The following is a 54,691-nucleotide window of genomic DNA, read 5'->3' on the forward strand; positions in this document are numbered from 1 at the left end:
CGGGTGGTGGCCGAGGTCGAGGCGGTGACCGGAGGCGGTCCCGTGGAGCCCGGCCATGTCGAGGCCCTGGCCTATACCCGCCAGACCGTCCAGGAGGCGATGCGGCTCTACCCGCCCGCCCCGGTGGTGGTGCGGGCCGCCCTCGAGGATGTCGAGATCGGGGGCCGCCGGGTGGCGCGCGGCACCCCCGTGGCGGTGCCGATCTACGCCATCCACCGCCACGCCCTCCTGTGGCAGGACCCGGACCGCTTCGATCCGGACCGCTTCGCGCCCGAGGCCGTGAAGGCCCGCGACCGCTACGCCTACCTCCCCTTCGGCGCGGGACCGCGCGTCTGCATCGGCATGAGCTTCGCGCTGATGGAATCCGTGGCGGTCCTGGCGGTGCTGATCCGTGCGCTGCGCTTCCGCCTCGCCCCGGGCTTCGTGCCGACCCTCAAGCAGCGCATCACGCTCCGGCCCGCCGAGGGGATGCCGATGCGGGTGAGCCTCAGGGAAGGTTAGGGCTGGTTGTCTGCCCGATAGGCGATGCAACCAGCGGCGGATGCAACCAGTAGACCCGCCATGATTGATCGACGCCGTTGTGCATCGCGTTGCTGCAACGCACAACGTTCGTTGCGAAGCTTCATCCGCCTGTCACGAAACCCTCCGATGAGGGCGTCGTTGACCCTCTCGGCGGAATTCCTTGTCCCACGCCCTCGACCATTCCCCGGTGCTCGCCCCCCAGGCCGTGCGCCCGGTCCGGTTCTCCGGACGCGCGCTGCTGCCGTTCGGGCTCCTGGCGCCGTCGCTCGCCTTCCTCGCCCTGTTCACCTACTGGCCGGTGGTCCAGGTTCTGTGGGACGCCACGCACACCGTGTCGCGGCGCGGCACCCGCTTCGTCGGCCTGGACAACTTCACCGCGCTCGCAGCCGATCCGGTCTTCGCCGCCTCGCTCCTGCATACCGGCCTCTACGCGCTGCTGACGGTCGTCCCGAGCCTCGTCCTGGCGCTCGGCTTCGCGCTCGCCCTCGACGGCGGCGGGCGGCTCACCGCGATCCTGCGCGCGATCTTCTTCCTGCCGGTGCTGATCCCCCTCGTCGCGGCGGCCTCGCTCTTCCTGTTCCTGTTCCTGCCCGGGCTCGGCCTCATCGACTACCACCTCGCCAAGCTCGGGCTCTCCGGCGCGAACTGGCTCGGTGACCCGGACCTCGCGCTGATCTCGATCAGCGTGCTCACGGTGTGGAAGAACGCCGGCTACTACATGCTGTTCTTCCTCGCCGGCCTGCAGGCGATCCCGGCCGAGACGCGCGAGGCCGCGCTCCTCGATGGGGCCGGGCCCTGGCAGCGCCTGCGTTTCGTCACCCTGCCGGCCCTGCGCCCGACCATCGCCTTCGTGCTCGTCATCGCGCTCCTTAACGTGGTGACGCAGGTGGACCACGTCTTCGTGCTCACCAAGGGCGGGCCCTCCGACGCCACCAAGCTCCTCCTGTTCTACATCTACGAGCAGGCCGTGGAGCGCTACGACGCCGGCAAGGCCGCCGCCGCCACCGTGGTGACGCTGGCAATGCTGATCGGGCTCACGGCGACCTCGCTGCGGCGGGTCGAGCACCGGCAGGAGGAGCAGCGGTGACCCGCGAACTCTCCCCGCGCCTCGGGCGCGCGGCGACCCTCCTGCTCGGGCTGATCTGGGCCGTTCCCTTCGCCTGGATGCTCGTGGCGACGCTGCGCCCCCCGGGAGGGCCGGCCGGCAGCATGGCCTCGCTGGTGCCTTCGGCTTTGCCGAGCCTCGCCAACCTCGCGGAGGCCTGGGCCTCGGCGGAATTCCCGCTCCACGCCCTCAACACGGTCCTGCTCTGCGCCGGCATCCTGGCGGTGCAGCTCGTCACCGCCTCGCTCGCCGCCTACGCCTTCGCCCGGCTCGACTTCCCGGGCCGCACGCTCCTGTTCTACGCCTTCCTGATCCAGCTCATGCTGGTGCCGGTGGTGCTGCTGGTGCCCAACCTGAAGACGGTGGCGGCGCTCGGCCTCTACGACACGCTGCCGGGCGTGATGGCGCCCTACTGCGCCACCGCCTTCGGCACCTTCCTGCTGCGCCAGAGCTTCCGCGAGGTGCCGCGGGAACTGGAGGACGCGGCGGCCATCGACGGCGCGCGCTGGTGGCAGGTGATCCGCCACGTCTACCTGCCGCTGACCAAGCCCACGCTGATCGCCTTCTCGATCGTCTCGGTCACGACGCACTGGAACGAGTTCGTCTGGCCGCTGATCGTGATCAACTCCCCCGACCGCCGCCCCCTGACCCTGGGCCTCGCGAGCTTCACGCTCAGCGCCGAGGGCACCCAGGCCTGGGGCGTGATCGCCGCCGGCACGCTCATCGTGAGCACGCCGCTGCTCGTCGCCTTCCTGCTGTTCCAACGTCGCTTCGTGAACAGCTTCCTGGCCTCCGGCCTCAAGTAAGAAGAGGATCACACCATGACCCTATGGCGGAAGGTTGCGCGTGCCGCGGCCGTCTTCCTCGTGGGCAGCGTCGCCAGCGCGCGCGCCGCCGACCTCGACCTGTTTTTCCCGGTTCCCGTCGACGGGGCGCTCGCCAAGAGCATGACGGGCCTGATCAAGGAGTTCAACGACTCCCATCCGGGCACCAAGGTCACCCCGGTCTTCACCGGCTCCTACGACGACACGCTGCTGAAGACCCGCGCCGCCATCAAGGCCGGCAAGCCGCCGGGCGTGGTCATCATGTCGGCGAACTTCCTCACCGACCTCGCCATCGAGCGCGAGATCGCGCCGCTCGACGACCTGATCCAGGCCGGGGGAAGCACGCCCGAAGCCTTCATGAACCAGTTCTTCCCGGCTTTGCACCCCAACGCCATCGTCGACCGCAAGGTCTACGGGGTGCCGTTCCACAACTCGACTCCCCTGCTCTACTACAATGTCGAGCAGTTCAAGGAGGCCGGGCTCGATCCCGACAAGCCGCCGCGGACCTGGGAGGAACTGACGACCGCCGCCCGCAAGCTGACCAAGCGCGAGGGCGACCGGGTCACGCGCTGGGGCGTCACGCTGCCGTCGAGCTACGATTACGCGGGCTGGATCCTCGAAGCCCTGACCATGTCGAATGGCGGGCGCTGGTACAACGAGGAATACGGCGGCGAGGTCTATTACGACGCGCCCTCCACGCTCGGTGCCCTCACCTTCTGGTCCGATCTCGTGCACAAGGCCAAGGTGCATCCGGCCGGCGAGCAGAAGGGCCCGGCGGTCACGGCCTCGTTCATGGCCGGCCAGTCCGCCATGATGATCCTCTCGACGGGTTCTCTCACCTTCATCCGCGAGAACGCCAAGTTCCCGTTCCGGGTCGCCTTCGTGCCGATGAACGTGCGCCAGGCGGTGCCGATCGGCGGCGCCTCGCTGGTCCAGCCCACCGGCCTCTCCCCCGATATGCGCAAGGACAGCTGGACCCTGATCCAGTGGCTGACCTCGCCCGAGGTCTCGGGCCGCTGGAGCCGGATCACGGGCTATTTCGCGCCGAACCGTGCCGCCTACGACCTGCCCGACATGAAGGCCTTCCTGGAGAAGAACCCGGACGCCAAGATCGCCGTCGACCAGCTCGCCAACGCCAAGCCCTGGTTCGCCACCTACCGCACGGTGCCGGTGCGCAAGGCGATCGAGGACGAGATCCAGGCGGTGCTCTCCGGCAAGCGTCAGCCCAAGGAGGCGCTCGTCGCCGCCCAGAAGGCTGCGGACGCGATCATGCGCCCCTACGTCGAGGACACGGCCCTGCACCTGCCGGGGGCGGAGTGAGCCCGATGTTGATCGCCCAGATCACCGATCTGCACGTGCGCCCGCGCGGCCTGCCGGCCTACCGGGTCTCGGAGACCACCATGCTGGCGGAGCGCGCCATCGACGCGCTCATCGCCCTCCAGCCCCGCCCCGACGTGGTGCTGGTGACCGGCGATCTCGCGGATTGCGGCCTGTCCGAGGAATACGCGCTCCTGCGCGGCCTCCTCGGCCGGCTGCCGATCCCGGTCTTCGTGGTGCCGGGCAACCACGATCGGCGCGAGGCCCTGCGCGCCGGCCTGCCCGCCGCCTGGCTGCCGGAGGCGGCGGAGGACTTCGTCCAGTACGTGGTCGAGGACTGGCCGGTGCGCCTGATCGCCCTCGACACGCTGGTGCCGGGCGCGAGCCACGGTGCCCTGTGCGAGCGGCGCCTCGCCTTCCTGGAGGAGGCGCTGGCGACGGGGGGCGACCGGCCGACGGTGGTGTTCATGCACCACCCGCCCTTCGCCTGCGGGATGGAGGATATGGACCGGATCCGGCTCCTCGACGGCGAGGCGCGCTTCCGGGCGATCATCGACGGGCACCGCAACGTGGAGCGGATCCTGTGCGGCCACCACCACCGGCCGATCCAGGTCCGCTACGCGGGCACCATCGCCCAGGTGGCCCCGGGAGTGACGCATCAGGTCGCCCTCGACCTGACCTCCGGCCGGGAGAGCGGCCTCGTGCTGGAGCCCCCGGCCTTCCAGCTCCACCGCTACGCGCCCGAGACCGGCCTCGTCTCGCACATGGCCTATGTGGAGCGCTATCCGGGGCCGTTCCCCTTCGTGCTCGACGCGGATTACCCGGGTCACGCGTGAGGCGCGGGCCCGGCCGAACGGCGGGAGAGTCGTGATACGGTTTTCGGAAGATCACGTCCGGAAACCGTTTCACGAGCCCGCCCGGCAGGTGAGCGAAGCCGGTTTCCGCATCGCGATGCGAGGGCCTCGGCCATCGCCGAGCCATCAACGGGAAATCGGATGACATGCAAGAAGGGGCGCAGCTCTCGCTGCGCCCCTTCTTGCATGGACCGGAAGGTCGTGCCGGCGCGGCCGCGCCCCGCCGGTCAGTTGCTCTTCTGCTTCGCGGCGACGGCCTTGGGCTTCTCGTCCTTCGCCTGCTTGGCGGCGGGCTTGGCCGCCGGCTTCGGGGCGGGCTTCGCCGAGGCCTTGGTCGCCGCAGCCTTGGTCGTCGCAGCCTTGGCGGCCGGAGTGTCGGCGGCCGGAGTTTTGGCGCCCTTGCCCTCGCCCGCGATCACCGGGCTGTGCGGGGGCGGGGCGAAGGCCGTGGCGGAAGCCGGGGTGGCGCCGCGGCCGCGGGCGAGGAGCTTGGGCTGCGGCACCGTCGCGCCGGTCTTGGCGATGGCGCGGCTCGGGGCGGGCGCGGGCTTCGCCTTGGCGGCCTTCACGCGCGGCGCGGGTGCGGGTTTCGCCTCGGGCTCGTCCACCGCGGCGATCGCGCTCTCGGCCGGGTCGCGGCCGACCCAGACCAGGACGGGCTGAAGCGGCGCCCGCGGCGGCAGCGTGCGCCCCTTCAGCGCCGCGCTGCTCATCGTCGCGAAGGCGAGCGCGGCGGAGGGCGGCGCGCTGGCGCCCAGGAGCTGGGCCGCCGTGGTGTCGTTGTTGGAACTCGCCGTCACGGCCGAGGAATCGGAATCCGTCGGCATCGGCCGGCGCTTGTCGCAGATGTAGGGCCGCATGTCGGGCGGTGCGGCGGCCTGCGAGGGCGGCAGCTCGGCGAGCGTGGTGCCGCCCCAGCCGAGGCCGCTCTGCCCGAAGCCGTAATCGAACAGGTCGGCGGTCTTCAGGTCGCGCTCGCGGGCGGTGGGCTGGCCCATCACCACGGTGATGATCCGCCGCCCGTTGCGGGTCGCGCTCGCCACCACGTTGAAGCCGCCCGAGCAGATGAAGCCGGTCTTCATCCCGTCGACGCCCGCGTAGCGCCCGAGCAGGCCGTTGTGGTTGGGCATCACCGCCCGGCCGAACTGGATCGCCGAGATCGAGAACAGGTCGCGGTTGTCGGGGAAGTCGCGCAGGATCGCGCGGCCGAGGACCGCCATGTCCCGGGCCGAGGTCCATTGCCGCGGATCCGGCAGGCCGTTCGGGTTGAACCAGCGGCTCTCGCGCATGCCGAGCCGCTGGGCGGTCTCGTTCATCAGCACGGCGAAGTTGTCGACCGAGCCCGCGAGGCTCTCGCCGATCGCCCAGGCGACGTCGTTGGCCGACTTCACCATGATGATCTTGAGGGCGTTGTCGAGGGTGAGCTGCGTGCCCGGCTTGAAGCCCATCTTGGAGGGCGGCTCGGCGGCGGCCTGGGGCGAGATGGTGATGAGCTGGTCCATCGAGGCCCGGCCCTGTCGGACCAGGTCGAGGGCCACGTAGGTGGTCATCAGCTTGGTGATCGAGGCCGGGTACCAGGGATCCGTCGCGGCCTGGCTGTAGAGCACCTTGCCGGAATCCACGTCGACCACCAGCATCGGCTGGGTGACGGCGCCGGCGGCGCCCGCCGCCAGCAGCGCGGCGAGGCCGGCGAAACGCCCGAGCAGCCGCGCGAGCGGTGCAGGTTTGGTCATCAGTCGCATCCCCGTCGGGCCCATCCCGCCACGTGGCGCCCCCGCGGTTCCGGATGAACCGCGCCGCCCTTCAGGCACCCCATGGACGACGGACCTTCAGTTTAGGGCAATGGCGACGCTTTTGACAGCGCCGCTCTGCCTCGCATCAACGCGCGCACCGTGGCGGCAGCATGGCAGCCGGCGCGCGCCGGAGCCCTCCACACCCCGTCCACAGCCCTGCGCCGGGCGCGCGGCGGCCCCGCGGGGACAAGCGCGCCGCGAGGATGCGGTTGCGCCGCCCCCTCCCCATCTGGCAGGGCGAAGCCTGCCCGGCGCGTTCCGCCCCGATCGCGCGCCGGGCTCCGGAGTTCCGATGAGCTACGCCGTCAAGGAGATGTTCCACACCCTGCAGGGCGAGGGCGCCCAGGCCGGACGCTCCGCCGTGTTCTGCCGCTTCGCCGGCTGCAACCTGTGGAGCGGGCGCGAGGCCGACCGGGCGCAGGCCGTCTGCCGGTTCTGCGACACCGATTTCGTCGGCACCGACGGCGAGGGCGGCGGGCGCTTCGCCGATGCGGAGGCCCTCGCGGGGGCGATCGCGGCGACGTGGCGCGGCGGCGCGGAAGGGCGTTACGTCGTCTTCACCGGGGGCGAGCCCCTGCTCCAGCTCGACGCGCCCCTGCTCGCGGCCGTGCGCGCCCGCGGCTTCACCTCGGCGGTGGAGACCAACGGCACGCAAGCGGCCCCGGAGGGGATCGACTGGATCTGCGTGAGCCCGAAATCCGGTGCGCCGCTGCGACTCACCCGCGGCGACGAGCTGAAACTGGTCTATCCGCAGGCGGGCTTGGCGCCCGAGGACGTCGCCGGGCTCGATTTCCGGCACTTCTTCCTGCAGCCGATGGACGGGCCGGACCGGCTCGCCAACACGCGGGCCGCCGTCGATTACTGCCTGCGCGACGCCCGCTGGCGCCTGAGCGTCCAGACCCACAAGATGATCGGGATCCCCTGACCGCGCCCCGCAGTTCCGCCGGACGGGCCTGCGGTGCTATGGGGCTCTCGACCGCGCGTCGCGCGCCATTCCTCAGTGTCGACCGATGAAGATCACCCAGGCCTTCACGTTCGAGGCCGCCCACTGGCTGCCGAACGTGCCCGAGACCCACCGCTGCCGCCGCATGCACGGCCATTCCTACCGGGTGGAGCTGACCCTCGACGGGCCGGTGGATCCGCAGACCGGCTGGGTGGTGGATTTCTACGACGTCGAAGCGGCCTTCGCGCCGCTCCTCGCCGAACTCGACCATCATTGCCTCAACGATCTCCCGGGCCTGGAGAACCCGACCGCCGAGCACATCGCGGTCTGGATCTGGAACCGCGCCCGGCCGTCCCTGCCGGCGCTCGCCGCGGTGAAGGTGTTCGAGACGCCCATGTCCTGGGCCGAGTATACGGGGAACTGACCGGCCTCCGGACCGCCCGACCGGATGGCTGCGGTCCAGCGGAGGCCTGCCGCCGGGAGACGAGGACCATGGAGACGAGCGAGGGCGCGCTGGTGCTGTTCTCCGGCGGCCAGGATTCCACCACCTGCCTCGCCTGGGCCCTCGACCGCTTCGGGCGGGTCGAGACCCTCGGCTTCGATTACGGCCAGCGCCACCGGGTCGAGCTCGATTGCCGCGCGCAGCTGCGGGCCGGCCTCGCGGCGCTGAAGCCCGAATGGGCGGCGCGGCTCGGGGAGGACCACACCCTGCCGCTCGGCGTGCTCGGCGACATCTCGGAGACCGCCCTCACCCGCGACGGCGCCATCGCGTACGAGGCGAGCGGCCTGCCCAACACCTTCGTGCCGGGCCGCAACCTCGTCTTCCTGACCTTCGCGGCGGCCCTCGCCTACCGGCGGGGCCTGCGCCACATCGTCGGCGGCATGTGCGAGACCGATTACTCGGGCTATCCGGATTGCCGGGACGACACCATCAAGGCCCTGCAGGTGGCGCTCAACCTCGGCATGGAGCGACGCTTCGTGCTGCACACGCCGCTGATGTGGATCGACAAGGCCGCGACGTGGCGTCTCGCCCGGGATCTCGGCGGCGAGGCGCTGGTGGACCTCATCGTCGAGGACAGCCACACCTGCTATCTCGGCGAGCGCGGGGCGCGCCACGCCTGGGGCCATGGCTGCGGCACCTGCCCGGCCTGCGAGCTGCGCGAAGCGGGCTACGCGCGGTTCAGGGCTGCCTGACACGCGCTTGTGCGCCCGCTCTCCCTCGCGCACAACGGAACGACAACGGCCGGCCCGACCGGCCCAGGGAGGAGAAGAATCATGACCGCCTGCATCGTCGGCTGGAGCCACACGCCGTTCGGCAAGCACGACACGGAAACCGTCGAGAGCCTCGTGGTGCGCGCCGCCGGCGAGGCGCTGGCCCATGCCGGCATCGCGGCCTCCGAGGTGGACGAGATCGTGCTCGGCCATTTCAACGCCGGCTTCTCGCCCCAGGACTTCACCGCCTCGCTGGTGCTCCAGGCCGATGACGGCTTCCGCTTCAAGCCCGCGACCCGGGTCGAGAATGCCTGCGCCACCGGCTCGGCGGCGGTGCATCAGGGCATCAAGAGCATCGAGGCGCGCCACGCCCGCGTGGTGCTGGTGGTCGGCGTCGAGCAGATGACCCGCACGCCCGGCCGCGAGATCGGCGCCAACCTGCTCAAGGCCTCCTACCTGCCGGAGGACGGCGACACGCCGGCGGGCTTCGCGGGCGTGTTCGGGGGCATCGCCGCCCGCTACTTCCAGCGTCACGGCGACCAGTCCGACGCGCTGGCGATGATCGCCGCCAAGAACCACCAGAACGGCGTCGCCAATCCCTACGCGCAGATGCGCAAGGATCTCGGCTTCGAGTTCTGCCGCACCGAATCCGAGAAGAACCCGATCGTCGCCGGTCCCCTCAAGCGCACCGATTGCTCGCTCGTCTCGGACGGCGCGGCCGCGATCGTGCTCGCCGATACCGAGACGGCCCTGCGCATGCGCCGCGCCGTGGCCTTCCGCGCCACCGCCCATGCCCAGGACTTCCTGCCGATGTCGAAGCGCGACGTGCTGCGCTTCGAGGGCTGCGCGGCGGCGTGGTCGCAGGCGCTCGCCCGGGCCGGCATCACCCTCGGCGACCTCTCCCTGGTCGAGACGCACGATTGCTTCACGGTGGCGGAACTCATCGAATACGAGGCGATGGGGCTCACCCCCGAGGGGCGCGGCGCCGACGCGATCCGCGAGGGCTGGACGCGCAAGGACGGGCGCCTGCCGGTGAACCCCTCCGGCGGCCTCAAGTCCAAGGGCCATCCGATCGGCGCCACGGGCGTCTCGATGCACGCCCTCTCGGCGATGCAGCTCTGCGGCGAGGCCGGCGGCATGCAGATCCCGGGGGCGACGCTGGCCGGCGTGTTCAACATGGGCGGCGTCGCGGTGGCGAACTACGTGAGCGTGCTGGAGCGCATCAAGTAGCGCGGCGCGATCCGCGGGATCCGTCTCCCGGGAGACGGATCCCGCGCTCTCCCCTGCACCTCCGGAGTGCGGTGCCGCCGTGACGGCCTTCCTGGTCCTCCTCCTCGCCTACACGATCAGCCAGTTCGACCGCGGCTTCCTCGCCATGGTGGCGCCGGATCTCGGGCGCGACCTCGGCCTCTCCGCCTCCGACCTCGCGCTGCTCTCCGCGGCGTGGTTCGCCGCCTTCGCGGTGGGGCAGGTGCCGACCGGGCTCTGCCTCGACCGGCTCGGCCCCCGCCGCACCGTCGCGGGCTTCCTCTCCCTGGCGGCGCTCGGGGCCGGGGGGCTCGCCGCGGCGGGCGGCTTCGCCGGGGCGCTCGCCGGCATGGCGCTGATCGGCTTCGGCTGCGCCCCCGCGCTGATGGGGAGCCTCTACCTGTTCGGCCGGCTCTACCCGCCCGAGCGCTTTGCCATGCTCTCCTCGGTGATGATCGGGCTCGGCACGGCGGGGGATCTCCTCGGCTCGACGCCGCTGGCGCTCGCCACCCACGCCTATGGCTGGCGGCCGATCCTGGCGTGGCTCGCCGCCGTGACGGTGGCGAGCGCAGGCCTGATCCTCGCCCTGATCCGCGATCCGGCCCGCGTCCCGGATCCCTCCCGGGCCGGGCTCCTGCGGGGCTTCGCCACCGTGGCGAGCATGCGCCCGCTCTGGCTGATCTTCCCCGTGGTGTTCGTGAGCTACGCGGTGGTGATCGCCACCCGCTCGCTCTGGGTCGGGTCCTATCTCGGCAGCGTGCACGGCTTCGACGCGCTCGCCCGCGGCAACGGGGCGCTCGCCATGAGCGTCGCCATGGCGCTCGGGGCCATCAGCTACGGCCCCCTGGAGCGCCTCCTGCGCGACCCCAAGCGCACGGCGCTGGGCGGCTGCCTCGTCACCGGCCTCGCCTTCCTGGGCCTCGGCCTGCTCGGCGGCCGCTCGGCCGCCCTCGCGGTGGCGTTCCTCGCCGTCGTCGGCGCGGCGGGCCTGAGCTACGCCATCCTGATGGCCCATGCCCGCCGCTTCTTCCCGGCCCACCTGCTCGGCCGGGGCGTGTCCGTCATGAACATCGTCTTCATGGGCGGGGCGAGCGCCGTGCAGGGGCTGTCGGCCGCCTTCGTGCTCGGCGCGGGGAGCCTCGACCCGGCGGCGCTCTACGGCCGCCTGTTCGTGGCCTTCGGTCTCGCCCTGCTCGCCGCCACGGGCCTCTACGCCTTCGCGCCGCGGGCGCCCACGCTCACCGCGGAGCCGCCGCCGCCTCGGCCGGCGTCCGCGCCCGCAGGGCGAGAGCGTGAAGGCCGCGCTTGAAGGCCTCTTCGAGGAGCGTGTTCACCAGGCGGTGACGCTCCACGCGGCTCTTCCCTTCGAAGGCCTCCGACACCACATCGAGGCGGAAATGGGTTTCCCCGCCCGGCCGCGATCCGGCATGGCCCTCATGCTGATGCGACTCGTCGACGACGCTGAGCGCCGTCGGCCTCAACTGCTCCTCCAGCGTCGTCCTGATCCAATCGCCCAAGCTCATCGGGTGCCGTCCTCCGTTCGGGTCAGGTCCCGGCCCGGCGCCGCCCGTGTCAATCCGTTCCGGCGCGCCTGCGGCATCAGGCCCGCAGCCCTTGTGCCCTGCCGAAGCCCCCTCATAATCGCCCCGCCATGGATCTCAACTCGCCCCTGTTCGACCGCATCCGCATCAAGCCCACCTGCGACGACGCCGCGGCGTCGGAGGGGCCGGTCTGCGAGCGGCCGGGCTGCACCCGGCCGGGGCTGCACCGCGCCCCGAAGGGCCGCAAGCAGGAGGGCCAGTACTGGCGCTTCTGCGTGGAGCACGTGCGCGAGTACAACGCCTCCTACAATTACTTCGCGGGCATGAACGACGCAGCCGTCCAGGCCTTCCAGAAGGACGCGGTGATCGGCCACCGTCCGACCTGGAACATGGGCGTCAACCGGGCCGGCCGCGGGGCCGAGAAGCCGGCATCCGCGAACCGCGACTGGGACTACGTCGATCCCCTCGGCATCCTGCGCTCGGCCGGCGTCGCCCCCGACCGCGGCGGCGCCACCAAGGCGGAGCCGCCGCGCCCGCGCTACTCCGCCCCCGTGCGCAAGGCCTACGACGTGATGGGCCTGGAGGAAGGGGCGGATGCCGCCGCCATCAAGGCGCAGTACAAGGTGCTGGTGAAGCGCTTCCATCCGGACGCCAATGGCGGCGACCGCGCCTTCGAGGACCGGCTGCGCGACATCATCCGGGCCCACGACACCCTGCGCGCCGCCGGCCTGTGCTGAGGCCGGCGCGCAGGACCGCCATTCGGCGCGCGGGCACGGTTCTCGCATCCCGGTCGGGCGGCGGGCCTCGAAACGGCGGGCGGCCTGCCTATATGAAGGGCGTTGGCACGTTTGCGCCGGCTCCCCCAGACCGATAAGGAAGGACGGCGCCTGCCGGCACCCCCGCGCCGTCGCGACATCCGCAGGGCCGCCCCTGTGAGGCACCCCTGCCCCCACGAGGCCCTTATGCTCGCTGAAGACACACCACCCGCTCTCCCGGACATGAAGGTGTCCGTGCGCCAGGTGTTCGGGATCGACTCGAACCTCGAGGTGCCGGCCTTCTCCAAGACCGACGAGCACGTTCCCGATCTCGACCCGGATTACATCTTCGATCGCGACACCACGCTCGCCATCCTGGCGGGCTTCGCGAAGAACCGCCGGGTGATGATCACGGGCTATCACGGCACCGGCAAGTCCACCCACGTCGAGCAGGTCGCCGCGCGCCTCAACTGGCCCTGCGTGCGCATCAACCTCGACAGCCACGTCTCGCGCATCGATCTCGTCGGCAAGGACGCGATCGTGCTCAAGGAGGGCAAGCAGGTCACCGCCTTCCAGGACGGCATCCTGCCCTGGGCGCTGCAGAACAACGTCGCCCTCGTCTTCGACGAGTACGATGCCGGCCGCCCCGACGTGATGTTCGTGATCCAGCGCGTGCTGGAGGTGTCGGGCCGCCTGACGCTCCTCGACCAGAAGCGCGTGATCCGCCCCCACCCGGCCTTCCGCCTGTTCGCCACCGCCAACACGGTCGGCCTCGGCGACACCTCGGGCCTCTATCACGGCACACAGCAGATCAACCAGGGCCAGATGGACCGCTGGTCGATCGTCACCACCCTGAACTACCTGCCGCACGACCGCGAGGTCGACATCGTCCTGTCGAAGGCGACCCACTATCGCGGCGAGGGCGGGCGCGACATCGTCAACAAGATGGTCCGCGTCGCCGACCTCACCCGCAACGCCTTCATCAACGGCGACCTCTCGACCGTGATGAGCCCGCGCACGGTGATCACCTGGGCGGAGAACGCCGACATCTTCAACGATATCGGCTTCGCGTTCCGGGTCACCTTCCTCAACAAGTGCGACGAGCTGGAGCGGTCGCTGGTGGCCGAGTTCTACCAGCGCTCCTTCGGCAAGGAGCTGCCCGAGAGCGCGGTCAACGTCGCGCTGAGCTGAGGGAGTGTCGCGCATGGCGGATCCGGTTCTCACGGAGCGGCGCGACACGGCCGGTCCCGCCGAGGACCGGGCCGCCTCCGAGCGCGACCTCTATGCCTGGGCTTGCGAGCAGGCGGCCCTCATCCGTGCCGGCCGCTTCGACGCGGTCGACGCCGAGCACGTCGCCGAGGAGCTCGGGCGCTTGGGCCGCAATCAGGTCGCGCGGCTTCACGGCATCCTGCGGGTGCTCGTGATGCACTGCTCAAGTGGGACCAGCAGACCGAGCACCGCACGCCGAGCTGGATCTTCGCGATCCGCGAGCAGCGGCGGCGCTACCTCCGGCTCCTCGACGAGAATCCGAGACTCAAGCCCCGCCGGGACGCGGCGCTCGCCGATGCCTACGAGGAGGCCCGGCTCTGGGCCGCCGACGAGACCCATCTCCAGCCGGAGGATTTCCCGAGGGCTTGCCCCTACGCCTGGGACGACCTTCTGGAACGCCCCTTCGATTTCGACTCCGTGAAGAAGTAGCCGGATGTCCATCTCCAACCGCAAGCCCGGCGACAAGCGCGAGCCCGTGGCCGAGCCGCTGAAGCGCTCGCTCGCCGGAACGCTGCGCGCCATCGCCCGCAAGCCCGAGATCGAGGTGACCTTCGCCTCGGACCGGCCCGCGCTCACCGCCGACAAGGCCCGCCTGCCCGAGCCGCCCCGCAAGCTCGCCGCGGCCGACGTGGCGATCCTGCGCGGCCACGCGGATTCGATGGCCCTGCGCCTCGCCTGCCACGACGCCGCCGTGCACCGCCGGATGGCGCCCGAGGGCGCGCCCGCCCGGGCGGTCTTCGACGCGGTCGAGCAGGCCCGCGTCGAGGCGATCGGCTCGCGCCGGATGTCCGGCGTCGCCGCGAACCTGACCGCCATGCTGGAGGACCGCTACCACCGCGGCGGGAAGTACGAGGAGATCACCGACCGCGCCGACGCGCCGCTGGAGGACGCGGTCGCCCTGATGGTGCGCGAGCGCCTCACCGGGCAGAAGCCGCCGGAGGCCGCGGGCCGCATCGTGGATCTCTGGCGCGACTTCATCGAGGCCCGCGCCGGGCGGAATCTCGACGGGCTCCTCGGCAGCATCGAGAACCAGCGCAGCTTCGCGCGCTCGGTGCGCGACCTCCTCACCTCCCTCGACATGGCCGACAACGCGCCCCTCGATCCCGAGGACGACGAGAGCGAGGACGAGGACGACGCGCAGCAGAACGAGCAGCAGGCCGGCGAGGGCGAGGCCGAGCAGCAGGCCCAGGGCGACCGGGCCGAGGTCGAGGTCTCGGACGAGGCGTCCGACGACCTCGACGAGGGCGCGACCGAGGCCGCCGACGCGCCCTCGGGCGAATTGCCGGACGATGCCGACGAGGCGGATTCCGAGGAGGCCTCCGAATCCTGGCGCCCGCCGAACCCCCGCGCCAACGAGCCCCGCGGCCCCGATTACCGGGTCTTCAGCACGAAGTTCGACGAGGTGATCCACGCCGAGGATCTCTGCGACGCGGACGAACTCTCGCGCCTGCGCTCCTACCTCGACAAGCAGCTCGCCCATCTCCAGGGCGTCGTCGGTCGGCTCGCCAACCGGCTGCAGCGGCGGCTCCTCGCCCAGCAGAACCGGGCCTGGGACTTCGACCTGGAGGAGGGCCAGCTCGATCCGGCCCGCCTGCACCGCGTGGTCACCGACCCGTTCCAGCCCCTCTCCTTCAAGCAGGAGAAGGACACCAATTTCCGCGACACGGTGGTCACGCTGCTCATCGACAATTCGGGCTCGATGCGCGGCCGGCCGATCACCGTGGCGGCGACCTGCGCGGACATCCTCGCCCGCACCCTCGAGCGCTGCGGCGTGAAGGTCGAGATCCTGGGCTTCACCACCCGGGCCTGGAAGGGCGGCCAGTCCCGCGAGGCGTGGCTGCAATCGGGCAAGCCGGCCTCCCCGGGGCGCCTCAACGACCTGCGCCACATCGTCTACAAGTCCGCCGATGCCCCCTGGCGGCGGGCGCGCAAGAATCTCGGCCTGATGATGCGCGAGGGGCTGCTCAAGGAGAACATCGACGGCGAGGCCCTCGACTGGGCCCACAAGCGCCTGCTCGGCCGCCCCGAGCAGCGCCGGATCCTGATGGTGATCTCGGACGGCGCTCCGGTCGACGATTCCACGCTCTCGGTCAATCCGGGCAACTACCTGGAGCGGCACCTGCGCGCGATCATCGAGGAGATCGAGACCCGCTCGCCGGTGGAACTCCTCGCCATCGGCATCGGCCACGACGTCACCCGCTACTACCGCCGGGCCGTCACCATCATCGACGCGGAGGAACTCGGCGGGGTGATGACCGAGAAGCTCGCCGAACTCTTCGACGAGAACACCGCCACGCCGCCGCGCCGGGCCGTCGGCGGTCGCCGCTGAAGCGACCATCCGCACCGTTGTCCGGCGGTCCGGGCTGCCGCAAGATCGGACGAGAGAATCGGCCTCCGGCTCCCTGGTGGACCGGAGGCCTCCCGCTTACGATGAAGCTTCGCTGTGCATGATCACGACGATCGGCGGCGCCGCAGCGAGGATCTTCCCGTGGGGGAGCGCTCCCGTTCTTCCGGGGGCGCGCCTCCCTGAACTGCCGGACGGACACGGAACCGATGACGTCGCAGACCCTCGACCGCAAGCCTAAATCCCGTGCCGGCTGGGCGATGGGCGGCTTCGACCCGGTCTATTACCTCGCCACTTATCCGGACGTGGCGGAGCACGGCTGCGACCCGCTGGAGCATTACCTCAAGTTCGGCTGGAAGGAGGGGCGCGACCCCTCCGCCCAGTTCAGCACCTCCGGTTACCTCTCGGCCAATCCGGACGTGGCGGAGGCGGGCATCAACCCGCTGGTCCATTATCGCCTGCACGGCCTCGCGGAGGGGCGCAGCGGCTGGCAGAAGACGGTGGATCCCGCCGGCATGGCCACCATGGCGCGCCGCGCCGCCCGCAAGCCGGATTGAGCGGCCCTCAGCGGCCCTCCGCGCAGATGCCGTCGAGGACGCGGTCCAGACGAGCTGCCGCTACCTGCGCTCGGTCCGATCGCCGGGCGGCCGGGCCCCGGCCGGGGGCATCGCCCGGCCGAGATCCGAGGTGTCGGGCCCGCTGCCGGTTCCGGTAGAGGCCGCGCCGGCCGCGAGGATCGCCGGGGCGAGGGCCGCGACGCGGATCAATGTCGGCATGATCTCCTCCGAGGCTGCTCGGCAGCACAGCACACGGCCATTCCGCCGAGCTTCCTGGCTTCGCGTCATGGTCACCGCCGCGCCGGTGATCACGTCGACCGGCGATCAGTGCGGCGAATGAGGCTCAGGTCGCGGTTCCGACGACGGAGACCAGTCGGGAATCCGCCGGGGCATCCGGTGCGGGGGCCGTTCCGGCGACGAGCGGACTGCCCGGCCGGAGAAGCGTCAGGATGGTCACGCCCCCCGCCAGCACCGCCGCGAGGCCGGCCGGGACCAGGAAGGCGCCCTCGCCGAACCGGATCTGGAGCGCGCCGCCCACCACCGCGCCGGTGCTGAGGGCTCCCCAGAGCGGGGCCTGGATCCAGAACGACGCCGCGGGCCGGTGCAGGATGAGGTTGGCGAGCCCGGTGCCGAAGCGGACCACCGCGCCCGTCACGTAGGTCAGCGCGAGGCTGCGACCGGCCTCGTCCTGCAGGGTCGCGTTCTGCATGCCGAGGGCGAGGACGATCGGGTAGGCCTGCACGGGGACCGCGTGGGTGCCCGGTGGCATGACGAGGCCGATTCCGAGGAGCAGGGCCTGGAGGCTCAGCAGGACCGGCAGCCGCCACGACCGCGCCCAGGCCGCGATGAGGGTGCCGAGGAAGGCGCCGAAGCAGAACAGCGCGATGACGAAGGTCACGCGCATCGCGCTCTCCCAGTCCCCATGGGCCGTCGCCACGCCGCAGCGCGTGGTGTTGCCCGACATGAAGGACATGAAGAGCTGGGAGAATTCGAGGAAGCCGATCGCGTCGGCGCAGCCCGCCAGCCCCGACAGGGCGAGGGCGAGCGGCAGGCGGGTCACCGGGCTGGCCGGGAAGGACTGATCTGAGGCCATGGCGGTCAGGGGCGCTGTGCCCGCGTCGTCCCGCCCGGCGGGACGACGCGGGCGATGCCCGGCATCAGCGGCCGATCGCCCAGACCGGGTTCGCCGGCACGCGGCCGCGCTGGTTCTGGTCCACCACCATCGGCGCGCCGAGGATCTGGCCGCCGCTGCGGCGCTGCCAGTAATGGGAGCGCGGATCGTGGTTCGGATGGTTGACGTAGCTGCTCATATGGGCGCCGCCGGCCGGCATCCGGCTGCCCTCGCCGCCCCCGCCTGCCAGGGCCATACCCGGCAGCGCCGTCATGGTCATGAACAGGGTCGCGGTCGCAAGCTTTCTCATGGATCTCTCCTCTCGTTCGGACTGTCGGGTTGGGCATTCGCTTCCATCCCGTTCGATGATTCCGATGTAAATTCCGGACCAGATGAAAGAAGTGCGCGAGCACACCTCGGCGAAACTCGATTTTAATCCGCAATTAATACTTGCATTGTGCGGGGTCGCACGCATCGTATGGTGCAGCTGGATCAGATCGCAGGGGATGACGTTGCGCGCTTCGGCGTCGCGAGCGGTGCGGGCCGGCGGCGGGCGTCACGGCCGGGCGCGGCAGGACCGCCGCAGGCAGCGCGGCCGGCCCGGCCGGTGCCGCGACGGCTAAGACATCCGGACTATATCGGCGCGCTGCTGCGGTGCGAGAATCTGATGAGGATCAGTGTCCGCGCGACGATCCAGTCGCGGGACGGCGATGCGCGCCGCTCGGCTGTGGCTCCGCCGCGACGTCAGCCGGCGCGATCAGCTTGGCGTGGCGCCGCGCTCGACCGGCCGGGGCTTGTCCGACGGTCACGGGTTAAAAAATGCTAAACGGCGTTAACCTTTAATTAACCGCAATCTCCGAAAGATCCCCCATCGCGATCGGCCAGCACCAAGCGTCATACGGACCGGGGTTTCAGATCTCGGAAGACGACCCTGGGGCTGAGAGCGGACCAACCAGCTTGGATCGACAATCGTCGATAAACAGACGGCGATCTGAGGATTTCAAGACTGACCAATGTCTTTTGGGGGCAAGGGCAGTGTACATCGTGATCGATGAGCGGCAGGGCGTGGCCGCGGAATATGTTGCGGGTTTCAGCGAGCAGGGCGTGGCCTCCCACGGCCTCGACGCCGACGCCTTCAAGACCTGGCTCGACGGGCGTTCGCGCGACGATCTCGACACCGTGCAGGGCTTCCTGATCGGTGACTGCGAGGACCGCACCGCTCATACGGCGACCCTGCGCAAGCTGTCCCGGGCGCCGATCATCGCGCTCAGCGAGACGCGCTCCCTGGCGCAGACCCTCGATCTGTTCACCGCCGGCATCGACGATGTGGTGCGCCGGCCCATCCATGTCCGCGAGATCCTGGCCCGGGCCGAGGCGATCCGCCGCCGGATGAACCGGGGCGACGCGCGCGCGGTCACCGCTCCCCAGCAGGCCGAGCGTCTGGTGGTGCATTTCGACGGGCGCGACCCCGAGATCGACGGCGAGAGCCTGATGTTGCCGCGCCGCGAGCGCCACATCCTCGAATACCTCGCCCGCAACCGCGGCCGCTGGCTGACCAAGAGCCAGATCTTCGACGCGGTCTACGGCGACCACGCCAGCGACGTCGAGGAGAGCGTGGTCGAGGGGCATATCAGCAAGCTGCGCAAGAAGCTGCGCCTGCGGCTCGGCCGCGACCCGATCGATGCCAAGCGCATGGTCGGCTACAGCTTCGTCGGCTGAGGCGGCGATGCCCGGCCGCGGCGCCCGCCCGAATGGATCACTCCGGATCCCTGGCGGATCCCTCGGGGTCCGCCGCGGAGCCTTTGGGGTCCGCCGCGAAGGCGACGCCCGCGAAATCGCCGCGCCGCCAGCGCAGTTGCACCGCGATGCTGCGCAGGTCGTGGGCCGCGATGTAGAGGGCGAAGCTCTCGGGCAGGAGGACATCCCGGGCGATGCGGATCTTGGCGCCGCGCCGCGACAGATCCCGCACCATGCAGGGCACGAGCCGGTCGGCACCGAGCACGATCTGGCCGGGCTGCAGCGTCCGATGACGCCGGCCGGCCTCCGGGCTCCGGCTCCCGCCCGGCGGCGCAGCGCGCGTTGCCTCGTCCGTCTCCATTCCGACCCCGCTTCCCTCCGCGCCCGCCGGCCCGACGCGAGTGGTAGCCGCCGATGGTTAACGGTGCCTCAACCCGATCGCCTCATCGCTTGGTAACCAGAGAGCCACAGCGCCCGCCGGTCATGCCTCCCTCCTCCCGTCCCTCGACGCCCCGTCCGCGGCCTGCCGCCCCGGCCCGTCCCCTGCCCCGCAAGGGGCCGGCCGTTCCCCCGCCGCCCTTCGAATCGGCGCTCACCGCCGCGGAGGTTCTGCGGCGCGGGCGCGCCGCGATGCTGGAGCGCACGGCCTTCGGACTCGTGGTCGGGCTCGGCGTCGCCACGACGGGCTTTGCCGCCTACACGGTGGTGGGCGGGCCGCCCGCCATGAGTGTCGCGCCCATCGTTCCGGCGACGGGTGGGGTGATGGCCTGGAAGCGCGGCGTCACGCCGGAGGGGCCTGCCCCGCAGCCCGACCTCGATCCGCTGATCACCGGCTCGCTGCCGGACGCCGCCGCCACGGCGGCCGGATCGCCCGGCCCGGCGAAGCCGGAGCCGGCGGGGCGTGGCTACTCGGTGAAGGGCGTGCTCGGCGGGGTCGCCCTGCTCGACGGGCCGGGCGGCCTGCGGCAGGTGGTGCCCGGCACGGATCTCCCCGGGGCCGGGCGCGTGCTGTCGATCCTGCCCTCCGGCAGCGGCTGGATCATCGTGACCTCGGAAACGATCATCGCCGCGCGCGGCCCGGTCGAGACCCGATGAGCCTCCGCCCGGGCGCCGCAAGCCTGAGACAAGCCCGGCTGCTTACGCGTCTTTCAGGCGGCACGTCCTAGGGTCAATTGCGGAGCCACCATGCGACGTCGAGGCCATCCGGGCGGCAGGTCCCGCCCCGCGCCCGACGCAGGAGACCATGCCGTGACCTCGACCTTCGCGAGCTACACTCTCATCGCGCGCGACTTGACCACGGCCCTCAAGCGCAAGGCCGCGGATCCGACCATCGCCCGCGAGACCGCCTATTACAACGCCAATATCGGCAAGGTGAAGTCGATCGACGACCTGCTCGGCGACCAGCGCCTCTACGCCTACGCCATGAAGGCCTACGGCTTGGAGGACATGACCTACGCCAAGGCGTTCATGCGCAAGGTGCTGGAGGAAGGCGTCTCGTCCTCGACGAGCTTCGCCAACCGGCTCGCCGATGCGCGCTACGTCGCCTTCGCGCGCGCCTTCGACTTCGCCACCGGGGCGAGCGCCAACGGCACCAACCCGACCTACAATCTCGACAATGGAGCGACCGTCGCGGCCACGGCGGCCACGCTCACCGGCAACGTCCGGCTGGCCGATGCGATGGACTTCTCGGGCACGCACGAGACGAGTTTCACCATCTCCTCGCAGGTGGACGCCACCACCACCAAGTCGGCGACCATCATCCTCAACGAATCGACGCTGAGATCCTCCGTCGCCGACATCAAGCGCGTCACGCCGACCGAGCTGGTGGCGGCGATCAACGCGCAGATCGCCGCCTCGGGCGAGGCCAACCTCAAGGGCAAGGTCGAGGTCGGCCTCGGACTCAACAACACCCTGTTCCTGCGCACCGCCGCCTACAACTCGCTCGGGGCCGACGGCCAGCCCGGCGGAACCGGGCTCGCCGCCGACACGCTCTACACGGCGGGCGGCAAGAACCGCACGCTCGCCGTCCGGAACGTGCCGCTCTCCTCCACCGACAAGACCGCGGTCGATGTCGGCTTCGGCACCGCCCTGTCGCCCGACGCGCAGGCCAAGACCGTGACCGATGCCTATCTGCGCCAGTCCCTGGAGACCGATGCGGGCGTGGAGGATACGGGGTTGCGTCTCGCCCTCTACTTCGCGCGCATGGCCCCGACGGTGACGAGCGCCTACGACATCCTGGGCGATTCGGCCCTGAGCCAGGTCGTCAGCACGCTGATCGGCCTGCCGGAGAGCAGCGGCGTCACCTCGAGCGACGCGCTCGCCCGGCGCGCCGCGACGATCGCCAAGAAGATCGACATCGCGAGCCTCCAGGATCCGGACCAAGTGACCGTGCTCGTCAAGCGCTTCGCGGCGATCTGGGATGCCCAGAACGCGAACAGCGACACCTCGCCGATCCTGGCGCTCTTCACCGCCGGCGCGTCCTGACCCCGCGCCCCGCCCCGCCTTCCGCGATCGAGTGTCCGACGCCCCATGCAGAACGGCCTCTACGTCTCCCTCTCGGCCCAGGTCGCGCTCCAGAAGCGCCTCGACACCGTGGCGAACAACGTCGCCAACATGGCGACCGCCGGCTACCGCGCGGAGGAGACCAAGTTCGACACGGTCTTCGACCAAGCCAAGACCGGCCCGGTCGCCTTCGCGAGCGTGGGCGACAGCTACATCTCGCGGCTCGCCGGGCCGACGATCCGCACCGACGCGCCCCTCGACGTGGCGGTGCAGGGCGACGCGTGGCTGTCGGTCGCCGGGCCCGCGGGGCCGCTCTACACGCGCGACGGCCGCATGACGATGGACGCCAGCGGGCAATTGCGCAGCGTCTCCGGCCAGCCGATCCTCGACATGGGCGGCGCGCCGATCCTCCTCGATCCCCAGGGCGGGCCGCCCACGATCGGGCGGGACGGCAGCATCCAGCAGAACGGCAACCTCGCCGGCAATCTCGGCGTGTTCACCTTCGATCCGAGGAGCCGGCTGACCCGGGGGGCGAGCGGGGCCATCGCCTCGAGCGCGCCCGCTAGACCGGTGCAGGACTTCACCAAGATCGGCGTGATCCAGGGCCATATCGAGGGCGCCAACGTCAATCCGATTCTGGAGATGACGAAGCTCATCGCGATCCAGCGCGCCTTCGACAACGCGGTGGCGACCTCCAACGATTCCGATTCGTCGCTCCAGAACGCGATCCGCTCGCTGGGTCCGACGAGCTAAGCGATGGATGCGCTCGCACGCCTCGACGCGGCCCTCGCCGCGGGCCGGGACGAACTGCCCCTGGTGCGGGTGGGCGGCCCGATCCGCGAAGTCACCGCCAGCGCCTGCCGCGTCGGCGGCGTCTCGGCCTTCGTGCGGCTGGGCGACCGCATGGGCTTCGAGGCCGGCGGCCAGATGCAGGTGGCCGAGGTGGTGCGGGTCGATGCGGGCGGCGCCACCCTCAAGCCGTTCGAGGCCCGGATCGAGGCCGGGATCGGCACCCGGGCCTTCCGGCTCGGCCCCGCGCAGGTGCGGCCGGACCCGTCCTGGAAGGGACGGGTGATCGACGCCCTCGGCCGGCCCCTCGACGGGCTCGGGATCCTGACGCCCGGCCCCGACCTCGTGCCCCTCGACGGCGATCCCCCGGCGGCCCTCGGCCGGGCGCGGCTGCGCGCGCCCCTGCGCACCGGCGTGCGGGCGATCGACCTGTTCACCCCGCTCTGCGCGGGCCAGCGCATCGGCATCTTCGCGGGGTCCGGCGTCGGCAAGTCGACCCTGCTCGCCATGCTGGCCGGGGCGACCGGCTTCGACAGCGTCGTCGTCGCCCTGGTGGGCGAGCGCGGCCGCGAGGTGCGGGAATTCCTCGAAGGCCCGCTGGCGGCAAGCCGCGACCGCGCCGTGATCGTGGTCTCGACGGGCGACGAGAGCCCGATGATGCGCCGCCAAGCTCCGCGGCTCGCCATGGCGGTGGCCGAGACCCTGCGCGACCGCGGCGATTCCGTCCTGCTCATCGTCGATTCGGTCACCCGCTACGCCCATGCCGCCCGCGACGTGGCGCTCGCGGCGGGCGAGCCCGCGGTGGCCCGGGGCTTTCCCCCGAGCGTGTTCTCGGAACTGCCGCGGCTCCTCGAACGGGCCGGGCCCGGGGCCGACGGGCGCGGCAGCATCACCGGCGTGTTCTCGGTCCTCATCGACGGCGACGACCACAACGACCCGGTCGCCGACAGCATCCGCGGCACCCTCGACGGGCACGTCGTCCTCGACCGGGCGATCGCCGACCAGGGCCGCTATCCGGCGATCAACCTCCTCGGCTCGATCTCGCGCCTGGCCGATCAGGTCTGGACGCCGGAGCAGCGCGACCTCGTGCGCCGGCTCAAGGGCATGATGGCCCGCTTCGAGGAGACGCGGGACCTGCGCCTGATGGGCGGCTACCGCGCCGGCACCGATGCGGAGCTCGATCAGGCGGTGTCGCTGGTGCCGCGCATCTACGAGGCCCTCCGCCAGGAGCCCGGCATGGCGCCGAGCAGCGACGCCTTCCTCGAACTCGCCCAATCCCTGCGCGGCTGAAGCCCGTCCCCAGCCCCGCGCAAGCCTTCCCGCGTCTAGTCCCCTCAACCACGAATCCTCCGAGGCCACACGATGAGTCTTCTTGGCGCCCTGCGAACCGGAACGTCCGGCATGAACGCCCAGTCGAACCGGATCAGCACGATCGCGGAGAACGTGCAGAATGCCGGGACGACCGGCTACAAGAAGGTCTCGACGGAGTTCTCCTCGCTCCTGATCGAGCCGACCGCGGGCGGCAACTACAATTCGGGCGCGGTCGACACCGTGGTGCGCCGGCAGATCAACGGCGACGGCCCCACCTCGACCACCAATTCGGGGTCCGACCTCGCCATCTCCGGCGACGGCTTCTTCGTGGTGCGGGATTCGAGCAACGTCTCCTACCTGACCCGCGCCGGCAACTTCGTGAAGGACGGCCCGACCGGCAACTACAAGAACGCCGCCGGCTTCACGCTGATGGGCTACAGCCTCGCCAACGGCGAGCCGGTCCCGACCGTCAACAGCCTCTCGGGCATGGTGCCGGTCAACGTCGAGACGCTCGGCATGAAGGCCAAGGGCTCGACGACCGCGAGCTTCACGGGCAACCTCGATTCCACCGCCGCGGCGGTTCCCGCCGCGGATGCGCTGCCGACCGGCGCCGCCTATACCAAGAAGACCTCGGTCGAGACCTACGACACGCTCGGAAAGGCGATCAAGCTCGACGTCTACCTGACCAAGACCGACGAGAACAAATGGACGGCGCTCGTCTACGACGCGAGCGTCCCGGGGAGCTTCCCCGCCACGCCGATGGGGACGACCAACCTCACCTTCACGGACGGCAAGCTCCCGGCGGGCACCACGGTCACCCTCGCCGCCCCGACCGGCAGCACCGCGACCATCACGACCGTCAACCTCTCCGCCCTGACCCAGAACGCGGCGACCACCTCCTTCGCCGGCAAGGCGGACGGCTTCGCGGCGAGCGCGCCCACGAGCGCCGAGTTCGCCGCGGACGGCACGGTCTACGCCGTCTACGAGGACGGCTCCAAGGTCGCGGCCTTCAAGGTGCCGCTCGCCACCGTGGCGAGCCCCGACAACCTCACCCCGAAGGCCGGCAACGTGTTCGAGACCTCGAACACCTCGGGGACGGTCCAGGTCGGCTTCGCCGGGCAGCCCGGCTTCGGCAACCTGAAGACGGGCGCGCTGGAGCAGTCGAACGTCGACGTCAGCGCCGAGCTGACCGCGATGATCGAGTCGCAGACCGTCTACACGGCCAATTCCAAGGTGTTCATGACGAGCAACGAGATGCTCGACACCCTCATGACCCTCAAGCGCTGACGCGTCATCCGTTCGGATGGTCCTCCTCCCGCCCGGGAGGGGGGCCTGCCTGAAGCTGCCTGCGGAGCCTCGTCATGGGCCTCAACCTCGCGCTCGCCACGGCGCGATCCTCGCTGCTCGCCACCTCGTCCCAGATCGCGGTGTCCTCGCGCAACGTCGCGGGTGCCTCGGATGCGGGCTACTCGCGCAAGATCGCGAGCCTCGTGTCCCAGAACGGCGGGGTCGCGGTCGTCGTCTCCCGGGCGAGCGACGCCGCCCTCTACACCCGGATGCTCGGGGCGACGTCCGACCTCGCGAGCCGCGACGCTCTCCTGAAGGGCCTGGAATCCCTCCAGCAGACGGTCGGCGACACGACGAGCACCACCTCGCCCGCAGCCCGGCTCACGGCCTTCGCCGCGGCCCTGCAATCGGCGGCCAACAAGCCGGACGACGTCGCGCTCGCCCGCGCCGCGCTCGACAAGGCCCGCGACCTCGCCGGCAGCCTCAACCAAGCCGCCGCCACCGTGCAGGCGGCGCGGAATGATGCGGATGCGGAGATGTCCGCGTCGGTCTCGCGCATCAACGACCTGCTCGGCCAGTTCGACCTCGCCAACAAGGCGGTGATCCGGGGAACCGCGAATGGCGGCGACATCTCCGACGACCTCGACGCCCGCGACCGGATCCTCGCGAAGCTGTCCGAGGAGGTCGGGATCGCCACGGTGGCGCGCGAGGGCGGCGACATCGCGATCTACACCGACAGCGGCGTTCCGCTCTACGAGCGCTCGCCGCGCAGCGTGACCTTCACGCGCACCGTCGACCTCTCGTCGGGCCAGACGGGCGCGGCGGTGATGATCGACGGCGTTCCGGTCACCGGCACCGATTCGCCGATGCCCCTGCGCTCGGGCCGGCTCGCGGGCCTGGGCGAGCTGCGCGACGTCGCCGCGCCGACCTTCGCGGCGCAGCTCGACGCGATCGCCCACGCCCTCGTCACGACCTTCGCGGAGACGGAGAGCGGCGGGACGAGCCTCGCCGGCCTGTTCACGAATGCCGGTTCCGCCGACCTGCCGGCGACCTCGCCCGCCGCCGGCCTCGCGGCGGCGCTCCGCCTCAACGCCGCCGTGGACCCGCAGCAGGGCGGCGATCCGACGCTCCTGCGCGACGGCGGCATGAACGGGGCGGCCTACCGCGCGAATCCGGCCGCTTCCGGCAGCGGGGCCGCCTATGCGGGCCGCCTGAGCGCCCTCGTGAGCGGGCTTTCGGCCGATCAGGCCTTCGATGCGGGCGCCGGCCTGTCCACCAAGGCCACGCTCGCGAATTTCGCGGCCGGTTCGGTGGGCTGGCTCCAGTCGCAGCGCAAGGCCGCCTCAGATGCCGCCGACCAGCAGACCACGCTGCTCGGGCGCGCCTCCGACGCCCTGTCGAACGCCACCGGCGTGAACACCGACGACGAGACGGCGCTGACCCTCCAATTGGAGAAGTCCTACACCGCCTCGGCCAAGCTGCTCTCGCTCATCAACGAGATGCTCACCACCCTGATGAACGCGGTCTAGGGATCATGCAGACGAGCTACATCTCGACCCAGAGCCTCTGGAACGCGCCGCGCACGAGCGTCAACCGGATGCAGGCGGAGGCCGCCAAGGCCACCCAGGAGGTCGCGACCGGCCGCTACGCCGATGTCGGCCTGACGCTGGGCCAGCGCACCAGCGTCTCCCTCGGCCTGCGCCAGCAGCAGGCGCAGCTCGAAGGCCTGATCCAGGACAACGCCCTGACGACGCTGCGGCTGGACCAGACCCAGACGACGCTCAAGCAGATCCAGGCGGATGCGGACAGCACCCTCAAGACGCTGCTCGCCGCTCCGGTCGGCCAGCAGCTCTCCAGCATCGCGACCATCGCGGGGTCCCGGCTCGCCGCCCTGACCACCGCCCTCAACGGGTCGAGCAACGGCCAGTACCTCTTCGCCGGGACCAATGTCGGGCAGGCCCCCCTCACCGCCTATGCGGGCATGCCGGCCTCGCCCGCCCGGACCGCGGTGGACCAAGCCTTCGCGGATGCGTTCGGCGGCATCGCCCTCGACGCGATCACGCCGGAGCAGATGACCGACTTCCTCGCCGATGGCGGCGGGCTGGCGAGCCTGTTCGATGCCGCGGGCTGGGCCGGCACGTGGTCGAGCGCGTCGGGCGACGCCCTGACGAGCCGCATCGCGCCCGAGGAGACCGCGACCACCTCGGTCAGCGCCAATGCGGAGCCGGTCCGCAAGCTCGCCATGGCCTACGTCCTCGCCGCGGGCATCGGCGCGACGGGCCTGTCGGCCGAAACCCAGGACGTGGTGGCCAAGAAGGTCCAGTCGCTCCTCGACGGGGCGAGCCGGGGTCTCGTCGCCCTCCAGGCCGACATCGGCACCGTCCAGGCGCGCATCAAGGACGCGAATACCCGCATGGATACCCAGACCTCGCTGATCGAGACCCGGATCGGCGATCTGGAATCGGTCGATCCGGCCGAGGCCAAGACCCGCTACGACAGTCTCGAAACCCAGATCAAGATGTCCTACTCGCTCACCTCTCAGCTTCGCCAGCTCAGCATCATCAACTATCTCTGACCGTTCGGTCGATCGTGGGTGACGGTCAGGATGTTCAGGCTCCGGGACTGAGGCGAAGGCCTGACCTTTGCGTCAGGCAACAAGATCAAAGGGTCGAGACGGTTCTGAACGATGTCCGACCCGGAGTTTGTCGGTGTTAACCTTAAGCACAAACTCTCCTGAGATCCTTGGAGACGGCCGCGCGGCGCGGCGCAGCCGGTCCCCGGACGGTCCGGCGGAGCGTCCGCCGGCCGGGCCGACGGCCTGGCGCGCCAGGTTCGAGTCACACGAGGCATCATCGACGATGTACCGTTTTTCCTACAACGAGATCCTCGAGGACGCGCCCGATCTCTGCCGGGAGCGCGAGCGCGCCGCCTTCGACCGGGCGATCGCCCTGCTGCGCAAGGCGGATGCCGCGAACGCGAGATACGAGGATCGCGGCGAGGCGGTGAGCTTCCTGCAACGGCTCTGGGACGTCCTGATCGAGGATCTCCTGAGCCCGGAGAACGCCCTGCCGGAGCCCCTGCGCTCCGACCTCGTCTCGATCGGGCTCTGGAGCATGCGCGAGGCGAGCGAGGCCCTCCGCCTGCCCGAGCGCAGGCTCACCGCGCTGATCGACGTCAACACGGCGATCCGCGACGGCCTGCAATGAGCCGGACCATGCATCTCTCCCTGCGGGCCGGCGAGCGGGTCTACGTCAACGGGGCCGTTCTGCGCGTCGACCGCCGGGTGTCGCTCGAGCTCCTGAACGAGGCGACCTTCCTGCTGGAGCACCACGTGCTCCAGCCGGAGCAGGCGACCACGCCCCTGCGCCAGCTCTACTTCGCCGCGCAGGTGCTGCTGATGGATCCCAGCCGCGCGCCGGAGGCCCGCGCCCTCTACGAGAAGCTCCATGCGGGCCTGATGGAGGCCCTCTCCAACCCGGAGATCCGGGAGGGGCTCCTCGCCGCCTCGGCGCAGATCGTGGCCGGGCGGCCGTTCGAGGCGCTCAAGCTGATCCGGGGGCTCTACGCGGCCGAGGCCGCGGTCCTCGGCGGCCCGTCCGCCCGGGAGGCCGCGCCTCACCCGGCCGCCCGGCCGCCCGGCCGCAGCGTTCCCCGCCGCGCCGGCCGCGCGGCCTGAGATTGTGAACCGCCGCGCCCGGGGCGCGGCACGACAGGAGACGATGAGCGATGGACGTCACCGGCACCTCCTCGGCCGCGAGCGCGACCAGCCAGACCAGCGCCAATTCCACTTCCGCCAAAACCACGTCCAGCACGGCGGCCTCGCTCAACTCGGACAATTTCCTGAGCCTGCTGCTCACCCAGCTCAAGAACCAGGATCCGACGAAGCCGATGGATTCGACGGATTACATGGGCGAACTCGCCACCTTCTCGGAGGTGGAGCAGAGCACGAAGACCAACCAGAAGCTCGACGCCATCCTGGCCTCGAACTACCTGTCCCAGGCCGATCAGGCGATCGGCCGCACGGTGACCTCGTCGGACGGCTCCGTCAGCGGCACCGTCTCCGCGGTGAAGATCACCAGCGACGGGCCGGTCGCCACGCTCAAGGACGGGCGCGAGCTTCTCCTCGGCAACGGCGTGACGCTGTCGTGAACGAGGTCGACGCCCTGGAGATGGTTCGCGCCGCGATCTGGACGATCCTGATCGGGGCCGGGCCCTCCGTCGCGGCCGCCATGGCGGTCGGCATCGCGGTGGCGCTGCTGCAGGCGCTGACGCAGATCCAGGAGGTGACCCTCACCTTCGTGCCGAAGATCGTGGTCATCCTGCTCGTCATGCTGATGACGGGCTCGTTCGTCGGCGCCCAGCTCTACAGCTTCACCGAGGCGGTCTACGGCCGCATCATCTCGGGCTTCTGATCGGCCCCCGCGACCCTCGCGCAAGCTTGCCCACGGATAACTCCCCACCGTAACGGTGAGAGCGGGGAGCCGCGATGGCGGTGGTCGAGGCAGTCGGGCTGGAGCGCAAGACGCAGCGCGATTTCGGGTTCGCGGCCGGCATCGTCGCCATCCTGGCGGTGCTGTTCCTGCCGATCCCGGCGATCCTGATCGATATCGGGCTCGCCCTGTCGATCGCGCTCTCCGTCCTGATCCTGATGGTGGCGCTCTGGATCCAGAAGCCGCTCGAATTCTCCTCCTTCCCGACCGTCCTGCTGATCGCGACCCTGCTGCGCCTCGCGCTCAGCGTCGCGACGACGCGGCTGATCCTGGCCAACGGCCAGAACGGCGTGAACGCCGCCGGGCACGTCATCCAGGGTTTCTCGCAGTTCGTGATGAGCGGCGACTTCGTGATCGGGATCGTGGTGTTCGCGATCCTGGTGACGGTCAACTTCCTCGTCATCACCAAGGGCGCGACCCGCATCGCCGAGGTCGGTGCCCGCTTCACCCTCGACGCCATCCCCGGCAAGCAGATGGCGATCGACGCCGATCTCAATGCCGGCCTGATCGACGACAAGGAGGCGCAGCGCCGCCGCCGGGAGCTGGAGGAGGAGAGCGCCTTCTTCGGCTCGATGGACGGTGCCTCGAAATTCGTCCGCGGCGAGGCGGTGGCGAGCCTCATCACCATCGCGGTGAACATCTTCGGCGGCATCATCATCGGCACGACCCGCCACGGCATGCCGCTCTCCCACGCGGCCGACGTGTTCACCAAGCTGTCGGTGGGCGACGGCCTCGTCTCGCAGATCCCCGCCCTGGTCGTCTCGCTCGCCGCCGGCCTCCTCGTCTCGAAGGGCGGCACCCGCGGCACCGCCGAGCAGGCGGTGCTCGGCCAGCTCGGCGCCTATCCGCGCGCGCTCACCGTCGCCGCCGCCCTGATGGGCCTGTTCGCCCTGGTGCCGGGCCTGCCCTTCCTGCCCTTCATGGTGCTCGCCGGGCTGATGGGCTCGGTCGCCTACGCGATCCCGCGCAAGCTCGCCGAGAAGAAGGCCGCCGAGGCCGCCAAGGCCGCCGCCGAGGAGGAGCGCAAGCAGGCGGCGAGCCGCGACACGGTGAAGGAATCCCTCAAGACCCCCGAGATCGAGCTCTGCCTCGGGCGCCATCTCTCCGCCCAGGCCACCACCTCGCGCACCGAACTCGGCCACCGGGTCGCCAAGATGCGCCGCAAGTTCGCGACCCAGTACGGGTTCGTGGTGCCCGACATCAGGCTCACCGACAGCCTCGCGGTGCCGCCCAAGACGTACCAGATCCGCATCCACGGCACGGTGGCGGCGACGCAGGAGATCCGCCCCGGCGAGGCTCTGGTGGTGGTCGGCGACGGCCCCCGGCCGGACGTGCCCGGCGAGGAGGTGCGCGAGCCCGCCTTCGGCATGAAGGCGATGTGGGTGCTCGACGCCTACACGGCGGAGGTGCGCCGGAGCGGGTTCGAGCCGGTGGACGGCACCTCGGTGCTGCTCACCCACCTCTCGGAGGTGATCCGCAACAATCTGCCCCACCTCCTCTCCTACAAGGACATGCGCCACCTCCTCGACCGGCTCGACCCCGAGTACAAGCGGCTCCTCGAGGAGATCTGCCCCGCGCAGATCTCCTATTCGGGGCTGCAGGCGGTGCTGAAGCTGCTGCTCGCCGAGCGCGTGTCGATCCGCAACCTGCACCTGATCCTGGAGGCGATCGCCGAGATCTCGCCGCATGCGCGCCGGGCGGAGCAGATCGCCGAGCACGTGCGGATGCGCATCGCCCAGCAGATCTGCGGCGATCTCGCCGAGGACGGGGTGCTCAGCGTGCTGCGCCTCGGCAGCCGCTGGGACCTCTCCTTCCACCAGAGCCTCAAGCGCGACGCCAAGGGCGAGGTGATCGAGTTCGACATCGACCCGCGCCTCGTGGAGCAGTTCGGCACCGAGGCCGCCGAGGCGATCCGCCAGCGCCAGAAGGAGGCGCATCTCTTCGCCCTCGTCACCGCGCCCGACGCCCGCCCCTACGTGCGCATGATCATCGAGCGCCTGTTCCCGACCCTGCCCGTGCTCTCGCATCTCGAGATCGCCCGCGGGGTCGAGATCAAGTCCCTCGGGACGATCTCGTGAGCGGCCTCGGCCCCGAGCTGTTCCTCGGGATCTTCCTGATGTTCTGCCGCATCGGCGGCTGCCTGCTCGTGGTGCCGGGCTTCTCCAGCGCCCGGGTCCCGGCGCAGATCCGGCTCTTTCTCGCGCTCGCCGTCACCTTCGCGCTCTCGCCGCTGATCCTGCCCCTGTTCCGCGGCAAGCTCGCCGACCAGAATCCGGCGATGACGTTCCTGTGGATCCTCTCCGAGAGCCTCACGGGCTTCCTGATCGGGCTGCTCGGCCGGGTCTTCCTGTTCGTGCTGGAGACCGTGATGACCGCCGTCACCATGGCGATCGGCTTCGGCACGATTCCCGGCACGCCGATGGAGGGCAACGAGCCGCAGGGCGCCCTGGTCGCGCTGATCATGATGGCGGCGACCGCCCTCCTGTTCGCGGCCGACCTGCACTGGGAGCTGTTCCGCGGCCTCGTCGATTCCTACGCCCGGATGCCGCCCGGGCAGGGCCTCGGCGCGCAGAGCGCGCTCGTGCAGATCGTCGATCAGGTCACCACCGTCTTCGTGCTCGGCCTGCGCATCACCTCGCCCTTCATCGTCTTCTCCGTGGTGGTGAACCTCGCGATCGGCTTCGCCAACAAGCTCACGCCGACGATTCCCGTCTTCTTCATCGCCACGCCCTTCGTGATCGCCGGGGGGCTGTTCATCCTCTACTCGTTGTCGGGCGAGGTGCTGACGCAGTTTCTCGGCTCCTACGCCTCGTGGCTGCGGGAGGGCTGACCCGATGCGCAATCCCGAGCGCCTCGCGCGCGCCAAACGCCTGCAGACGCTCCAGGAGCAGATGCGCCGGGCCGCCGAGTGGGATCTCGCCGAGACGCAGCGGCAGAAGCTGGCGGTCGGGGAATCCGAGGCCGCGCTGCTGCGGGCGCTCGGCGAGGACCTGGCGTCCGGCCTCTTCCTCGAAGCGGCCGCCCGCCGCCTGAAGGCCCTGGCGGGCGAGATGGCGGCCCTCGACGCCGCCGCCGCGCGCCAGCACGAGGCGGTGCGCGAGCAGGCCCTCGCGCAGAAGCGCAGCGAGCGCCGCGTCGCGCATCTCGACGCCGAGTGCCGCCGCGAAGCGGAGCGGCGCGACCTCCAGGCCCGGCTCGAGGACATGATTGCCCGCAGGACCGCAATCCCAGGCGACGACGCGGGCGGCACCGCCGAAGGCGGCACCGCCTTGGGCGGCGCAAGCCTCCCGTAAGCCAGCCCCGCTATCGCTCCCGGAGAGATTGCGCCGGCGCGGATCCAAGATTCGCCGGCGCAGACCGAAGATCACTCGGCGAGAGCCCATGAGCATCAAGCCTCCTTCCGACATCGTTCTCGACGTGGCGCGGGCCGCCGATCCGACCCGCATGCAGGAAGCCGCCGCCAAGCTCGGGACCACGGGCGCGCCGGTCGATCCCGCCGCCTTCGCGGACGCGATGCGCTCGGTCGGCTCGTCGGAGCACATGCCCCTCGACGCGCTCGCCGCCCTCACCTCGGCCAAGACCGACACCGCCCTGTCGGGCCGGAAGGGCACGGGGCCCTACCGGCAGTTCGAGGCCTTCGTGCTCCAGCACTTCGTCGAGTCGATGCTCCCCTCGAAGGCGGGCTCCGTCTACGGCAAGGGCATGGCGGGCGGCTACTGGAAGTCCATGCTCGCCGAGCAGATCGGCGGTCAGATCTCCAAGGCCGGCGGCATCGGGATCGCCCGCCTGCTCGCCAGCGCCCATCCGGCCCAGACCGGCGAGGCGAAGAAGGTCCAGGGGTGAGAGGCCGGGCTCGCGCCCTTTACGACGCATTCCCCGGGACGGGCCGGCCACCGCCGGGACGCCCCTTGAGCGCACGAGGCGACATCCATGCTGATCGCATCCCTGACGCGGCTTGAGGCCACCATCGACGCGGAGACGGAGGCGCTGCTCACCCGCGCGCCCATCGACCAGGACGAGTTCAACCGGCGCAAGAGCCAGAGCCTGCTCGAACTCACGCGCCTGTCCCGCCGCCGCGACGAGGGCGCGCCGGACCCGGACCTCGCCGCCTGCCTCGCGCGGCTGCGCGACAAGCTCGCCCGCAACCAGGAGGTCGTCGCCCTGCACCTGCGGGCGGTGGAGGAGGTGTCCGAGGTGATCGCCGGGGCCCTGCGCGCGGCGGAATCGGACGGCACCTACACCCCCGCCCACCGCTGAGGCCGGGCCATGCGCGTCATCGTCACCGGGGTCTGGATCTGCGTCATCACGCTTCTGTCGTGCTACGGCGTGGTGACGTGGGGCGCCGGGCTCTTCGCCCGCAAGGAGGAGCCCTATTTCGAGGGACTCCAGTATCAGAAGCTGCGCGCCATCAACGTGCCGATCATCGCCGAGGGCGCGCTCCAGGGCTACGTCGTCACCACCATGGTGTTCACGGCGGATGCCAAGCTCCTGCACACCCTCGCCGTGCCGCCCAGCTCCTTCGTCATCGACGAGGCCTTCCGGCAGATCTACGGCGATGCCAGCCTCGATTTCCGCAGGGTCGCCAAGTACAACATCAACAAGCGTCTCACCGAGATCCGCAACAAGGTGAACGAGCGCCTGGGGGCCGAGGTGGTGAAGGACGTGCTGGTGGAGGATTTCAACTTCGTGCCGCGCAAGGACGTGCGGTCGTAAGGCCGCCGCCCCACGCTTCACGCGCAAGGGTCACGCGCAAGGGCCGACGTCGCCGGTCCGGCCTGCCACGGCCGCTGCGCCATCAGCCTTGCGGCATCGATCCGGGCCGGAGATAGGCGAACATGTGCGGCACGTAATCGGCTTTTCCAAGCTCGATCCCGTGGTGCCGCAGGATGGCGTAGGCCGTGATCAGGTGGAAATAGAATTGGGCCAGCGCCCAGTCCCGTGCATATTGCGCCCCCGTCATGTCGAAGACGAGTCCGTTCGGAAGCGCGAGCGTGATCGACCGCTCGGCGCCGGCATCGAGCGCGTCCGATCCGAGATCGCCCAGCACCGAGAGCGCTTCCCTGATTCGCGCCTGAGCGTCCGCGATCGAACCCGGCTCCTCGCCCGCGTTCCGGCCTTCCCGGGCCACCTGCTCCAGCGCCGCCGGCAGGGCCTCGCCCCTCAGCCGATAAACCGCCTCCTGCGCCTGGAAACAGGCGAAGCGCACTTGGGACGACAGGGGATACATGTCCGGTGCAAGCCGCCCGGAGAGCAGCGCCTCCGCCTCTGCTGCCGGACGCTGCTTTCCTGCCTTGTCGAGCCAGCCCGACAGCGCCCGCAGCATCTGCGTATAGGAGGGGACGAGGAGGCTCGTCAGCGACATGGCCATTCCAGCATCCTGAGATCCCCTACGGCAGGGGCCGCGGGCGATGGTCGAACACGGGTTCAGGGCTTAGCCGGATCGCATGGGAATGACCACCGCCATCGTGAGCGGCCCGGCCGGACGCGCGGGCCCGGGCGCCGATCCTGCTACTCCACGGTGTTGGGCGCCACCACGTTGCCGGTGCCGCCATCGCTGTTGTCGATGCTGCTGCCGAAGGGATAGCCGGCATCGTCGCCGCAAGAGAGCCGCCAGCCGTTGCGGGAATTGACCACGATCGGCTCGGCCTGGAACAGGCCGCTGCCGCGAAACCGGTTGCCGGTGATCACGTTGTCGGACGGCGTCTGGTGGCGCACCGTCCCGCCCTCCCCGCAATTGCGGTAGAGCCGCACGCCGCCCTGGCCGCCGAGGGCGAAGCGGTTGCCGGTGATGCGGTTGCGCGCCGAGCCGTCGACGGCGATCGCCTCGCGCCCGGTCTCGGCGGTGAAATCGGTGTTCTCGATGCGGTTCTCCGCGCTCTCGGCATCGAGGTAGATCGCCGTCGCCACCGAGCGGCCGGTGATCGCCGAGTCCCGCAGCGTCACCCGGGTGACGCCCGGCCCGAGATAGAGCGGGATCGGGCCCGCGGCCGTGATCGTCGTGCCGGTGATGGTCACGCCGGTCGGGGCGGCGGCCTGGGCCCGCTCGGTATGGCCGAGGCTGCGCGAGGAGTCGCGGACCGGGAGCGCCTGGCCGTTCACGCCCATGCCCCAGATCCGGATGTGGCCGAACACCGCGCAATCGCTGATCCGGATCTCGGCCGGACGGTCCCAGGGCTCGTTCGGACGGGCGGGAGGCCGGGAGCGGATCGCGATGGTGAAGGCGTCGAGCCGCGCCGGCTCGCCGGGGCGCCCGATCGCGGCGCCGTCGCAGGCGAGGGTGACGCCGGAGGCCGCCGAGCCCTCCAGCACGATGCGCTTGAGGACGTGGTCGCCGCGCGACAGGCGCAGGCTGCAGGTGAGCGCGATGCTGTCCTCGCCCGGGCCCGGCGGCGCGAGGAGGCGGGCGCGGGTCGCGGCGTCGCAGGGCGCCGCGGCCACGCGGTGGACGAGGGCCGGCGGGTCGGGCGGCAAGGAAAGCGCGGGCATGCCGTGGCGATCGCAGGCGAGTCCGGCGATTTCGGGACCCGGACCGGCTTACACCCCGCCCAGCAGCCGCACCACGGCCTCGTGCGCGAGATGCGCGGCGAGCGCCTTCTCGCGGCCCTCGTCGAGGGCGATCCCGACGCCCCCGCAGACCGCGCCCTGGCCGTGGAACACGTAGCGCAGCGTGCTCGACGGGTGCAGGCCGCCGGCCTGCCGCGAGATGTAGCCCTGCAACCCCCCCGGACGGTCGTTGCGCCCGCTCACCAGGGCGAGGCCGCCCCGGTGCCCGGTCACGATCCGGGGCACCACCCGCAGGCGGCTGATCTCCCGGCTCGCCAGCACGAGGCGCGGGCCTGCCAGCGCCACCAGGACGTCGGGCGGGAAATGCAGCAGGCCCTCGACGGAGATCGGCCGGTCCTCCGTCTCGAAGCGGTCGAACACCGCCAGGGCCGTGAGGTCGTCGAGGGTCACGAGCACCCGCCGGTGGCGGTAGTCGGGCCCGTGCACGCTGGTGCCGATCGCGTAGGCGGTGGCGCCGCCGAGGCGCTGCATCTCCGCGAGCCAGCCCGTGCCCGCCCCGGGCTCGCGGCCGTCCGGCCACGCCACGTTGTGGGCGCGCGCCGAGGTCAGGTAGTGGCGCACCCGCCCGGTCTCGACCTGCCCCGAGCCGCCCGCCTCCACGATCCAGCGCACCCCCTCCGCCGCGTAGACGAAGGAGGTGCAGTCGGCGTGGCCGTGGACGTGGCGCTGGTCGCCGAACAGGCAGGCGAAATGCGCCCGGCTTCCGCCCGGCCCCTCCGCCCGCACCGCGATGATGCCGGTGCCGCCGCGGGACGGCACCAGGCTGCCCCGCTCCGCCACCGCGCGCTCGCCGGGCCCGAGGAGGCGCCCGAGCCAGGCGCCGTGATCGACCCCGTGGGGGGCGTCCCCGAAGGGCGGCAGGCGCCCGCCCGGATCGAGCAGGCCCACCAGCATGCGCAGGCCCGCCTCCACCCGGCGGGCGATGGCCGGCGCGGGCGCCTCCTCGCCCAGCGTCTCCACGAGGAGCCGCCCGAGGCTCGCGAGTTCGAGCCGCTGATGCAGGGACGGGTCCGTGAAGGTGCCGTCCGGCAGGGTGAGCGCCTCGAATCCCTCCTCGAGGGCGTGGGCGGCGAGCGAGGTCCAGAACCCCGAGAGGGGGAAGCGCGGCAGCGCCTTGGCGAGGGCGCGCAGGGCGACCGCCGCATGGACGTGGTGGATCGTGCGCGCCACCGCGTTCTGGCCGATGATCTCGGCGAGCGCGAAGCCGTGGCGCACGGCCTCGCCCGCGAGGGTCCGCAGGGGCTCCACCCGCATCGAGCCGATGCTGAAGGGCGCGAGCAGCGCCACCAGAACCTCGGCCCGCGCCGCGAGCGCCACCGGGTGCAGGCTCAGGGCGTCGGCCGGGCGGCCCCAGGGATTGGCCCGCGACCATGACAGGGCGATCTCGGTCGCGCGGGTGGCGTCCGTCTCCACGAGGGGCAGGAGCCAGCCGAGCGACTGGTAGTCGAGCCGCCACGCCAGCGATTCGAACGGGTCCTCGCTCCAGGTCGGCTCCTCCGGCAGCTCCCAGGCCGGCGCCCCGCCGAGGCGCAGGGCGCGCGCCTCCGGGGCCTTCTCCGGCCGGGGGCCGTGCTGGAGCCGGCGCAGGCGGTCGAGGAGGAGCGGCACGCCCTCGGCCGGGGCGGGCGAGCCGCGCTGCCCGAGGGCCGCGTCGACCCGGTCGAGGAAGGTGCCGGCGTCGACCTCGTCGTCGCCGCAGATGGTTTCCAGCCGCAGGTCGTCGTCGAGCCCGATATCGAGGGGGCCGGTGAGTTCCACCGCCGCCGTGGTCTCCCAGGTGGCGAAGCCCACCGCCACCGCCGCGGCGCCCGGTGGCGGCGTGAGGTCGACGGTGAAGCGCCGCGCCTGCCGGTGGGCGGGCAGGTTGATCGCCGCGCCGAAATCCGGGGTCGAGACGGTGTCGGGATAGGGCGGCGGGATCTCGACGCCGGCGCCGTCCCGGTAGACGATCCGCACCAGCGCCCCCTCCCGGCCCGACCGGGCGGCGTGGATCTGCCCGCGCAGGACCAGCGGGCGCTCCGGGACGAGGACGAGATCGAGCCAGTCGGGCTGGGGGCCGAGCCGCCGCCGCCGCCGCCCGCTCCGGGCGGAGCTGCCCTGCCGCAGCTCCGGCCGGACCACCGTGAAGGCCGCGGTGTTGCGCCAGGAGCGCACGCTCACCGCCACGTGGCGGGTGGGGTCCGGCACCAGGAAGGCGAGGCGCACCGTCGCCGTGCGGGTGCCCTCCCCGGCCGCCAGATAGGCCGGCCCGGGGATCCAGGCGCTCTGCGGATCGAGGAGCGTGCGGATCAGGCCCGGCACCTGCTCAAAATCGAGGCTCGACTTGTCCTCCGCCTGGAAATCGACCCCGACGAGGGCGAAGTCGAGGGCGGTGGTCGCGCCCTCCTCCGCCTCCCAGGCGAGCTGGAAGGCGAGTTCGACCCAGGTCTCGGGTTCGAGGCCGGCGAAGGACAGCACCACCCGCGCGAAGCGGTTGTTGGGCGCGATTCCATGCTCGTCGGCGCGGGCGCCGGCCGCGGCGCCGCCGGCATAGCTCACCGAGACGGGCAGGAAACGTGTCGCGCCGGGCATGCTCGCGGGCGGGTCAACGACGGAAGCGTCGTGGAGAACGGGACCCCGCACCTGCCGGTTGCCCCCACGGCGTGTCAAGCGCGGCGGCTTCGTCGTCCAGGGCAATCGCTTGGGAGCGCTCGCCCTGGTTTCCTGCTTCGCCGTCCCGGCAATCGCCGCGGCGACGGCCCGGTTCCGTTGGCCGTCGCGTTGGCCGTCGAATTGCTAGCCGGTCGTCGCACCGCCACGGACAGCCGCACGGGGATGCCGCGCGATTGGCCCTGTCGGCGGCGCCCGCCATGCGGTTGAATGGCCCGGAGGCGTTTCCGGCCGCGACCGCCCGGCAAGGCCCGATGCCGGCCGTCGCGTAGCGGGGCCTTTGTCTTCTCTTGCAAGGACGAACCACGATGAAGCCTGGACTGACCCGCCGCAACGCCGTCGCGGCGACCGCGGCGGCCTTCGCCGCCCTCGGCGCGCGCCCCTCCTTCGGCCAGGCGCAGGAGATCGTGATCGGCGCGCTGTTCCAGTTCTCGGGCGCGAGCGCGCAGATCGGCGTCGATGCCAAGCACGCGATCGAGACCGCCCTCGACATCATCAACACCGACCATCCCGACCTCGACCTGCCGCTCGCGAAAGGGGCCGGCCTGCCGGGGCTCGGCGGCGCCAAGATCCGGATGGTCTATGCCGACCACCAGGGCGACCCGCAGAAGGGCCGCAGCGAGGCCGAGCGCGTGATCACGCAGGAGAAGGTCTCCGCCGTGATCGGCACCTACCAGAGCGCGGTCGCCGCCACGGTCAGCCAGACCACCGAGCGCTATCAGGTGCCCTTCCTCTCCTCGGACAATTCCTCGCCGAGCCTGCACCGGCGCGGGCTGAAGTATTATTTCCGGCCGGCCGCTCACGACGAGATGTTCTCGAAGGCGATGTTCGATTTCTTCGATGCTTTGCGCAAGCAGGGCAAGAAGATCGAGACGCTCGCGCTGTTCCACGAGGACACGATCTTCGGCACGGACTCGGCCAACGCGCAGACCGCGCTCGCCAAGGAGCGCGGCTACAAGATCGTCGCCGATATCCGCTACCGCTCGAACTCGCCCTCGCTCACCGCCGAGGTGCTCCAGCTCAAGACCGCGGATGCCGACGTGCTGATGCCGTCGAGCTATACCACCGACGCCATCCTGCTCGTGAAGACGATGGCCGATATCGGCTACAAGCCGAAGAACATCGTCGCGCAGGATGCGGGCTTCTCCGAGAAGGCGCTCTACGACGCGGTCGGCCAGCATCTCGAGGGCGTGATCAGCCGCGGCAGCTTCTCCCTCGACCTCGCGCAGAAGCGCCCGAGCGTGGGCAAGGTCAACGCGCTCTTCAAGGCCCGCTCCGGCAAGGATCTCAACGACCTCACCTCGCGCCAGCTGATGGGCCTCCTCGTGCTCGCGGCCGGCATCGACGCGGCGAAGTCCGCCGAAGGGCCGAAGGTCCGGGATGCCCTCTCGGCCCTCGTGATTCCCGGCAGCCAGACGATCATGCCCTGGTCGCAGGTGAAGTTCGGTCCGGACGGCCAGAACAACGACGCGAACCCGGTCCTGCTGCAATATCTCGGGGGGAAGTTCGTGACGATCTTCCCGGCCGAGACGGCGGTGTCCGAGGCGAAGTGGCCGATGCCGGGCTGACGGCGGGCGTTGTCCCCCGTCCGGGCGAGCCTTCGGTGACCGCATCGTCACCGAAGCGCTGCGGCGCATCGATCCCGCGCGGAACGGACCCGGAGGGCGCGAAGCGCCCCAGAACGTTCATCCAAGAGATTGGCGCCTCGGATACACGGTTTCCGATCGATCGCTTGGCGATGGCTGCGCCACCGCTTTCGCGATGCGGTAAACCGGCTTCGCTCAAGCGTGCGGGGGCAAAGCCCCGCCGAGGCCCCGCCGTGCGGGCTCGTGAGACGGTTTCCGGACGTGATCGTCCGGAAACCGTCTCAACCGTTCGATCTCACGCCCGTCCCGCCAGCGCCCTGTCGCGGATCTGCGTCAGGGTCTGCCCCGGCGTGATCGCGTCGGTCGAGATCTTCAGGTGGATGATCGCGGGGCGCCCCGCGGCTTGCGCCTCCGCGAAGGCCGCCGGGAAATCCTCCGTGCGCTCCACCGTCCAGCCGAGGCCGCCGAAGGCCCGCGCATAGGCGGCGAAATCCGGGTTGTGCAGGTCGGTGGCGATCGGCCGGTCCGGGAACTCGCGCTCCTGATGCATCCGGATCGTGCCGTAGCTCGCATTGTCGCAGACGATCACCACGATCGGCAGACGGTACTGCACGGCGGTCGCGAATTCCTGCCCGTTCATCAGGAAGTCGCCGTCGCCATTGAGCGAGATCACGGTGCGCTCGGGCCACAGGCGCTTCATCGCCACCGCGGCCGGCAGGCCGTAGCCCATCGAGGCCGAGGTCGGGGCGATGTGGCCCGCAAAGCCGCGGAAGCGGAAGAAGCGGTGGATCCAGGCCGCGTAGTTGCCCGCCCCGTTGCACAGAACGGCGTCGCGCGGGAGCGTCCGGCGCAGGTGGACGATCACCTCCCCGAGATTGACCCCGCCCGGCTGCGGCGTCGCCGTCTCGCCCCAGGCGAGGAACTCCGCATGCGCCGCGCAGGTCTCCTCCCGCCAGGGGATGCGGGCCGGGGGCGCGAGGCGCGCGAGCGCCGCGGCGGTGCGGGCCGGCGCCGCGTTGATGGCGAGGAAGGGCTGGTAGACCCGCCCGATCTCCTCGGGCCCGGCATGGATGTGCACGAGGCGCGTCTGCGGCCCCGGGATCGACAGGAGGCCGTAGCCCTGCGAGGGGATCTCGCCGAGGCGCCCGCCGAGCAGCACGACGAGGTCGGAGTCCCTCACCCGCCGCACGAGCTTCGGGTTCGGCGACAGGCCGAGATCGCCCGCGTAGCAGGGGTGCAGCGCGTCGAAGAGCGGGCTGCGCCGGTAGCTCGTGGCGACGGGCAGGTCGAAGGCTTCCGCGAAGCGCGCGATGTCCGCGCAGGCCTGTTCCGTCCAGCGGCTGCCGCCCAGCACCACGATCGGCCGCTCGGCCGAGGCGATCAGGTCGCCGAGCCGCGCCACGTCGTCGGCCCCGGGCGCCGCCTCCACCGGAACGAAGGGCGGCGCGAGCGGAGCGTCCGTGAACTCGCCGAGCACGTCCTTCGGCAGGGCCATCACCACCGGGCCGGGCCGGCCGGCGGTGGCGGTGGCGAAGGCGCGCGAGACCAGCTCCGGCACCCGGTCGGGATCGTCGATCTCCGTCGCCCACTTGGCCATCGGGCCGAACACCGCCCGGTAATCGAGTTCCTGGAACGCCTCGCGCCCGCGGAAGCGCCGCTCGACCTGGCCGACGAACAGGATCATCGGGGTCGAATCCTGTTGCGCCACGTGCAGCCCCGCCGAGGCGTTGGTGGCGCCGGGCCCCCGGGTCACGAAGCAGATGCCGGGCAGGCCGGTGGCCTTGCCGTGCGCCTCCGCCATCATGGCGGCGGCCCCCTCCTGGCGGCAGGTCGTGACCGTGATGCCGGAATCGCGCAGGGCGTCGAGCACCGGCAGGAAGCTCTCCCCCGGCACCGTGAAGACGTGGCGCACGCCGTTCGCCACCAGCTGGTCCACCAGCACGCGGGCGGCATTGCGCCCGGATTCCCTCGCCGTCATCGCCGTCTCGCGCTCCATCGCGGTCACGGGCCGTAGATCACGCCCTCGGTGTAGGGGATCTCCCCCAGCCGGGGCGGGTTCGGGCCGCGGTAGTACTTGTTCTGGTGGTGGCCGACCCGGCAGCCGACGAGCCCGGGAACCGCGTCGTCGACGTCGACGAGCACGCTCGGGCAGCCGTGCCGGAGCAGGTGGCGGCCGAGCGGCCCGGCGAAGCGCACGAAGTCCGACGGGTCGCGGCAGTAGATCAGGTGCATCGTCGGCAGGAGCCGCTTGATGCGCCGGGGCGCGAGCACGAAGGGATGCAGCCCGTCCGCCGCCTCCCCGACAAGGCAGAGGCAGCCATAGGCCGCGTGCGCCTCGATGAGCGCCCTTTCCGGCAGGTCGAGGGCGGCCGGCATCCGGCCGCGGATCCGGTGGATGCGCAGGGGCTCGCCGCCGGAGAGCCAGGGCAGGCACAGCATCTGGCCGCGGCTGAAGCGGTGGAAGCCCTGCCGCTCGATGATCGGCTGCGTGTGCGGGGCCGGGGACAGGTTGAGGTAGGTCACGTCCTTGTCGCGCAAAACCGCGCTGACGAGGAGCGCCGCCTGACCCGCGAAGGCGGGCTCCGAATACCAGCTCGACAGGTTGCAGCGCACCACGCGCCGGCCCGCATTCTCGGCCTCGGAGAAGATCGTCAGCAGCACGGCGACCGGACGCCCCTCGGATTCGAGCAGGTAGCCGAAGCGCGGATAGCCCTCCGGCACCGCCCGCGCCGCCTGCCGGTGCAGTCCCCGCAGCCAGTAGCGCGCCGGCCGCATCCGGAAGCCCCGGCTCAACAGGGCCGCCACCGCCTCCAGATCGGATTCCGTGATCTGCCGGCGCTTCACGGCCCTGCGGGCGTCCGTGACCATTCCATTCACCCTATGCCGCCGAAGACCTTGCGAGTTTTTCGGCGCGGCTGGTATAGCTCATGTGCAGCATAGGGGTTGGGCTATAATGACTGTAAGGTTAACAGTTCTCGATCAGATGAGGAAGGTCGCGCATGAGCAGCAGAGGAAGCTGGCGCCGCTCGAAGACGAAACGCTTCTGACGGAGACCGGGCTGGACTCGCTGTGTTTCGCGATCCTGGTGGCGCGGCTGGAGGTTGATCTCGGCGCCGACCCGTTCACCATGGCCGAGGAGATCGCGTTCCCGGTGACGGTCGGCGAGTTCGTCGCGCTCTACGAGAGCGCCGCCGTCGATGCCGCGGCCTGAGCCCGCCTCGCTCCGTGCGGCCCTGCTGGGCGCGGCCGGCGGCCGGCTCGCGGGCCGGGACGCCGAGGCCTCCTTCGCGGCGCTGCCCCGGCAGAGCGCACTCGGCGGCGCCCGCGACGGGCTCGCCGGCCGGGCGGTGCTGATCGCGACGGCCGACCCGTTCGCCGCCGCCCTCGCCCTCATCGATCTCGACGGCCTCGCGCGCCGTCTCCTCCTCGCCCCGCCCGATCTCGACCCGGCCCATCTCCCCGTCCTGATCGACCGGGCCGGCATCGAGGCGGTGGTGACGGATCTCGACCCGGCGGCCCGGCCGGATTTCGCGGGACGTCCCGTCGTCGCCATCGGCCCCCTGGCCGAGGCCCCGCTCCCCGCAGCCGCGCCCGTCGCCACCGAGTGGGTGCTGCTGACCTCCGGCACCACGGGCGTGCCGAAGATGGTCGTGCACGACCTCGCGGGGCTCACGGGGGCGATCCGCCCGCGGGAGGCGGGGGCGCCGCCGCCGGTCTGGTCGACCTTCTACGACATCCGCCGCTACGGCGGTCTTCAGATCTTCCTGCGCGGCGTCCTCGGCGGCGGCTCGCTGGTGCTCGCGGCCAAGGACGAGCCGGTGGCGGAGTTCCTGCGCCGCCTCGGCCGGCACGGGGCCAGCCACGTCTCCGGCACGCCCTCGCACTGGCGCCGGGCGCTGATGAGCCCGGCGCTTCACGCCTTCGCCCCGTCCTATGTGCGCCTCTCCGGCGAGATCGCCGATCAGGCGGTGCTCGACGCCCTTAAGGGCGCCTTCCCGGCCGCTTCGATCGGCCACGCCTACGCCTCCACGGAGGCCGGGGTCGGATTCGAGGTGACGGACGGCAGCGAGGGCTTCCCCGAGAGCTTCCTCGGCCTGCGCGAGGACGGCGTGGAGCTGCGCCTGCGCGACGGCTCCCTGCGGATCCGCTCGGGCCGCACCGCCCGCACCTATCTGGGCGAGGGTGCCCCGGTCCTGATCGACGACGAGGGCTTCGTCGACACCGGCGACATGATCGAGATCCGCGACGGGCGCTGCCACTTCGTCGGCCGGCGCGGCGGCATCATCAATGTCGGCGGCCTCAAGGTGCATCCCGAGGAGGTCGAGGCGGTGATCAACCGGCATCCGCGGGTGCGGATGTCCCTGGTCGAGGGCCGCCGCAACCCGATCACCGGGGCGCTCGTCACCGCCACCGTGGTGCTCGACGAGGCGGGGGCCGCGCCCGAGGCGGTGACGGCCGAGATCCTGACCGCCTGCCGGGCGGCGCTCCCCGCCCACAAGGTCCCGGCCCTGGTCCGCGTCGCCGAGGTGCTGGCGGTGACGGGAGCCGGCAAGCTCGCCCGGGGCGCCGCGCCGCGACCGGAGATGCGTCATGCGTAACGTCCTCGTCACGGGCGGCAGCCGGGGCCTCGGCCTCGCCGTCGCGCGGACGCTCGCCGGGTCGGGCTTCCGGGTGATCGCGGTGGCGCGCCGCCCGGGCGAGGCGCTGGAGGCGGCGATGCGCGCGGCCGGGCCCGGCGAGATCCGCTTCGCGGCCGCCGACCTCTCGGAGATCGGCGCCCTGCCCGACCTCGTGCGGCGCCTGCGCGAGGCGCACGGGCCCCTCTACGGCCTCGTCAACAATGCGGGCCTCGGCACCGAGGGGTTGCTCGCGATGATGCCGCTCGCCGACATCGAGGCTCTGGTGCGGGTCAACACCCTGGCGCCGATCGTGCTCACCAAGCACGCGGTGCGCGCGATGATGGCGGAGGGCGCCGGGCGGATCGTCAATGTCAGCTCGATCATCGCCGCGACGGGCTACAACGCGCTCTCGGTCTACGCCGCCACCAAGGCGTCGATGATCGGCTTCACGCGCTCCCTCGCCCGCGAGGTCGGCCCGCTCGGCATCACGGTGAACGCGGTGGCACCGGGCTTCATCGACACCGAGATGACGGGCGGCCTCGGCGAGGCGGAGCGCCGCAAGATCGCCGGGCGCAGCGCCCTGCGCCGCCTCGCCGAGGCGGCGGACGTGGCGAATGCCGTCGACTTCCTGATGGGCGAGACCGGCCGCAACATCACCGGCACCGTGATGACGATCGACGCGGGCAGCACCGCCTGACCGCAACCCCTGTCCTCCCGCCGGGTTAACGCACCGCCATCATCGGTGCGGCGGGAGGGACGTCATGGGTCTGCTCGATCAGGTGATCGGCTCGGTGCTCGGCAACGTGCTGGGCGGGGGCCAGGGCCGTCAAGATCGCCAAGGCGGGGCGGGCGGTTCCGCGGCGATGTCGCCCCTCGTCAAGGCGCTGCTGATGCTGCTCGCCACCAAGGCACTGCAAGGCGGCTTCGGCGACATCTTCGGCAGCGGTCGCCGGCCCGAGGCCTCCCCGGCGCCCGCCCCGTATCCGCGCGGCGACGGGGGCTTCGAGCCCCGCCCCGGCCCGCGCGATGCCGACCCGGACAATCCGTTCTCCGAATTCTCCGGCATGCTCGACGGGCCGGGCGGTGCGCCGCAGGTGGGTCCGCGCGGCGGCGAGGCCCGCGGCAGCGTGCCGAATCCCTTCGACCAGGGCGCCGGCCCGTATTCGGGCCTCGACCGCGAGATCCCCGACAATGCCGGTCCGGACGGGCTCGGCGGGCTCATCGACAGCTTCCGCCGCGGCGGCCTCGGCGACGTGATCGAATCCTGGATCGGGGCGGGCCCGAACCGGGCGGTGGAGCCCCGCCAGCTCGCGCAGGCCCTCGGCCCCGATACGGTGGACACCCTGAGCCGCGAGACCGGCCTGTCCCGCGACGACCTCCTGGCGCAGCTCGCCCAGGTGTTGCCGGGGGTGATCGACGGATTGACGCCGCAGGGCCGGCGCCCGACCGACGGCGAGATGCGGGGCTGGTAGATGGCCTACGCGCTCTATTACTGGCCCGGCTCCAGGGCCGGGGCGAGTTCGTGCGCCTCGCCCTGGAGGAGGCGGGCGCCGAGTACGTCGACGTGGCCCGGGGCCCCGGCGGCATCGGCGCCCTGTCGGACCTCCTCGGCGCGGACGGGCCGCGCCCCGCCTTCGCCTGCCCGGTGCTGAAGGACGGCGATCTCCTCATCGGCCAGACCGCCGCGATCCTGCTCCATCTCGGGCCCCGGCTCGGTCTCGTGGGCGAGAGCGAGGCCGCGCGGATCCGCACGCATCAGCTCCAGCTCACGGTGGCGGATGCCGTCGCCGAGGCGCACGACACCCATCACCCGATCGCGAGCAGCCTCACCTACGCGGACCAGAAGCCGGAGGCGGCGCGGGCGGCGAGAATCTTCCGCGAGGAGCGCCTGCCGGCCTTCCTCGGCTGGTTCGAGCACGTCCTCGCCACGAACCCGGACGGGCCGGCGCATCTGGTGGGCGCCGCCCCGAGCTACGCCGACCTGTCGCTGTTCCAGCTGGTGGACGGCCTGCGCTACGCTTTCCCGGCGGCGACGGCGCGGGTTCTGGCCGGCACGCCGAAGGTCGCGGCCCTGCACGCGGCGGTGGCGCAGCGCCCGCGGATCGCCGCCTATCTGGCGAGCGACCGGCGGGAGCCCTTCAACGAGGACGGGATCTTCCGACGCTATCCGGAACTCGATGGCTGATACCGCCGCGCTTTGGCGTTGACTCGAACGTGAGTTGGTTGTGCAGCGCGTCTGTGCTGGCCTGCGGCCTGTGCAGCAGGAGGCCGCGATGGCACGACCGGGCCTGACGATCCGCACCGATCTCGCCAGCGCCGCCGAGTTGCGTCGCCTGGCCCGGCGCGAGCCCCGCCGACGCACGATGCAGCGCCTCCTAGCCGTCGCCAACGCGCTGGAGGGCATGAGCCGCGCCGAGGCGGCGCGGGCGGCCGGAATGGAGCGCCAAGCCCTGCGCGATGCGGTGATCCGGTTCAATGCCGAGGGGTTGGCCGGGCTGGTGGATCGTCCGCACGGCCACAGGCGAGAGATCCTCAGCGAGGGTGAGCAAGCAGTTCTGGTGCATCGGATCCTGGTTGGGCCAGATCCCGAGCAAGGGGAGCCGTCGAGTTGGACGCTGCCGGACCTCTGCCGTTTCATCGAGGAGCGGTTCGACAAGACGATGTGCCCGCAATCCATGTCGCGGGTCGTGCGTCGGCTCGGGCTGTCGAAGCAGAAGGCCAGGCCCGTTCACCCGAAGCGGAACGCCCGTGCGGCGGCCGCTTTCGCCAAAGGGGGCTTCGCACCGCCGTAGCGGCGGCGGCCCAAGCCCATCCGGACAAGACGATCGCGCTCTGGTTCATGGACGAGGCGCGCGTGGGCCAGAAGGGCCGGACCGGCCATCGCTGGTGGGTGCGCGGCCAACGCCCACCAGGGCTGTGCGACAAGCGCCTCGCCTCAGCCTACATCTTCGCAGCCGTGCGGCCCGCCACAGGCGAGGAGTTCGCCCTCGTGCTGCCGCGGGTCTGCACTCAGGCCATGGATCGCTTCCTGGCCGACTTTGCGGCCAGCATCCCAGCCGACACCCACGCTGTGATGGTGCGGGACGGTGCGGGCTGGCACGATCCGCGCGCGGTGACGCTCCCGCCCAACCTCACCCTCGTGCCGCTGCCGCCCTACAGTCCCGAGCTGAACCCGGTCGAGCGTGTCTGGCTCTACCTGCGCGAGCGCTACCTCTCCCATCGGCTTCTGGCCGACGACGAGGCCGTCGTCGAGGCGTGCTGCCGGGCCTGGACTGCGCTCGCGGCAGAGACCGGCCGCATCAAGACCCTCTGCGCCTATCCCTACTTGGAACAGATCAGTTCATAAGCGCGGCGGTATGATACGGTTTCCGGAAGATCACTTTCGGAAACCGTATCAGGAGCCCGCGCGGAGCCTGAGCGAGGCCGGTTTCCGCATCGCGAAGCGATCATCCGGAAACCGTACGAGGCGGTAAGCCGTGACACTCCTGGAGATGCCGGCCGGCTCCCCCAGTCCCGGATCTCCGTCCACTTCGTTGCCGTCGTGCAGGCCCGAACGGGCCCGGAAAGGGGGAGAATGGGCTGGGACACCCGATGACGGCATTGGCCGCTTCATCGCGAGCGTCGGGCGGGGCGCCTCACCCGGCCAGGGCCGCCCGCTCCGCCTCGTAGGCCTCCCGCACCGCGTCCTTGCCGTAGCGCCGCTCCAGGCGCCGCACGGCGAAATGCGCGCGGGCGATGGTCTGGAAATGGTCCATGAAGGCCGCGTTGACCGCCGCCCCGCCCACCGCGCCGATCACCGGCACCGCCTGCGCCGCCACCTTCTGCGAGACCACGAGGCCGAACCGCGAGGCGATCTGGGCGAGGAAGCGCATCACCGCCGGGGCGCTCTCGTCGAGCAGGCCGCGGCCGGCCGCGTAGCGCGTCACCTCGGACAGGGACTTGGCGAGCATGCCGCGCACGGCGAAGTAGCCGCTGTCGGTCGGGCTCGGCTCGGTGCCGCCGCGGCCGCCGAGGGCGAAGACCTGCATGCAGGCGAGCGCGGCCTCGGGATCGCTCAGATCCTCCCCCTCGCGCCGGGCGATCTCGGCGATGGAGCGCAGCATCAGCGTGGTGGAGACGGGCAGCTCCACCGCGAGCGTCGCGAAGCCGAGGGCGCCGCCCACTGCCCCCGACACCGCCGCGAGCGCCTTGTGCCCGCGGTCGCCCGGCGGGAAGCGCTCCAGGAGCTCGAGGGCGCGGGCGCGCAGGCTCGGGCGCGGCGCCTCCGCGGCCGGCGTCACCGCCGCCGTCTCGGGCGTCCTCGGCAGGGTCGCGAGGGCGACGTGGAACGCGCCCTTCATCGCCGTCTCGGTCGCGTGCGTGATCGCCTCGGTAACGGTCGCGGGCATGGCGCGGCCCAGGAGATCGAGGGGCGCCCCCGCCATGGCCGAGAGCCGCGCCGCGAAGCTCGGGCGCTCCAGAACCGCGACCGCGCGGCGCAGCGTCTCGCGATCCTCGGCGCTGAGCGGCTCGGGCGCGGGCGGGGGGCTGGGAAGCGGCGCGGTCTCGACGGCGACGATCTCGGTCACGGCTTGAACCTCGGGCTGGCGCACGGGAACGGACGAGGGAAAGCTGGCGATGCCGGGGCGGGTTCCGCAAGGGTTGATCGGCCCGGGGGCAGAGGTGATTGGCTCGGGGCAGAGGTGATTGGCTCGGCGCTTGCGTGGCGTTGACGCAACGGGGCCGCCTCCGGTCTCAAGGCCAGTAGCCCCGCACCCGGGGAGCCGGGTACGGTGCGGCCTCGGCCCGGCCGTCCATGCAAGAGTTCGTTCCATGTCCACCGATCCGCCCGCGACCACCCCTGATTGGGGCGCTCCGGTCATCCGCACCATCGCCATGCCGGCCGACACCAACCCGGCCGGCGACATCTTCGGCGGCTGGCTGATGGCGCAGATGGATCTCGCCGCCGGCAACGTCGCGGCGCGCCGCGCGCGGGGGCGCTGCGCCACCATCGCGGTGGAGGGCATGACCTTCCTCCAGCCGGTCGTGGTCGGCGACGAGGTCAGCCTCTACGCCCGCATCGTCGCGGTGGGCCGCTCCTCGATGCGCATCCAGATCGAGGCGTGGCGCCGGGCCCGCGAGAGCGAGGAGACCATCAAGGTCACGCAGGCCCTGTTCACCTTCGTGGCCATCGACGAGAACCGCCGCCCGCGCGCCGTCCCGCCGGAGCCGGCCCCCTCCGTCGGCGACGACGGCGGCTTCGGCGCGTGGTCGGTGTGAGGCCTGTCCGGACGATCGGTCCGGACATCGTCTGAGGCTCAGGCGGCGACGCCCTCGCCGCGCAGCTCCGCCGTTTCGGCGGCGGGCGGCGGGGTGGGCCGCTCCTCCGGCAGCAGGCGCAGGGCGAGGCAGAGGGCGACCACCGGGATGCCGGTGGCCGAGGTCAGGATGAAGAAGGTCGGGTAGCCGACCGCATCGACGGCGAAGCCCGAGAGGCCGCCCACGAACTTGCCCGGCAGCGCGTAGAGCGAGGAGAGCAGCGCGTATTGCGTGGCCGCGAAGGCCGGCGAGGTCAGGCTCGACATGTAGGCGATGAGCGCCGTCCCCGCGAAGGCGCCCGCGAAGTTCTCGATGCTGATGCTGGCGATGAGGAGCGGCAGGTTGTGCCCGGCCACCGCCACCCAGGCATACATCAGGTTGGAGGCCGCCGCGGCGATGCCGCCGACGAGGAGCGCGCTGAGGAGCCCGAGCCGGCTCACCGCGATCCCCCCCGCGAAGGCCCCCGCGACGCCGATCCACACCCCGTAGACCTTCGACACGGTGGCGATCTCGGAGAGCGAGTACTTCATGTCGATGTAGAGCGGGTTCGCCATGATGCCCGAGACGATGTCGGGCAGGCGGTAGAGCGTGATCAGGATCAGGATCAGCGCCAGCCCCGGCCCCTTGCGCCGCGCGAGATCGGCGAAGGGATCGACCACCGCCTCGCGCAGGGCCGTGCGCCAGCCCCGGCCCGCGGGCGGATCCACCGCCTGCACCTTCGGGGCGGCGAGGCAGCCGGCCACGGCGATCAGCATCAGGGCCGCCATGGTGGCGTAGGCGGGCGTCCAGCCGAAGGCGTCGGCGACGAAGAGCGCGCCCGCCCCCGCGCAGATCCGCGCGAGGCTGTAGCCGAGCTGGTAGGCCGCGAGCATCATGCCCTGGCGCTCGGCCGGGGCGGAATCGATGCGCCAGCCATCCACCACGATGTCCTGCGTCGCCGAGGCGAAGGCGATGGTGAGCGCGCAGACCACCATGTAGCCGAGGGACTGGGACGGGTCGCCCCGGCTCATGGCGACGAGCGCGCCCGCGACGAGGAGCTGCGCGGCGAGCATCCAGCCCCGCCGCCGGCCGAGGAGGCGGGCCAGCACCGGCAGGTCGAAGCGGTCGATGACGGGGGCCCAGAGGAACTTCAGCGTGTAGGCGAGGGAGACGTAGCTGAGGAGCCCGATGCTGGAGCGCTCGATCCCCGCCGTGCGCAGCCACGCCGACAGGGTCGCGAAGACGAGGAGGATCGGCAGCCCCGCCCCGAAGCCGAGGAGCAGCATCAGGGCCATGCGCCGGTCGCTCGCGGCGTCGCGCAGGGTCTGCCGGGTGCTGTCGAGCCAGCCGGTGGTCATCGGGTCGCGTCCTCGCTTGATGTCACGGCGTACTCCGCCCGAGGAGTGAGGCCGCATCATGGTTCACGACCCGTTAACGCCCGGCCGAAGGGGATGTGGCAGGCGAGGGGCGCGGCAAGAGGCGTGGAATGGGACGTGTCACGACGAAACACGTGTGGTGACATGGCTCTGGCGGGAACCCGCGATCCGGCCGGGGGTTCGTTTGGCAAGAGGCTTGACGGCTGGGAAGTGGGGAGAGGCTATGGCCGGGGCAGCCCGCCGATCGACCAGGGCCACGGTGAGCCGCCCGGGAGCCGGAGCCGGAGCCGGCCCCGCGGGCGCCGACGAGACCTTCGCGGCCGCGATCCGCGCCAGCGCCGTCCCGATGATGCTGGTGGAGACCCGGCCGCCCGGCTACCCGGTCGCCTTCGTGAACGAGGCCTTCTGCCGGTTCACCGGCTACGCCGCCGAGGAGATCCTGGGCCGGGACAGCGCCTTCCTGCAGGAAGCCTGGGCGAGCCTGCTGCCCCTCGGCTCCCGCGCCGCCTTCTCGCGCGGACGGGCGGCGCAAGGCGAGGCGCGGCTGGTCCGCAAGGACGGGAGTCTCCAGCCCGTGTCGATGACCCTGAGCGCCGTGCGCACGCCCGCCGGCGCGCGCCACGCCTTCGCGGTGCTCAGCCCTCTGCCCGCTCAGGACGATCGCTTCCAGGACGATCGCTTCCAGGACGATCCTGTGGCGGCGCTCCAGGACACCCTCGAGCGCCGCACGGCGCTGCTGCACGAACTCGACCACCGCACCAAGAACACCCTGCAGGTGATCGCCTCCCTGCTGATGCTCCAGGCCCGGCGCAGCCCCGAGGCCGCCGCCCGCGCGGCCTTGGACCGGATGGCCGAGCGCGTCGGCGCGCTCGCGGCCGTCCAGCGCCTCCTCGGTGGACCGGATGGCGGCGGCCTCGACCTGCCGGTCTTCGCGGAGGAGATGGCGGGCGAACTCGCGGCGGAGATCGAGCCCGGCCGCCTCGTCGTCGTGGTTCAGGTCGCGCCGGTCCTCGTTCCGGCCGAGCAGGCGGTCCCCCTGGGTCTGCTCCTGCACGAACTCGCCGCCAACGCGGTGCGCCACGCCTTCCCGGGCGAGCGGCCGGGCACGGTGCGGATCGCGGCCGTGAGCGAGGCGGGCCGCCTCCGCCTGGAAGTGTCCGACGACGGCATCGGCCTGCCGGCCGGGCGGGAGGGGTTCGGCCTCACCCTCGTCGGCATGCTGGTGCGCCAGCTCGGCGGGACCTTGCGCTGGGATGATGCCGCCCCCGGCACCCGGGCGCTCGTGTCGCTGCCGCTCGGCCGGGCGGAGGGGTGAGGGAGCGCTCCCGCCACCGGCCGTGGCCGGACCTGCCCCGAGTGACTGGTTGCCGTATCGCTTCGATGAGATTTCCGGTCTTCGGCCGGGGCGTGTCGGAAAACTGTTTTCTGGCAAGTATAATGGATAATCGGCGCCTGATAGCGAGAAGAACCCCGTCGCTTGCCTGAACGGCGGGCGGGGCCGATATTGCGGGCATGGGCCATCGACCCGAAGAGGATCTGCAATGGCGGACGTCGGTATGGTGGTCATGGTCGCGCCGAGCCGGCGGGGTGACATCGACCAAGTTGCGAAATCCCTCGAAGCCAAGGGATTTCATGTTCAGGAAACGATCCCGCGCTTTCGGACGATCGTGGGGCGGAGCGACTCCGCCCTGGCCGACGACTTGAGGACGGCGGACGGCGTCGAGGCCGTGCGCCCGCAGGCGACCTTTCATCTGCCGCCGATGGACGAGACGGTGCCGCAGTAGAGGCTTCGTCGGACATCCCGACGGGCGGTCGCGTGGCGGACCGACCGGCACGACGCTTGCGGAAGCGCAAGGCCTCCGCTGCGGGAGCGGCGGCCGTTTCCGTTGCGCCGGGCGCCCCTCATACGGTTTCCGGATGATCGCTTCGCGATGCGGAAACCGGCCTCGCTCAGGCGCCGCGCGGGCTCGTGATACGGTTTCCGAAAGTGATCTTCCGGAAACCGTATCAGGCGTCTCGCGCCGCCTTCAGCCGGTAGAGCGCGTCGAGCGCCTCGCGCGGCGTGAGCCCGTCCGGGTCGAGGCCGTCGAGGAGGTCGCGCAGGGCGTCCGGCTTCGGCGCGGGCGGCGGCACGGCCTGGAGCGGCTCGGGGACCGGCGGCAGGGCGGCGAAGAGCGGCAGCTCGGCCGCCGGCGCGCGGCGGCTGCGCCCGTCCCCCTTCTCCAGATCCGCGAGGATCACCTTGGCGCGGGCGATCACCGTCGCGGGCAGGCCGGCGAGCCGCGCGACCTGAAGCCCGTAGGAGCGGTCGGCGGCGCCCGGCACCACCTCGTGCAGGAACACCACGTCGCCCTTCCACTCGGTGACCTTGAGCGTGGCGTTCGAGAGGCGCTCCAGCCGCTTGGCGAGGCCGGTCAGCTCGTGGAAATGGGTCGCGAACAGGGCCCGGCAGCCCGTCACCTCGTGCAGGTGCTCCAGGCAGGCCCAGGCGATGGAGAGCCCGTCGAAGGTCGCGGTGCCCCGCCCGATCTCGTCGAGGACGACGAGGGAACGGCGGGTCGCCTGGTTCAGGATCGCGGCGGTCTCCACCATCTCGACCATGAAGGTCGAGTGGCCCCGGGCGAGGTCGTCGGCGGCGCCGACCCGCGAGAACAGCCGGTCGACGATGCCGAGATGCGCCGAACGCGCCGGCACGAAGGCCCCCATCTGGGCGAGAACCGCGATGAGCGCGTTCTGGCGCAGGAAGGTCGACTTGCCGCCCATGTTCGGGCCGGTGACGACGAGGATCCGGCCCGCCTCGCGGCCGGCCCCCGCCTCTCCCGACAGGTCGCAGGAATTGGCGATGAAGGGCTCGCCCGCCTGCCGCAGGGCGGCCTCCACCACCGGGTGGCGGGCGCCCTCGATCCGGAAGGTCAGGCTGTCGTCGAGGACCGGCCGCGTCCAGTCGAGCTCGACCGCCAGCTCCGCGTGCGAGGCCGCCACGTCGAGGGCGGCGAGGGCGGTCGCGGCGGCGGTGATCGCCTCGGCCTGCTCCATGACGGCGGTGGAGAGCGCCTCGAAGATCTCGAGTTCGAGGGCGAGCGCCCGGCCGGCCGCGTTGGCGATGCGC

At 71.5% G+C, this 54,691-nt stretch carries 56 protein-coding genes and 3 pseudogenes (2 of these 59 cut by a window edge); 44 read left to right on the forward strand and 15 right to left on the reverse strand.

The genetic code is table 11. The features are described from left to right. The 5 genes from ACE101_RS26745 to ACE101_RS26765 form a co-directional block, all read left to right on the forward strand. A protein-coding gene (locus ACE101_RS26745; RefSeq protein WP_379136261.1) for a cytochrome P450 crosses the window boundary here: on the forward strand, positions 1–501 show its 3' end. Its footprint begins 894 nt before the window's first position; only the last 501 of its 1,395 coding nucleotides appear in the window; the start codon falls outside the window, past its left edge; the stop codon is at positions 499–501. A gap of 181 nt (positions 502–682) precedes the next feature. Next, complete coding sequence (locus ACE101_RS26750; protein WP_379136265.1) at positions 683–1,609, forward strand: carbohydrate ABC transporter permease; 927 nt, start codon at positions 683–685, stop codon at positions 1,607–1,609. After that, the gene (locus ACE101_RS26755) at positions 1,606–2,433 is read left to right on the forward strand and encodes a carbohydrate ABC transporter permease (protein WP_379136267.1); all 828 of its coding nucleotides are present in this window, start codon (positions 1,606–1,608) and stop codon (positions 2,431–2,433) included. The genes ACE101_RS26750 and ACE101_RS26755 overlap by 4 nt, the downstream gene beginning before the upstream one ends. Before the next feature lie 15 nt (positions 2,434–2,448). Continuing rightward, complete coding sequence (locus ACE101_RS26760; RefSeq protein ID WP_379136270.1) at positions 2,449–3,771, forward strand: ABC transporter substrate-binding protein; 1,323 nt, start codon at positions 2,449–2,451, stop codon at positions 3,769–3,771. A 5-nt stretch (positions 3,772–3,776) separates the two neighbouring features. Continuing rightward, entirely contained in the window at positions 3,777–4,604 is an 828-nt protein-coding gene (locus ACE101_RS26765; protein ID WP_379136273.1) for a phosphodiesterase, read from the forward strand. A gap of 245 nt (positions 4,605–4,849) precedes the next feature. Here ACE101_RS26765 and ACE101_RS26770 read toward each other — a convergent pair whose 3' ends face one another. Beyond that, complete coding sequence (locus ACE101_RS26770; protein WP_379136275.1) at positions 4,850–6,355, reverse strand: D-alanyl-D-alanine carboxypeptidase family protein; 1,506 nt, start codon at positions 6,353–6,355, stop codon at positions 4,850–4,852. A 352-nt stretch (positions 6,356–6,707) separates the two neighbouring features. Here ACE101_RS26770 and queE point away from each other — a divergent pair, with 352 nt between their 5' ends. The 5 genes from queE (at position 6,708) to ACE101_RS26795 (ending at position 11,127) form a co-directional block, all read left to right on the forward strand. Then, positions 6,708–7,340 (forward strand): 7-carboxy-7-deazaguanine synthase, encoded by a 633-nt coding sequence (queE, locus tag ACE101_RS26775; protein ID WP_379136277.1) that lies wholly within the window; start codon positions 6,708–6,710, stop codon positions 7,338–7,340. Between the two features lie 85 nt (positions 7,341–7,425). Continuing rightward, positions 7,426–7,782, forward strand: a complete 357-nt coding sequence (queD, locus tag ACE101_RS26780; RefSeq protein WP_379136279.1) for a 6-carboxytetrahydropterin synthase QueD — start codon at positions 7,426–7,428, stop codon at positions 7,780–7,782. Positions 7,783–7,850: 68 nt separating this feature from the next. After that, positions 7,851–8,552, forward strand: coding sequence for a 7-cyano-7-deazaguanine synthase QueC (gene queC / locus ACE101_RS26785; protein WP_379136282.1), 702 nt, complete (start codon positions 7,851–7,853; stop codon positions 8,550–8,552). Between the two features lie 81 nt (positions 8,553–8,633). Then, complete coding sequence (locus ACE101_RS26790; RefSeq protein WP_379136285.1) at positions 8,634–9,800, forward strand: acetyl-CoA acetyltransferase; 1,167 nt, start codon at positions 8,634–8,636, stop codon at positions 9,798–9,800. A 79-nt stretch (positions 9,801–9,879) separates the two neighbouring features. Continuing rightward, positions 9,880–11,127, forward strand: coding sequence for an MFS transporter (locus ACE101_RS26795; protein WP_379136287.1), 1,248 nt, complete (start codon positions 9,880–9,882; stop codon positions 11,125–11,127). Here ACE101_RS26795 and ACE101_RS26800 read toward each other — a convergent pair. Then, positions 11,057–11,341, reverse strand: a complete 285-nt coding sequence (locus tag ACE101_RS26800; RefSeq protein WP_379136290.1) for a BolA family protein — start codon at positions 11,339–11,341, stop codon at positions 11,057–11,059. The genes ACE101_RS26795 and ACE101_RS26800 overlap by 71 nt on opposite strands. Before the next feature lie 128 nt (positions 11,342–11,469). On the opposite strand from ACE101_RS26800, the gene ACE101_RS26805 reads away from it, so the two are divergent. Next, positions 11,470–12,096: a J domain-containing protein gene (locus ACE101_RS26805; protein WP_379136293.1), complete on the forward strand. Its 627-nt coding sequence runs from the start codon at positions 11,470–11,472 to the stop codon at positions 12,094–12,096. Positions 12,097–12,321: 225 nt separating this feature from the next. Continuing rightward, positions 12,322–13,305 carry a cobaltochelatase subunit CobS gene (gene cobS, locus ACE101_RS26810; RefSeq protein WP_379136296.1) on the forward strand — a complete coding sequence of 328 codons (984 nt, stop codon included), beginning with the start codon at positions 12,322–12,324 and terminating at the stop codon, positions 13,303–13,305. Here cobS and ACE101_RS26815 read toward each other — a convergent pair. Beyond that, positions 13,286–13,516, reverse strand: coding sequence for a hypothetical protein (locus ACE101_RS26815; RefSeq protein ID WP_379139076.1), 231 nt, complete (start codon positions 13,514–13,516; stop codon positions 13,286–13,288). The two genes, cobS and ACE101_RS26815, sit on opposite strands and share 20 nt — an antisense overlap. On the opposite strand from ACE101_RS26815, the pseudogene ACE101_RS26820 reads away from it, so the two are divergent. From ACE101_RS26820 to ACE101_RS26830, 3 genes and pseudogenes are all read left to right on the forward strand, one after another. Further along, positions 13,427–13,812: pseudogene (locus ACE101_RS26820) on the forward strand (DUF29 domain-containing protein). The gene ACE101_RS26815 and the pseudogene ACE101_RS26820 sit on opposite strands and share 90 nt — an antisense overlap. Positions 13,813–13,816: 4 nt before the next feature. Next, the gene (cobT, locus tag ACE101_RS26825) at positions 13,817–15,712 is read left to right on the forward strand and encodes a cobaltochelatase subunit CobT (protein ID WP_379136299.1); all 1,896 of its coding nucleotides are present in this window, start codon (positions 13,817–13,819) and stop codon (positions 15,710–15,712) included. Positions 15,713–15,936: 224 nt separating this feature from the next. After that, positions 15,937–16,284: a hypothetical protein gene (locus tag ACE101_RS26830; RefSeq protein ID WP_379136302.1), complete on the forward strand. Its 348-nt coding sequence runs from the start codon at positions 15,937–15,939 to the stop codon at positions 16,282–16,284. Between the two features lie 60 nt (positions 16,285–16,344). Here ACE101_RS26830 and ACE101_RS26835 read toward each other — a convergent pair whose 3' ends face one another. From ACE101_RS26835 to ACE101_RS26845, 3 genes are all read right to left on the reverse strand, one after another. After that, entirely contained in the window at positions 16,345–16,503 is a 159-nt protein-coding gene (locus tag ACE101_RS26835) for a hypothetical protein (protein WP_379136304.1), read from the reverse strand. Between the two features lie 124 nt (positions 16,504–16,627). Further along, the gene (locus ACE101_RS26840; protein WP_379136307.1) at positions 16,628–17,377 is read right to left on the reverse strand and encodes a YoaK family protein; all 750 of its coding nucleotides are present in this window, start codon (positions 17,375–17,377) and stop codon (positions 16,628–16,630) included. A gap of 64 nt (positions 17,378–17,441) precedes the next feature. Next, positions 17,442–17,705 carry a hypothetical protein gene (locus ACE101_RS26845; protein WP_379136309.1) on the reverse strand — a complete coding sequence of 88 codons (264 nt, stop codon included), beginning with the start codon at positions 17,703–17,705 and terminating at the stop codon, positions 17,442–17,444. Between the two features lie 725 nt (positions 17,706–18,430). On the opposite strand from ACE101_RS26845, the gene ACE101_RS26850 reads away from it, so the two are divergent. Then, on the forward strand, positions 18,431–19,114 hold the full coding sequence (locus ACE101_RS26850) for a response regulator transcription factor (protein WP_379136312.1): 684 nt from the start codon (positions 18,431–18,433) through the stop codon (positions 19,112–19,114). Positions 19,115–19,151: 37 nt separating this feature from the next. Here the strand turns inward: ACE101_RS26850 and ACE101_RS26855 are convergent, their stop codons facing one another. After that, complete coding sequence (locus tag ACE101_RS26855) at positions 19,152–19,493, reverse strand: PilZ domain-containing protein (protein WP_379136314.1); 342 nt, start codon at positions 19,491–19,493, stop codon at positions 19,152–19,154. Positions 19,494–19,615: 122 nt separating this feature from the next. Between ACE101_RS26855 and ACE101_RS26860 the strand changes: the two genes are divergently transcribed. The 17 genes from ACE101_RS26860 (at position 19,616) to ACE101_RS26940 (ending at position 34,224) form a co-directional block, all read left to right on the forward strand. Then, a complete protein-coding gene (locus ACE101_RS26860) occupies positions 19,616–20,227 on the forward strand; it encodes a hypothetical protein (RefSeq protein ID WP_379136316.1) in 612 nt (203 codons plus the stop codon). 153 nt (positions 20,228–20,380) lie between these two features. Continuing rightward, positions 20,381–21,616 carry a DUF1217 domain-containing protein gene (locus ACE101_RS26865; protein WP_379136317.1) on the forward strand — a complete coding sequence of 412 codons (1,236 nt, stop codon included), beginning with the start codon at positions 20,381–20,383 and terminating at the stop codon, positions 21,614–21,616. 45 nt (positions 21,617–21,661) lie between these two features. Continuing rightward, complete coding sequence (flgF, locus tag ACE101_RS26870; protein WP_379136319.1) at positions 21,662–22,387, forward strand: flagellar basal-body rod protein FlgF; 726 nt, start codon at positions 21,662–21,664, stop codon at positions 22,385–22,387. Between the two features lie 3 nt (positions 22,388–22,390). Further along, the gene (gene fliI / locus ACE101_RS26875; RefSeq protein WP_379136321.1) at positions 22,391–23,713 is read left to right on the forward strand and encodes a flagellar protein export ATPase FliI; all 1,323 of its coding nucleotides are present in this window, start codon (positions 22,391–22,393) and stop codon (positions 23,711–23,713) included. A 72-nt stretch (positions 23,714–23,785) separates the two neighbouring features. After that, positions 23,786–25,021 (forward strand): flagellar hook protein FlgE, encoded by a 1,236-nt coding sequence (locus ACE101_RS26880; RefSeq protein ID WP_379136323.1) that lies wholly within the window; start codon positions 23,786–23,788, stop codon positions 25,019–25,021. A gap of 74 nt (positions 25,022–25,095) precedes the next feature. Then, a complete protein-coding gene (gene flgK, locus ACE101_RS26885) occupies positions 25,096–26,550 on the forward strand; it encodes a flagellar hook-associated protein FlgK (RefSeq protein ID WP_379136325.1) in 1,455 nt (484 codons plus the stop codon). 5 nt (positions 26,551–26,555) lie between these two features. After that, positions 26,556–27,596 carry a flagellar hook-associated family protein gene (locus ACE101_RS26890; RefSeq protein WP_379136328.1) on the forward strand — a complete coding sequence of 347 codons (1,041 nt, stop codon included), beginning with the start codon at positions 26,556–26,558 and terminating at the stop codon, positions 27,594–27,596. 283 nt (positions 27,597–27,879) lie between these two features. Next, entirely contained in the window at positions 27,880–28,227 is a 348-nt protein-coding gene (gene flaF, locus ACE101_RS26895; RefSeq protein WP_379136330.1) for a flagellar biosynthesis regulator FlaF, read from the forward strand. Positions 28,228–28,235: 8 nt separating this feature from the next. Continuing rightward, positions 28,236–28,697 carry a flagellar biosynthesis repressor FlbT gene (flbT, locus tag ACE101_RS26900; protein WP_379136333.1) on the forward strand — a complete coding sequence of 154 codons (462 nt, stop codon included), beginning with the start codon at positions 28,236–28,238 and terminating at the stop codon, positions 28,695–28,697. 50 nt (positions 28,698–28,747) lie between these two features. Then, entirely contained in the window at positions 28,748–29,170 is a 423-nt protein-coding gene (flgD, locus tag ACE101_RS26905) for a flagellar hook assembly protein FlgD (protein ID WP_379136336.1), read from the forward strand. Further along, on the forward strand, positions 29,167–29,433 hold the full coding sequence (gene fliQ, locus ACE101_RS26910; RefSeq protein ID WP_379136337.1) for a flagellar biosynthesis protein FliQ: 267 nt from the start codon (positions 29,167–29,169) through the stop codon (positions 29,431–29,433). The genes flgD and fliQ overlap by 4 nt, the downstream gene beginning before the upstream one ends. Before the next feature lie 74 nt (positions 29,434–29,507). After that, positions 29,508–31,589 (forward strand): flagellar biosynthesis protein FlhA, encoded by a 2,082-nt coding sequence (flhA, locus tag ACE101_RS26915; RefSeq protein ID WP_379136339.1) that lies wholly within the window; start codon positions 29,508–29,510, stop codon positions 31,587–31,589. Between the two features lie 38 nt (positions 31,590–31,627). Next, entirely contained in the window at positions 31,628–32,341 is a 714-nt protein-coding gene (gene fliR / locus ACE101_RS26920) for a flagellar biosynthesis protein FliR (protein WP_379138954.1), read from the forward strand. 4 nt (positions 32,342–32,345) lie between these two features. Then, positions 32,346–32,804, forward strand: coding sequence for a hypothetical protein (locus tag ACE101_RS26925; RefSeq protein ID WP_379136342.1), 459 nt, complete (start codon positions 32,346–32,348; stop codon positions 32,802–32,804). Between the two features lie 88 nt (positions 32,805–32,892). Further along, positions 32,893–33,354 (forward strand): rod-binding protein, encoded by a 462-nt coding sequence (locus ACE101_RS26930; RefSeq protein WP_379136343.1) that lies wholly within the window; start codon positions 32,893–32,895, stop codon positions 33,352–33,354. A gap of 87 nt (positions 33,355–33,441) precedes the next feature. Next, the gene (locus ACE101_RS26935) at positions 33,442–33,768 is read left to right on the forward strand and encodes a flagellar protein FlgN (protein WP_379136345.1); all 327 of its coding nucleotides are present in this window, start codon (positions 33,442–33,444) and stop codon (positions 33,766–33,768) included. 9 nt (positions 33,769–33,777) lie between these two features. Further along, on the forward strand, positions 33,778–34,224 hold the full coding sequence (locus ACE101_RS26940; protein ID WP_379136347.1) for a hypothetical protein: 447 nt from the start codon (positions 33,778–33,780) through the stop codon (positions 34,222–34,224). Between the two features lie 82 nt (positions 34,225–34,306). Here ACE101_RS26940 and ACE101_RS26945 read toward each other — a convergent pair whose 3' ends face one another. The 3 genes from ACE101_RS26945 to ACE101_RS26955 form a co-directional block, all read right to left on the reverse strand. Continuing rightward, positions 34,307–34,879, reverse strand: a complete 573-nt coding sequence (locus tag ACE101_RS26945; protein WP_379136349.1) for a DUF1993 domain-containing protein — start codon at positions 34,877–34,879, stop codon at positions 34,307–34,309. A 140-nt stretch (positions 34,880–35,019) separates the two neighbouring features. Then, positions 35,020–35,997: a right-handed parallel beta-helix repeat-containing protein gene (locus ACE101_RS26950; RefSeq protein ID WP_379136352.1), complete on the reverse strand. Its 978-nt coding sequence runs from the start codon at positions 35,995–35,997 to the stop codon at positions 35,020–35,022. Between the two features lie 48 nt (positions 35,998–36,045). Continuing rightward, positions 36,046–38,646 (reverse strand): heparinase II/III domain-containing protein, encoded by a 2,601-nt coding sequence (locus ACE101_RS26955; protein WP_379136354.1) that lies wholly within the window; start codon positions 38,644–38,646, stop codon positions 36,046–36,048. Between the two features lie 386 nt (positions 38,647–39,032). Between ACE101_RS26955 and ACE101_RS26960 the strand changes: the two genes are divergently transcribed. Continuing rightward, a complete protein-coding gene (locus ACE101_RS26960; protein WP_379136357.1) occupies positions 39,033–40,292 on the forward strand; it encodes an ABC transporter substrate-binding protein in 1,260 nt (419 codons plus the stop codon). 313 nt (positions 40,293–40,605) lie between these two features. Here the strand turns inward: ACE101_RS26960 and ACE101_RS26965 are convergent, their stop codons facing one another. Beyond that, on the reverse strand, positions 40,606–42,306 hold the full coding sequence (locus ACE101_RS26965) for a thiamine pyrophosphate-binding protein (RefSeq protein ID WP_379138956.1): 1,701 nt from the start codon (positions 42,304–42,306) through the stop codon (positions 40,606–40,608). 5 nt (positions 42,307–42,311) lie between these two features. After that, positions 42,312–43,178, reverse strand: a complete 867-nt coding sequence (locus tag ACE101_RS26970; RefSeq protein WP_379136360.1) for a hypothetical protein — start codon at positions 43,176–43,178, stop codon at positions 42,312–42,314. An 85-nt stretch (positions 43,179–43,263) separates the two neighbouring features. On the opposite strand from ACE101_RS26970, the gene ACE101_RS26975 reads away from it, so the two are divergent. From ACE101_RS26975 to ACE101_RS27005, 7 genes and pseudogenes are all read left to right on the forward strand, one after another. Then, positions 43,264–43,521: an acyl carrier protein gene (locus ACE101_RS26975; protein ID WP_379138959.1), complete on the forward strand. Its 258-nt coding sequence runs from the start codon at positions 43,264–43,266 to the stop codon at positions 43,519–43,521. Then, positions 43,508–44,908, forward strand: a complete 1,401-nt coding sequence (locus ACE101_RS26980) for an ANL family adenylate-forming protein (RefSeq protein ID WP_379136363.1) — start codon at positions 43,508–43,510, stop codon at positions 44,906–44,908. Before ACE101_RS26975 ends, ACE101_RS26980 begins: the two co-directional genes overlap by 14 nt. Further along, a complete protein-coding gene (locus ACE101_RS26985) occupies positions 44,901–45,626 on the forward strand; it encodes an SDR family NAD(P)-dependent oxidoreductase (protein WP_379136366.1) in 726 nt (241 codons plus the stop codon). Before ACE101_RS26980 ends, ACE101_RS26985 begins: the two co-directional genes overlap by 8 nt. Positions 45,627–45,690: 64 nt before the next feature. Further along, positions 45,691–46,401: a YidB family protein gene (locus ACE101_RS26990; protein ID WP_379136369.1), complete on the forward strand. Its 711-nt coding sequence runs from the start codon at positions 45,691–45,693 to the stop codon at positions 46,399–46,401. Further along, positions 46,402–47,114 (forward strand): annotated as a pseudogene (locus ACE101_RS26995) (glutathione S-transferase). A gap of 88 nt (positions 47,115–47,202) precedes the next feature. Continuing rightward, positions 47,203–47,721, forward strand: coding sequence for a winged helix-turn-helix domain-containing protein (locus ACE101_RS27000; protein ID WP_379129366.1), 519 nt, complete (start codon positions 47,203–47,205; stop codon positions 47,719–47,721). A gap of 17 nt (positions 47,722–47,738) precedes the next feature. Then, positions 47,739–48,275 (forward strand): annotated as a pseudogene (locus ACE101_RS27005) (IS630 family transposase); the annotation flags it as partial. A gap of 289 nt (positions 48,276–48,564) precedes the next feature. Here ACE101_RS27005 and ACE101_RS27010 read toward each other — a convergent pair. Further along, positions 48,565–49,497: an EcsC family protein gene (locus ACE101_RS27010; RefSeq protein ID WP_379136371.1), complete on the reverse strand. Its 933-nt coding sequence runs from the start codon at positions 49,495–49,497 to the stop codon at positions 48,565–48,567. A gap of 244 nt (positions 49,498–49,741) precedes the next feature. Between ACE101_RS27010 and ACE101_RS27015 the strand changes: the two genes are divergently transcribed. After that, the gene (locus tag ACE101_RS27015) at positions 49,742–50,188 is read left to right on the forward strand and encodes an acyl-CoA thioesterase (RefSeq protein WP_379136374.1); all 447 of its coding nucleotides are present in this window, start codon (positions 49,742–49,744) and stop codon (positions 50,186–50,188) included. Between the two features lie 38 nt (positions 50,189–50,226). Here the strand turns inward: ACE101_RS27015 and ACE101_RS27020 are convergent, their stop codons facing one another. Beyond that, complete coding sequence (locus ACE101_RS27020; protein WP_379136377.1) at positions 50,227–51,564, reverse strand: AmpG family muropeptide MFS transporter; 1,338 nt, start codon at positions 51,562–51,564, stop codon at positions 50,227–50,229. A 277-nt stretch (positions 51,565–51,841) separates the two neighbouring features. Here ACE101_RS27020 and ACE101_RS27025 point away from each other — a divergent pair, with 277 nt between their 5' ends. Then, positions 51,842–52,897, forward strand: coding sequence for a sensor histidine kinase (locus tag ACE101_RS27025; protein ID WP_379136379.1), 1,056 nt, complete (start codon positions 51,842–51,844; stop codon positions 52,895–52,897). 226 nt (positions 52,898–53,123) lie between these two features. Beyond that, a complete protein-coding gene (locus tag ACE101_RS27030) occupies positions 53,124–53,366 on the forward strand; it encodes a hypothetical protein (RefSeq protein WP_379136382.1) in 243 nt (80 codons plus the stop codon). A gap of 223 nt (positions 53,367–53,589) precedes the next feature. Here the strand turns inward: ACE101_RS27030 and mutS are convergent, their stop codons facing one another. Beyond that, on the reverse strand, positions 53,590–54,691 hold the final stretch of the coding sequence (mutS, locus tag ACE101_RS27035) for a DNA mismatch repair protein MutS (protein WP_379138962.1). The gene runs 1,568 nt beyond the window's last position; the window shows 1,102 of its 2,670 coding nt (coding positions 1,569–2,670); its start codon lies beyond the right edge, outside the window; it ends in the stop codon at positions 53,590–53,592.

Origin of the sequence: Methylobacterium carpenticola (genome assembly GCF_042748905.1) — a bacterium.
In the GTDB taxonomy this organism is placed as follows: domain Bacteria; phylum Pseudomonadota; class Alphaproteobacteria; order Rhizobiales; family Beijerinckiaceae; genus Methylobacterium; species Methylobacterium carpenticola.

Excerpts from the sequence above, each read along its gene's own strand:
- ACE101_RS26760 (WP_379136270.1), top strand. The coding sequence starts at position 2,449 with ATGACCCTATGGCGGAAGGTTGCGCGTGCCGCGGCCGTCTTCCTCGTG.
- ACE101_RS26765 (WP_379136273.1), top strand. The coding sequence starts at position 3,777 with ATGTTGATCGCCCAGATCACCGATCTGCACGTGCGCCCGCGCGGCCTG.
- ACE101_RS26770 (WP_379136275.1), bottom strand. The coding sequence starts at position 6,355 with ATGACCAAACCTGCACCGCTCGCGCGGCTGCTCGGGCGTTTCGCCGGC.
- queE (WP_379136277.1), top strand. The coding sequence starts at position 6,708 with ATGAGCTACGCCGTCAAGGAGATGTTCCACACCCTGCAGGGCGAGGGC.
- queD (WP_379136279.1), top strand. The coding sequence starts at position 7,426 with ATGAAGATCACCCAGGCCTTCACGTTCGAGGCCGCCCACTGGCTGCCG.
- queC (WP_379136282.1), top strand. The coding sequence starts at position 7,851 with ATGGAGACGAGCGAGGGCGCGCTGGTGCTGTTCTCCGGCGGCCAGGAT.
- ACE101_RS26790 (WP_379136285.1), top strand. The coding sequence starts at position 8,634 with ATGACCGCCTGCATCGTCGGCTGGAGCCACACGCCGTTCGGCAAGCAC.
- ACE101_RS26800 (WP_379136290.1), bottom strand. The coding sequence starts at position 11,341 with ATGAGCTTGGGCGATTGGATCAGGACGACGCTGGAGGAGCAGTTGAGG.
- ACE101_RS26805 (WP_379136293.1), top strand. The coding sequence starts at position 11,470 with ATGGATCTCAACTCGCCCCTGTTCGACCGCATCCGCATCAAGCCCACC.
- cobS (WP_379136296.1), top strand. The coding sequence starts at position 12,322 with ATGCTCGCTGAAGACACACCACCCGCTCTCCCGGACATGAAGGTGTCC.
- cobT (WP_379136299.1), top strand. The coding sequence starts at position 13,817 with ATGTCCATCTCCAACCGCAAGCCCGGCGACAAGCGCGAGCCCGTGGCC.
- ACE101_RS26830 (WP_379136302.1), top strand. The coding sequence starts at position 15,937 with ATGACGTCGCAGACCCTCGACCGCAAGCCTAAATCCCGTGCCGGCTGG.
- ACE101_RS26835 (WP_379136304.1), bottom strand. The coding sequence starts at position 16,503 with ATGCCGACATTGATCCGCGTCGCGGCCCTCGCCCCGGCGATCCTCGCG.
- ACE101_RS26840 (WP_379136307.1), bottom strand. The coding sequence starts at position 17,377 with ATGGCCTCAGATCAGTCCTTCCCGGCCAGCCCGGTGACCCGCCTGCCG.
- ACE101_RS26845 (WP_379136309.1), bottom strand. The coding sequence starts at position 17,705 with ATGAGAAAGCTTGCGACCGCGACCCTGTTCATGACCATGACGGCGCTG.
- ACE101_RS26855 (WP_379136314.1), bottom strand. The coding sequence starts at position 19,493 with ATGGAGACGGACGAGGCAACGCGCGCTGCGCCGCCGGGCGGGAGCCGG.
- ACE101_RS26860 (WP_379136316.1), top strand. The coding sequence starts at position 19,616 with ATGCCTCCCTCCTCCCGTCCCTCGACGCCCCGTCCGCGGCCTGCCGCC.
- flgF (WP_379136319.1), top strand. The coding sequence starts at position 21,662 with ATGCAGAACGGCCTCTACGTCTCCCTCTCGGCCCAGGTCGCGCTCCAG.
- fliI (WP_379136321.1), top strand. The coding sequence starts at position 22,391 with ATGGATGCGCTCGCACGCCTCGACGCGGCCCTCGCCGCGGGCCGGGAC.
- ACE101_RS26880 (WP_379136323.1), top strand. The coding sequence starts at position 23,786 with ATGAGTCTTCTTGGCGCCCTGCGAACCGGAACGTCCGGCATGAACGCC.
- flgK (WP_379136325.1), top strand. The coding sequence starts at position 25,096 with ATGGGCCTCAACCTCGCGCTCGCCACGGCGCGATCCTCGCTGCTCGCC.
- ACE101_RS26890 (WP_379136328.1), top strand. The coding sequence starts at position 26,556 with ATGCAGACGAGCTACATCTCGACCCAGAGCCTCTGGAACGCGCCGCGC.
- flaF (WP_379136330.1), top strand. The coding sequence starts at position 27,880 with ATGTACCGTTTTTCCTACAACGAGATCCTCGAGGACGCGCCCGATCTC.
- flbT (WP_379136333.1), top strand. The coding sequence starts at position 28,236 with ATGCATCTCTCCCTGCGGGCCGGCGAGCGGGTCTACGTCAACGGGGCC.
- flgD (WP_379136336.1), top strand. The coding sequence starts at position 28,748 with ATGGACGTCACCGGCACCTCCTCGGCCGCGAGCGCGACCAGCCAGACC.
- flhA (WP_379136339.1), top strand. The coding sequence starts at position 29,508 with ATGGCGGTGGTCGAGGCAGTCGGGCTGGAGCGCAAGACGCAGCGCGAT.
- fliR (WP_379138954.1), top strand. The coding sequence starts at position 31,628 with ATGTTCTGCCGCATCGGCGGCTGCCTGCTCGTGGTGCCGGGCTTCTCC.
- ACE101_RS26925 (WP_379136342.1), top strand. The coding sequence starts at position 32,346 with ATGCGCAATCCCGAGCGCCTCGCGCGCGCCAAACGCCTGCAGACGCTC.
- ACE101_RS26930 (WP_379136343.1), top strand. The coding sequence starts at position 32,893 with ATGAGCATCAAGCCTCCTTCCGACATCGTTCTCGACGTGGCGCGGGCC.
- ACE101_RS26935 (WP_379136345.1), top strand. The coding sequence starts at position 33,442 with ATGCTGATCGCATCCCTGACGCGGCTTGAGGCCACCATCGACGCGGAG.
- ACE101_RS26940 (WP_379136347.1), top strand. The coding sequence starts at position 33,778 with ATGCGCGTCATCGTCACCGGGGTCTGGATCTGCGTCATCACGCTTCTG.
- ACE101_RS26945 (WP_379136349.1), bottom strand. The coding sequence starts at position 34,879 with ATGGCCATGTCGCTGACGAGCCTCCTCGTCCCCTCCTATACGCAGATG.
- ACE101_RS26950 (WP_379136352.1), bottom strand. The coding sequence starts at position 35,997 with ATGCCCGCGCTTTCCTTGCCGCCCGACCCGCCGGCCCTCGTCCACCGC.
- ACE101_RS26955 (WP_379136354.1), bottom strand. The coding sequence starts at position 38,646 with ATGCCCGGCGCGACACGTTTCCTGCCCGTCTCGGTGAGCTATGCCGGC.
- ACE101_RS26960 (WP_379136357.1), top strand. The coding sequence starts at position 39,033 with ATGAAGCCTGGACTGACCCGCCGCAACGCCGTCGCGGCGACCGCGGCG.
- ACE101_RS26965 (WP_379138956.1), bottom strand. The coding sequence starts at position 42,306 with ATGGAGCGCGAGACGGCGATGACGGCGAGGGAATCCGGGCGCAATGCC.
- ACE101_RS26970 (WP_379136360.1), bottom strand. The coding sequence starts at position 43,178 with ATGGTCACGGACGCCCGCAGGGCCGTGAAGCGCCGGCAGATCACGGAA.
- ACE101_RS26975 (WP_379138959.1), top strand. The coding sequence starts at position 43,264 with ATGACTGTAAGGTTAACAGTTCTCGATCAGATGAGGAAGGTCGCGCAT.
- ACE101_RS26980 (WP_379136363.1), top strand. The coding sequence starts at position 43,508 with ATGCCGCGGCCTGAGCCCGCCTCGCTCCGTGCGGCCCTGCTGGGCGCG.
- ACE101_RS26985 (WP_379136366.1), top strand. The coding sequence starts at position 44,901 with ATGCGTAACGTCCTCGTCACGGGCGGCAGCCGGGGCCTCGGCCTCGCC.
- ACE101_RS26990 (WP_379136369.1), top strand. The coding sequence starts at position 45,691 with ATGGGTCTGCTCGATCAGGTGATCGGCTCGGTGCTCGGCAACGTGCTG.
- ACE101_RS27000 (WP_379129366.1), top strand. The coding sequence starts at position 47,203 with ATGGCACGACCGGGCCTGACGATCCGCACCGATCTCGCCAGCGCCGCC.
- ACE101_RS27015 (WP_379136374.1), top strand. The coding sequence starts at position 49,742 with ATGTCCACCGATCCGCCCGCGACCACCCCTGATTGGGGCGCTCCGGTC.
- ACE101_RS27020 (WP_379136377.1), bottom strand. The coding sequence starts at position 51,564 with ATGACCACCGGCTGGCTCGACAGCACCCGGCAGACCCTGCGCGACGCC.
- ACE101_RS27030 (WP_379136382.1), top strand. The coding sequence starts at position 53,124 with ATGGCGGACGTCGGTATGGTGGTCATGGTCGCGCCGAGCCGGCGGGGT.